This is a genomic window from Legionella adelaidensis, from assembly GCF_900637865.1.
GTDB classification, from domain to species: domain Bacteria; phylum Pseudomonadota; class Gammaproteobacteria; order Legionellales; family Legionellaceae; genus Legionella_A; species Legionella_A adelaidensis.
The window spans coordinates 1-54,330 of the sequence record NZ_LR134414.1; the positions used below are offsets into that span (position 1 = coordinate 1).

Below are 54,330 nucleotides of genomic sequence, written 5' to 3' on the forward strand. Positions count from 1 at the left end.
CTTTTGGAATAATACCTTCAAAGCTTCCATATTCTATGGGGTGGTCTTCCACGTGCATTGCCAAGCGTTTTACACTGGGATCAAGGCAGGGTCCTTTGGGTACAGCCCAACTTAATAAAACGCCGTTTAATTCCAAACGAAAATCGTAATGAAGATGACTGGCAGCATGCTTTTGGATAATAAATAAAAAATTATTTTCTGGGGAGACCTGTCCTCTCGGTTCCTTCGTCTTAGTAAAGTCTCTTTTCTGATAATATTTTTCCAACCCCATAACGGCATCCCTTCCTTTTTTTAAAAGTATAGCTTAAAGCAGGGAGTAAAATTCGGCGTACTTCTCGCTGAGCTCCTTATTTAAGCGCTTTATACCATAACGACTTTTCCATATTTTTTTAATGGCTTCGTCTACTTGTTTTCTGGTAGCTTTCAAACCAATGGTCCATAAATGCGCAATGAATGCGTTACCTTTTGCTTTGCAATCAATATCCATTAAATAAAGTGCGTTTTTAAATTTTTTTAACTGCTCTTTCTTTAGTAGGGAAACCGTACGATTATTAATTTTTGTTAATCCTTTTCTTCGTAAAATCTTTTTAATTAAACGATGAAATTTAAGCGAATCACTTCTGTGCATGCCATAACTAACGGTTATGGATTTGTAATAAACTTCTAATGGTTCTGCAGCAATTACATTCTCAATTTCAAAAAAGATTTTATAGATATCTTTTTTAAGATTAATCACTTCAATTTCTTTTGGATAAATTAAATACTCCAACTGATCATCTAACAGCATATATTGAATAACCGGTGGCTTTAATTTCCCACGAGGAAGCCAGCGCAGCGCTGCAATATTTTTCATAAACTTTAATGGTTATTTAAATATATTAATTGTAGCTTTTTTAAACATAGTCTTGATGTAAGTAAATTTATGAAATCACCCAGCATAGAGTCTTACATGAACAAATAGGGCAGGCGCCCCTATTGTATTAGCATAGAATAACGATAATTTATACGAGCAAAAATGATATCGATAAATTATTTGAAGCTCTTATCTAACTTTCCTTCAACTCGCATCGACTTAAAGAATAGGTGGAATTACAATATTAGGTACAGAATGTTTAACAAAACATTGTGAGCGCGTAATTTCTGATAATAAAATTATATAAAAAGAAAGAATTTCTGTCGAAAACCTTCCTACTATTTTAAGGCTACCCAGCCAAACCGAAAGTCTCATCTGGTGCTGCCATGGGCTCTGCAGATTTCATCTCGCTAAAAAATTGATAATATTTTTTGCTTTTGTTTTGTGGGTAACGGTTGATTAGTACATGTTGATCACTCGTTGTACTTTGATCAAATTGTCTTTCGACAAAACCAAGAAGATGTTTCTGCTTAAACGTACTAAATGGTTTACTCTTTTGTTTATCGGGACTCACTTGTGCCGATTCTTCAATTGCAGCGGCTTCAATTATTGAAGTGGGCGCTGTTTTATAAAGCCAGGCCGGAGGTAGGAAAGGTAACACGGTCACACTAGTTTTAGCTGGAGTGGACTTTTCTGGCGTAAGAAAATGGAGTTCTTGTCCTGGAGAGGGAATTCTTAGAAAATCCTTTAACAGAAGTACACAATTTATTAGACTTCTTAGGGACCAATCCTGGCTTTCTATATTTTGAATATCAAATTCAAAATAAGGTACACATAGCTCAACTTCTAAACCACTTTGTTGAAGTAAATGATAAATATCTTCGATATCCAAATCTTCTTCTGTTAGTTTGGTCTTAACAAAGCAGCCTTCTTTTGTCATTCCCACTTGAAATGGATCTAGAACGTAGCAATAAATTTTACTTGCAACTTTTTCCAAAACCAGGGATAAAACTTGCCCATCTTTCCCCAACCAAATAACTCCTAACTTAGCGTCTTCCAATGCTTCTTTAAAATGTATCACTTCTTGCTGCAAAGCATCGATGCCTTCTAGGCAAATCATATCCAGTTGGTATTTATCCCGGTAATATTTCAAGAAATCTTTAATATGTGAACTGTTTGGATACAACTGGACTACAGGCTCCAGTTCAAAACTCAATAACATACGGCTTTCTGCATAGATTATCTCCTTTCTAAATTGCTTGTTATTTTCCTGAAGAGTTTGAAAAAGTCGGGAATTCATAGGAATAAGAGGGAACGGATAACTCACAAAAATTTTGAAATAGCGCGGGTTGTAACTCAAATGCCACCAGATGTCTCTATACGATAGGATTAGAAGGAGTTGATCGGGAGTATGAGTTGGTACTTCCGTACAGGTAATACCCATAGACGCCAAATTTTGCTTGATCTCTTTATTGCGTGCTTCATTTGTTCCCTGAATATGTACATTAATGGTAGATAAGTTAAATAAATTATATTGGAGCTCCAATACTAATTGCTCTCCCAAAAGAACATGCAACATATTTTGAAAATACGGTAAAGGCGAAGGGAAAATAGTACGTACATGAGCGCCCGATTTTTGCAAATTAAGGCCATCACTCTGAATGTGAAAAGCTAATGTTTGACTATGTTCATAGACTGAGACACTCTGAATTTCATCCAGTTGAGCATAGATTAAACTTATAAAATAGGCATGAGTCTGTGTATATTTTGAGGTGTTTTTATCCAATTTAATATAGCTTGAACCATCCATTAGTTGATAAACAGTAGCACCATCAACACAAAAATCTGGAGCAGTAATAGGAGCACACATTGGGAAATGCTCATAACCTAATCTAAGCACTTGTAACAGTGCGCTTGGATCCAATTGACCTTGTGGCATAAAAACAGAATCCTCTGGAAGAGAAATGGATCGAATTTTTTGATAAATATCTGGAACAGCAAGGGATCTATTACAGTACAGCTCATACAAATAAAATTGAGGTAGAGATAAATCCAGAATTTCCTGAATTTCCTTCTCCCCTATCTGACCTGCATATATTCTTCTTGCAACATCTGATAACCACAAATTAGTAGATTGACCTTGGGGAGTATAAGCTTCTAACTCCTGTTGAGCTTTTTCCAAATCAATTTCAGCGAAATATAAGGTATAGTTTTGAGCAAATTCTTCAATATCCGGCGTTAGAAGGGCAACAATATCGACGGTTAAATCGGCTGGATCGGGGGGTAAACAAAGTGAATGTGCTGCAGCCACAGCTTGCACACACAAATTGCTAATAGAGCCTCCACCTCGTAGAGCAGGAGTTGTTTGGCTGATAAACCAATGTAACCGGCCGAGATTATATAGGAATTTTTGTGGATCCCCCTTTAATGCAGCGATAAAAGAATCGTTAGCCGCTTGCAAGGTAGATTGAATTTGGCAAGGCTCGGTATGGACGGTAATTATTTGTAAAGCGGGCTTTATTTGAAAAGGAAACCATTGACCTTGATTAATTAATGAGAGAAACGCTTCATCTGGGTTAATAATATGCGTCGTTAAGTTCATACCATTGTATTTTACTTGAACTTGTTGTGGATCGAATTGAATTAATTGCTCATAGAGCTCTTCTTCTTGATTTTCGGGAAAACATCTTCTAATCGTATCTGAGATATCGCTAGGTAATGATGATTTATTTTGAATGCTTTCTAATCTTTCAATATATTCGCGTAATTTAGGAAAACCACTAGCTCCGATATAGCAACTTACTTCCCCTAATAAAGTAACTGGTCTTACTGGAATTTCCTTTCTAGAAATCCCAAACTTCAGTTTCTGAGCTTGATTTTTGGATACAGAACTAAACAATTTTTGATAGTGTGAATCATGATTGAGTATGATGGCAATTAGTAATCTTAGCCGAAGAGCTTCTTCTACAAGTGATTCGGCACAAGAAATAGCCCCGCTATTTATTTTTTTTGCCATTGATTCCACGGCTGCCGTACAAAGTTTTGACCAAATATATTGTTTTCCATCACTTCCTGCGATGTGCGTCTTAATCGCCTCATTTCGTGGTAGAAAAGCAAACTGTCTTAAGAGTGGGGGAAGAAAATTAAATTTCATAAATAACTAAAAAAACAAGATGGACTATATTTTACCATAAAGTTATAAATTGCAACAACAAGACATTTATGGATTGTTTCGGTTCAGCGCCTCTAATTCAAAGCTGGCAATATCATTTAATTCAATAAGGGTTCTTAGTAACACTACATTAAAACGCTTTCTTATGAGTGAGGTATCCATACCTAATTCCCTGGGAAATCTGTTAAACAGAGTACTTGTCTTTTTTAACTATTTCGTATCAATATATCTACAGTAAAATCAGCTGTTGTGTTTAATTCGCTGCTACTTAATAGCATCGATAATCTCGGAAAAATATTTAGGCGGTTCTGGTCTTTCAAACCAAGCTAAATAATGTTCAATTTCCAACGCTTTTCCTTCATTTAAAATACATAGTTGTTTATCACGGACATAAGGTAGAGCAAACTCTTTAGAAAGCACAGTATACCCAAGTTCAGCACTTACCAGTTGCGCTAGATTATTAGTATTATTAGCAAAATAACGATTGCGATTTGGACATTTAAAGCCATATTTTTGCAAATAATTAAAAGTGAACAAATCGTCGTGATTAAAGTCAATGATCCTTTCATTTTGTATTATTTCTTCCAAATCACGATTCGCCCATGCATAGCTACATACTAATACATATTCCTCTGGCATCAATTCTTTATAACGCATTTCTTGCGTAATCGTTTCTTTATTTAATATTGCAAAATCACACAAGCCGGATTTTAATTGCAAATGCCTTTTTTCTTGATCAGCCAACTTGAAATTGATCAGAAGGTTTTTGTATTTATGCAAAATAGGAATGATTTTTGGAATAATTCGGGAGCGCATTAAACTGGTGGGAGATAAAATTGTTAACTCTATTTCCAATTCTTCGTCAAGGCCCTGTAGTTTTGCCAGTACTTCCCCTTCCAAGTTTTTTATATTTTGACAATATCTTAATAGCACCTCCCCTTCGAGAGTTAAATTCATCCCTTTTTTAGTTCTAATAAACAACGTTGTTTTTAATGAACGCTCCAGTGCTCGAATTCTTTGAGTCACCGCTGTTTGTGTAATATGAATTTGCCGCGCAGCACCATGAACCGTTTTACATTGGGCTACTGTAAAAAACGCAATTAACCGTGGACTCAATAAACTCATTTTTTTTCATCAGTAAATTAAAATAATGAATTTTATTTATAGTAGATAAACACACTAAAATCCATATGTTTAAATTTGAAACAAACGATGAGGGGATAGTGATGTTGCCGTTATACAAAAAGCTTACATTTCAAGTGGAGCCCTGCAAAAACAAGACCCAAAAGCTGGAAAAAGTAGATGCCTATAAAGTAGCGTTATTAACAGAAAGCAGTGAACCAGATCTTTTCTGGGGTACGAAGCTAAAATTTTTTCCTAAACCTCATAGTATTGATGAAGCAACGTCCGTTGTAGATATCTATTCTTTAAATTACGAAGTTTCTATGCAAGAAAATAGCTCGCTTGTCGACAAGAGAAAAGTTAAAAAAATTAATAGAGATTTAAGCAGCCTAACTTGCATGCCCCCATCTTCTGCAAAACATATACATGCCCAGGTCGTGCTCGTGCTCGATATTAAAACGAAAGAAGAGGGCTACAATAATAAGGGAATAATCCAGACAAAAGAGCAGGAGTTTTTATCTTTATTTAATCAAACCCCGTCCATCTCATTTATTGATACATTGCAAAAAGCAGGACTGCAATACGTTATTTTGGAAGGTAGTTTAAAGGCCGACCTTTTAGGAAAAAATCTATTCGAAGAAACACATGAAAAACATCTGCAGTCGACATCTGAGGATTTTTGCCAATTGGTTGAGTTTATGATTAACGCTTTCAAACGCGGTGAGACGGTAGTCATTAAAAATAAATCCCATGGCGTTGAATATACTTTTAATGCAGCAGACTACCTCAAAAAAATTTCGCCCGACATGCCAGATTATCAACCAGCAAATATGAGCGTCACAGTATATCCCAAGCAATATTATAGCATAGCCACGCAGGGGACTTACACCAAAGCAATGCAAGCCTCAGGGTTGTTTAAGTTATCCACCGTAGCAAACGACGAAACGGGAATCGTACAAATGACAACTGAGAAGATAATACATCAGAAGATGGTAGGGTGTTAAAATGAGACACACAATTTATCTCGCAGAAGCGTGCCAAAATACTTTTATTATTGTGGACTGTCTCCAAAGCTCTTCGCTAGATTCTGAGGATGTAGATTATATTCATGCTGCTCTTTTGGAATCAAAACGCGATGATGCCTTGATACTAATTAATTCATATAAAATGAATTCTTCATTGAGTATAGAAATGCGGGTCTTAGGAGTGGATAAACGTTTTGCGGATTTTTGCGGAAATGGTTCCAGAGCGTGTGCTGCCTATTTATACGCACACTATCCTCAGTATAAGCAGTTTTTTATACGAGCAAAGAAAAAAAACCACTTACTTACACACCATGGTGAGAATGAGTACTCTACAGAATTACCTCCGGTTAATTTTCATCCCGACCCGAAATTTATCGCCAAAGAAGACGCATTTCAAAAAGACGATGAGGGATATTTTATGTATTTTTATCATAAAAAATTTTATTACACGGATATTATGGAGCCCCATCTTATCCTGAATGAACGCCTAAGCCTGGAAGAAACTTATAAATTTGGCGCAAGGCTTAATCAAGAAAAAGCGTTATTTCCTGCGGGTATAAATTTGACGGTTTTTCATTATGGCTTGTCTATGCAACATTTATTCGCAGTAACTTTTGAGCGTGGTATTCAAAATTTATCCCAATCTTGTGGCAGTGGAGCCTGCTGCGCAGGTGCCTTTTACTTGAAGGAAAAAGTGGGCCAAATCAAAGTTAAAAATCCCGGAGGTCTTCTCACTATCTTTAACTACAAAAATGGCATTACATTAAAAGGGCCAAGTATAATTACGGGATTGTATCAACAACCCGTTCGAGAAAATATTCGATTAGATTTAGCTTCATCGCTATATATTGCCTGACGAAATTGTGGGGGGACGGTTTTATTATATGCATAAATAGTAGAAACGCTATTATCCAGTTAAACAGAGTACTTGTCTTTTTTAACTATTTCGTATCAATATATCTACAGTAAAAATCAGCTAAGGAATAGTTATGATTTATAAAAATATATTAGAGACCATCGGCAAAACTCCTATAGTAAAAATCAATCGGATTGGCTCTGATTTACCCTGTGAGATATATGCCAAATGTGAATTTTTAAATCCAGGGGGCTCAGTTAAAGACAGAATTGGGTACGCTATGGTCGAGCAAGCGCAAAAAGAAGGGAAAATTAAGCCAGGTGATACTTTAATCGAGCCTACCTCAGGGAATACTGGTATTGGCATAGCGTTAGCCGGTGCGGTTTTAGGATATAAGGTAGTCATTACCATGCCTAATAAAATGAGCCAAGAAAAACAAGTCGTTTTAGAGCGCTTGGGCGCCACCATTTATCGGACCCCGACAGAAGCAGCTTGGGACGACCCAGATAGCCATATTTCTCTGGCTAAAAAATTACAAAAAGAAATACCGAATTCTTACATATTAGATCAATATGCTAATCCAAATAACCCAGGCGCCCATTACTCAGGCACCGCCCAAGAAATTCTTGATGACTTCCATACTGACTTACAGATGGTAGTAATGGGGGTTGGTACAGGCGGAACCATAACCGGAATTGCGAGAAAACTGAAAGAAAAGATTCCTTCTATAAAAGTGATAGGCGTCGATCCGGTAGGTTCTATTTTAGGAGGCGGCAGCGAGGTTAAACCATACCATGTAGAGGGAATTGGTTATGATTTTTTCCCCGAGGTGCTTGATAATACCTTAGTGGATGCATATGTAAAAATAAAAGATGATGATTCTTTTCGCATGGCCAGACGTTTAATTAAAGAAGAGGGGTTGCTTGTTGGTGGCTCTAGTGGTGGCGCAATGTGGGCTGCACTACAGGCGGCAAAAAATCTACAGCCAGGGGATAAATGTCTTGTAATCCTTCCTGATTCAATCCGCAATTATATGTCGAAATTTGCAAACGATGAATGGATGAAGGAGCAAGGTTTTCTATAGTATCACTTTAAATAGTGACAGGGCTTACTCTCTTTCCATTGACATAAGTAGGTTACAGAGTGGAGGGCTGATAACCTACTTATTAACGGAAATTAAACTTAACGATAAACCGCTGAAACGGCTTCTTCTTGGTCAAATTGAGCAAAGACATCATTGGTATTCATTTGGCCAATACTGATAGCCCTGGCAATACCATGAATTAAGGCGTCTACCACTTGACGGTCATAAGAGCCCGCTTTTGCAGCAACCACACCTTCACTTTGTGCGGTCAAGAGTGTGTTAAAAAATTGTTGATTTCCATGCTCAAGCCCAACATATTTTGTTCGCCCACGTAAGTAATCACTGTTTCTCATGCCATCAACATATAAATTCAATAAATCTTTTTTACTCAGCTCACCGGCGCTTACCATAGTAGTCAAACGGTTTTTATGTGCTTGGAACTCTGCATGAATTCTTTTATCTTCGCTAGCAATTAGCTTAAGAATTTCTTCCATGCTGGGTTCTTCATTAGCAAGATTAACTGGAGAAATTGCGCGTGACGCTTGCAATCCCACAGTAGTAAAGCGTTTTACATCTACCACTTTGGGAACATAATGATGATTCTGTAACTGAACAACAATTGCTGGATTTTCTCCTTCTGCATTGTATTTTAACTTTAAAGGTAGCTCTTTTTCCGCTTCAACTACTTTTACTTCAATAGGTGTATTTAAAACTTCGGCTAAAGCCGCTATTGCAGTTTCATCAATGTATGTATGAATTTGACGCATTTGGGCGGGATGAGTGGCTTCGGTATCATTTACGAAAGCGCCCCTATATTTATTCGGATGCACCACAAATTCATCAACAGCCAACTGACGTAGGGTATAACCCAAAGTTTGGACTAACTCTGACAAAGTTACTTTATTAATAACTTGTTGCATAATTTCTGCCGGGGTATGAAGCTCACCTTTTAGTGTGCCTCTTTGCGGACGGTGGTGAGGGAAATACTGAAAATGACGGTTTAGGACTTTCGTGATTACATCATTCCTCACGCGATTTCTTGCCAGAATATTATCTAAAAAACCAGCTGCCACAGAGCGAAACCCGCAATCGCCTCTTCCACCAACGTTTACAAATGCACCCACCTTAGCGGGTTCCTTGACACTTTTTACGCCAGTGACAGGATGTTTAAAAAAGCTTTGCATTGTAGTGAATTGAGTAGGCATAACTTTTCTCGCTCTTTCAATGGATAGTTCCATTTTAAAAAATAAAGATTAAGGAAATATTAACTTTTTATTTACAGTATGAAGTTAAAAAATTAATCACCTGGGGTACAAAATCCGGCATCTGCCATAAATTGTTATGGCCGGCGTAAGAAAATGCAGCTAATTTCTTTGGCTCATTGGCCTTGTTATACATCTGCCACCCTTGAGAAAAGGGAACAATTTGATCCATTTTGCCATGAAGAATTAAGAGAGCCGCTTTTATATGCGCCATTTTATCAAGGGATTCATAGCGATCGCGAGGCTTTATCCAAACCCACGGGTAATGGTATCTGGCTAAATCAGTAAAAGAAGTATAAGGCGATTGAAGAACCAACGCGCACACAGGATATTCATTAGCTAATTGAACGGCTACTCCCGTACCTAACGACTCACCAAAAAAAACAATTTTTTGTCCTTCGATACCGTGCTGATGAAGAAAGGAAATAGCTGCTCTACCGTCCGCATAAAGTCCCAATTCGGTGGGAGAACCCTCATTAGGCCCATATCCTCTATACTCTAAAAGCAATACACCGTACCCTGCCTCTAAAAACTTTCGCACCAGGGGCATCCGATACCCAATGTTTCCGGCGTTGCCATGAAAATATAATATGGTGGGCTTATTTTCCACAGCCGGTTTATACCATGCTAATAAATTTAAACCATCTTTTGTTTTCAGGGTAATCTCCTGCATATCACTTGCAGTAAATTCTTGTAAAGGTATGGGCCCTTTGGCCGGGAAATATATTAAATGCCGCTGCCAAAAATAAATAAATACGAAGACAAACAAGAAAAATAAAACAGTTATGACTATTAAATGTTTAATCATTGCAAACCTTGGCTGCGTTGGCCATAAAACAATCTCTCGCAAAGTAGTTTAAAAAGAAGATATAATGAATTTACAGAGTTGGTGCAAGTACTTATGCATTGAAACCTTAAACCTAAATTCGGGATGGATCTAGGTTAAAGCAGGAAGCAGCCAAGGAGCTCAGTATGGAGCACATTGCAGAAAAGGATTTACTCAAAGTAAAAGATTTACTCCGACGTACTGGCGAATTCATAGCGTATTTTGAGATTGCTGAAGCCAAAATGATCGAATGGCGCCAAGCAGTAGAACTACACGCGCGTGATCACCAACAGCAATTTAATCAACAATTTCAAGCACTCCGGACTGAGATGGAAGCCTTGCAAGAGTTATTGACGGAAGCAGGGTTGGCCAGATTTCGTCTTTCTGCTGATAGTGCCCTGCGGCAAGGCAAAGAATATTTAGAATCGATGCAGAAAACAGAACAACAATTCTTAAAACATTTGACTACTCATCAGCGCGACTTGTCTATTCTGACTAAACAGGCAATTGAGCAAATTGCTTTTCAAACTAACGAATCACTGCAAAAAGTAAGTGAATATTTTGCACATTATGACGTACAACACTTTAACCGTATTGCCAATGAAAGCTGCGAACAAGTAGAGCGCTCCGCTTCACATGTGATTAATAAATGCGGAAAGATTTTACGTATATTTCAATGGCGCTCCGTCACCCTCACTTTATTAATTACTGTAGTTACTGCTTTTGTGATGGGTCTTTATATGAGTAATGAGTATCCCTGGGAAATCCATGAACGCGCAATGAATGAGCGTGGTGCAGGAAAAATGTTAATAAACGCTTGGCCTAAATTATCTTACCACGAAAAGATTAAGATATTAGGCGAGCAAAGTAAGTCCAGTTGAATGGAATTTTTATTTCTTAGTGGGTTAGTTATTATTGCCACGTTTGCGTTTCTTTATCCCTGGATTACTAAAAGGAAAGTTCGAAAGTGGTATAAGCACAATCATATAAAAAAATACGAGCAGGTATTTAACCATTTATACGCCAACATAAATGGTTTTATTCTTTCAAAAAAAGCAAGAGACGAAAAGGATGCATTGGAGTATCTATATGGTGAAATTGATTTCGTTTCATTTATTGCCCTCCTGTCTAATGTCACCGTTGATGAAAGTACGGTTTTCTATGATCTGGGAAGCGGGATAGGTAAAGCAGTTATCGCGTGCTCCATGGTCTATCCAGTTAAAAAGAGTTGCGGCATAGAAATTTTTGCGCTTTTGCATAATGCAGCGGTTCTTCAGAGGGAGAAACTAGGGCAGATAGAGGGCTTTAGTGAAAAAGCTGCGCGCATCCAATTTAGTAATACGGATTTTTTGCAGGCAAATTTACAAGAAGCGACACTAATTTTTATTAATGCCACTGCGTTTATTAATCCACTATGGGATAAACTTGTCCACAGATTGGAACACGCATCCACCGCCAAAATAATTATTACAACAAGCAAATCTATAAAATCAGATCATTTTACTTTATTAAAAAAAACGCGTGTAGCGGTGAGCTGGGGGGTTATTCCGGCATTTATTTATGTACGCAAAATGTAATGTGATTGATAACATTGAATAATTTTCTTTGCTGTCTATACTAATATCATATGGTGCAAAAAGTTTAATTACTCCCGATGTGATGAAATCGCTATTATGCGACTCAAAGGAGTGACTGCCAGGGACTGGACAGATAATCGTATAAGCCTTAGGGGTGGGTATGATAAAATCGGAGCTAATTGAAAATCTTGCTGCTAAAATGACACATTTGCCAGAAAAGCAAGTTACGGAAAGCATTAATCAAATTTTAGAGTTAATGAGTGATGCTCTAATACAAGGGAAACGCATAGAAATTCGGGGGTTTGGCAGTTTTACATTACATTATCGACCGCCACGAAATGCGCATAACCCAAAAACAGGCGAAAAAGTAATTACGGAAGCCAAATATAGTCCTCACTTTAAGCCGGGGAAAGAGTTACGCGAACGAGTGGATGCTTCACGTGATAAAACATCCATCGAGGGCTAAAGTCGTTAGGTTTTGGGTAATGTAACCCCTGTTTGCCCTTGATATTTTCCCCCACGATCGCGATAAGAAACCTGGCAAACTTCATTGGCCTCTAAAAATAGCATTTGCGCCACCCCTTCATGCGCATAAATTTTAGCTGGCAATGGGGTTGTATTTGAAAACTCAAGGGTAACATGTCCTTCCCACTCAGGCTCTAAAGGCGTCACATTTACAATAATGCCACAACGCGCATAGGTTGATTTTCCCAAGCAGATTGTAAGGATGTTTCTTGGTATACGAAAATATTCGACTGTACGCGCGAGTGCAAAAGAGTTTGGGGGGATAATACATATGTCTGATTCAACATCAACAAAACTATTTTGGTCAAATGCTTTAGGATCAACAATAGCGGAATTAATGTTAGTGAAAACTTTAAACTCTCTCGAACAACGGACATCATAACCGTAACTGGAAACACCATAGGAAATAATACGCCCGGATTCATTTTCTCGTACTTGCCCTTTTTGGAAAGGACTAATCATCCCATGCTCCAAAGCCATTTTTTCTATCCACTGGTCGGATTTAATTGTCATATTTTTCCTCTGCTCACAGAACAATAGGAGCATCTTCTATCATAAATAAACAGGAAGTGGAAGCTTTGCGATGGTCTTTTACACTTGGCATTTTTTGCAGTGTAATTTTTGTGCTATCTTTAAAAAAAGGATTTTATTCATAGGACGTGCTGATGCCGCTCTCTCTTATCTACATATCACTCTTCTCTTTAAGCCCGTCTTTATTATTCGTTTCTGGAGACTCACATGGATAAAGTTAGACCTCAAGATGCCGATTTGCTCGGTAAACACGGTCAAGCGGTGGGCCCTATTGCTGAAACAGGACAAGTCTTGCTGCTGGGTAAACTTTGGCAGGCCTATTCTTTAAAAAAAATTGCGGCTAATAGTCCTGTGAAAATAACAGGGGTAGGGGAAAAAGGGTTAGAGGTAGAAGAAATCCGCGATGAAGAAGAGGAGTAATATACCGTATGTTTTCGTTTACCGGCTTTCTTATTATTGGTGTAATAGCTTTTTTAATGGCATCGCTGCGAGTTTTGCGTGAATACGAGCGAGGAGTGGTATTTATGCTAGGCCGATTTTGGCGCGTTAAAGGACCTGGGCTTATAATAATTATTCCCGTGTTGCAGCAAATGGTTAGAGTAGATTTACGCACCGTGGTATTGGATGTCCCAAGCCAGGACGTCATCTCACGAGACAATGTCTCCGTACGTGTTAATGCTGTTTTGTATTTTCGTGTTCTCGACCCGCAAAATGCAATTATTAAAGTAGAGAATTACTATGAGGCAACTAGCCAACTTGCACAAACAACCTTACGTTCTGTTTTAGGGAGACACGAGCTTGATGAAATGTTAGCTGAGCGAGAACGTCTAAACACTGACATACAGAGGATTTTGGAAGAGCTGACTTTTGAATGGGGAATCAAGGTCTCCAATGTGGAAATTAAACGGGTGGATTTAGACGAAAGTATGGTACGGGCGATTGCCAAACAAGCAGAAGCTGAGCGCGATCGGCGAGCCAAGGTTATTCTCGCGGAAGGGGAACTGCAGGCGTCCGAAAAATTACTGCAAGCGGCAGATGTGCTTGCAAAAACCCCTCAAGCTATGCAATTACGTTACTTACAAACACTCACCTCGATGTCGGGCAACGGCAATACATCAACTATAGTGTTTCCAATGCCTGTTGACCTTTCGATTTTGCTACAAAATATATTGAAAAAGTAGGTTGGGCCCAAAGACCCAGGCATCCCCGCGCTGGCTTTCCTCTACTTCGACTAGAAATAGACCCCAATTTGCGCTAGCAAGGTATCTGCGGTACCCCCTGTGCCAACCGTATTTAAATTGGTAAAGTCAGGAGCTTCTGCACCATTTGCATATTGGGAACGCTTATAATCCATATCGTGTCTATATTCCAATGACTCGACCGTGTCTTTCCAAATTGAAATATTAAACACACCGCTAATTCTTTGTGCCGGAAGATTTAATGCCAGAGCTTGTTTACTCCATTGATAACCTAAGGCAAAGGAGGAGGGGCGATTAAATGCCATAAAAGTGACTCCACCTTCCACTTGACCTGCTTGGGGTCTCGCGCCTCTACCATTAAAACTTAAATCTTGCGCACGAAAACGGCTAGAAGCACCCACCCATTCGGCAGTGAAGTTATAGCGATCGAAACTCATATTATAGTGAGCACCAACTCCCGGTATTTTACGCACGGCTTCATTACCGTTTGTAAGTGATGCAAATCCGCCAAAAGTAGTTCCCGGCTGTGAACCTGTATCTTGCATACCTGTGGAATCATCTATTGAACTGATAACGCTTGCTCCAATTTCACCGGTAAGATCGTTATGTCCAAAAATATAGCCTAAGTTAACACCACCTGCGGCGGAAGAGCCTAAAGTAGTATCGCTGTTAAAACCATAAACTGCCGCAAAGGGGCCTGTTTCGTGTTGGGATTTATATCCTAATATAAAAGGACGTGATTTCGTACGTGCTAAACGCATCGTTAAAGGAGCGCTAACCATTGCCGATGAGAAGCGGCCAAAAGGTACATATAATTGCCCTGCGGTGAGATAAAAAGGAGATTCGTCCAAATCACCAATATTAACAAAACCCATATTAAGACCGAAGCCGGAATTGGCTATACGTTGACCCCAATCATCAGGGGGCGCATCATCATAAGCAATTCCAATATAGGCCTCTACTTTATCATTAAGCACAGCTGCCACATCCAATTCACTTGATCCCAAGTTAAGATCACCTGAATTTTTTCCTAAATAGGGTCGATTTACTGTAGCTATAGGCTCTACTTTACCGCTAAGTGCAATAATTGGCACATGAGGTGATGCATACCCTATACTTTCGTAGGCTCGATATAGACGTCTTCTTTGCTGCATTAACCGTATATCGCGATTAATACTGGAAATATTAACAATATAATCAGAACCGTCGAATGCAGGTCGACTACCTAAATAAGGAGACGCAACAACCGGAGTTCCTGCAATATAAGTAACTACATGTTCATCTGCAACCAGGGCAGTTGGATAAAATTCGAGAGACTCTGGGTGAGCATCGGGGGCATGAACTGTTATAGAACTAGTATGAAACGATTGGACTGGTTCATCTGTTTTTTTACTTACCACCGCTTCATTTTTACTCTGAGTTTCTGTTTTTCTCACAACTTTAGTTACCGTAGGGCGGGGAGAAGGCTTCGCATCCAATTTTTTTTGCAGTTGAGTGAGCTTAGTCTGAAGTGCTTGTGTCTGCTTTTGTAAAATTTCGATTTCTTTTCTTAGCTGCTCGCTTTCAGTTGCTGCCCACAAAGGGGAGGAACATAAAGCCATGGCCACAATAAGCGCCCTGTGTTTCATTTGCAGACACTCCTTATTATTTTTATACTTTGAGCCGATTATATCGTGCACATTTAAAAGGGTAAACTCGAAAAGAAACATTTTGAAAATAAATTTGATTACATCTGTACTCAAAAACCGTTTTAAAAAACTGTGCCTCTCATAAAAACAAAAAACCCATCACAAGGATGGGTTTTTTAAGGAAGGTTCTTATTAAACTACAGAACCAATCCATTTCAAGCCGATGTAAGGACCGCTTACGCCGAAGTCGCTTTCGCCAGGAACTGAACCAGTAACAGTTGTAGCACCTACTGGAACAGAGATAGTAGCAGCGCCGTCTAAAGCGTTGAAGTAGTTTACCCACATCCAACCAGCGTCAAGCATTAAATCGCCTTGAGCCATTGCATAAGTGTAAGTAATACCTAACTTAGCTTCAACTTCAGGAACGATTGTATCTCTATCGCCGTATACAGAAAGACCAGTAGCAGTACTTAGAGTATCAATTCCAGAGAATTTAGTACGACCTACTAAAACAGCTGCAGCAGGTTTAGCATAAATTCCGATACCATTGCCCCAATCAAACGACATATCAGCACCAGCACGTGGACCAAAACCGTTGAAACGTGCAGTTTGATAAGCAGAGCCTAAGAAAGCAACGCCAGTTGTATCAACTCCAGTTATAGTAGTATTGGTACGAATGCGAGCGTATTGAACACCGCCATGGAAACGAATGTTTTTGAACTCACCGAAATCAACGTGTTGGCCAAACTCAAGATTTACAGCATCCCAACGTGGGTCTGCATCAAAAGTGTAAGTACCTGCACCAGCAAGAGGATCGAAGAATACAGTATCAGCACCAACCAAGAAAGTCTCATCGCTGTCATGGCTGAAGTGTGTCCAGTTTAAGTTTAAGTCATTACCAGTTAAGAAATGGTAAGCTGCTTCCAAACGGAATCCCCAACCAGCATCCATATCAGTATCTACGAAAGTGGTAGTTGATGGAAGACCTGCAGGAGCTACAGTAGTTGCAGCAACCCAAGAGAAGTCATTGTTGTAGTGCGCTTTTAGGTAAAGAGCATAAATACCAAATTCCCATGCATTTCTTTCGCAAGGAACAGTTACGTTTCCAGCTGTGCAAACAGGTCCCATTGTACCTGCAAACGCAGCACTGCTACCTAAAGCAAGAACAGCTACGGCTGTTTTTTTCAGATTTAACATACTTTTCTCCACTTTTTTATTATTAATTTCCGTTTTTTCGTCAAGCCACAACTTTGTATTTGACTACAGTACGCAATCATCGCTCTAATCCGAAAACGTACATGGGAACGATTATCCAGCCTCATTTTCCCAATGTCAACAATATTGCACTATTTTTAATAAATTTTATCCAAATCAATTGGTTAAACTTTAAAAACCAGTGGTTTTTTAAAGCAGCGCTAATAATAACCCGCTCTTATCTTATTTCGCAAGTACTTCGTTTGATTTGCAAGGAATTGTAGAGGGAATGCTGCCAATACTACGCTGGTTGCCCATTTCAAGTCCTGGATACGGCGCTCCCAGACATGCTATTCTATTTTTATTTATATTGATCTGTATGAAAAGCATTCAAATAACCCGCCCAGATGATTGGCATGTTCATTTTCGTGACGGGAAGCTATTAGAAAATACAGTGCCCGCTACGGCTAACCACTTTGGCCGTGCCTTGGTAATGCCAAATCTTACCCCTCCTTTAATAAGGTTACACGATATTCTGGAATATCATCGACGTATTTTAAACGCTTCTCCCAAAAAAGATTTTATCCCTTTTATGACTTTTTTTCTCCATGAAAACATGAATCCTGCGGAGTTTGAGCAAGCAAAAAGATACCCTTTTATCGTAGGTGCAAAATTATATCCAGCCGGCGTAACCACTAACTCAGACCAAGGTATTCAATCATTTAAATCGATTTATCCTTTATTGGCAACAATGGAGGAAAATAATCTGGTTTTACAAGTACATGGGGAAGTCACACACAGTGATATCTTTGACCGTGAACGCTTATTTTTAGAGGAAGTTTTGCGCATTATTGTTGAGGATTTCCCTAAACTGCGGGTGGTGTTAGAACATATTTCGACTAAAAGCGCCGTCGACTATGTAAAAGATGCTCCGCAAACAGTAAGTGCGACAATAACACCGCATCATCTACTTTATAATCGCAATCATTTGTTAGCTGGTGGTGTTAAACCCCATTACTATTGTCTGCCTATTTTAAAGAAAAAAAGTGACCAAATTGCTTTGCAAGAAGCAGCCACTTCTGGCAATCCAAAATTTTTTGCAGGTACAGACAGCGCGCCCCATGCACAAAATAAAAAAGAAGCTTCTTGTGGTTGCGCAGGTATTTACTCCGCTCCTTTTGCCATTTCCATGTATGCAGAAATTTTTGCTGCATTAAATAAACTGCCCCAATTAAATCATTTTTTAGGGCATTTTGGGGCACAGTTCTACGGTTTTGCTCCTAACTCGAGCAGAATTGAGCTGATTGAAAAACCTTTTATCATTCCTGATGCTTTACCTCTTGGCAATGAAGTGGTAATTCCAGCTGGTGCGCAAACAACTTTACACTGGAGTATAAATGAAGCCTAGTCCAGCTATTATGCATATGAAAAAGCGCTTTCGCGGGTTTCTGCCAGTGGTGGTTGATCTTGAAACCGCAGGAATTGACCCACAAAAAAATGCACTGCTGGAGATGTGTATTGTTCTCTTGAATATGGATGAGAACGGATATTTTTCCCCGGGGGAATATTATTTTGAACATATATTACCATTTGAAAATGCAGAACTTGATCAAAAATCCTTAGATTTTATTCAAGTAGATCCTTACCAACCGTTACGTTATGCCATCGATGAGAAAAAAGCTTTAGAGCAACTATTCGCACCCATTCATAAGGCGTTAGCAGAGAACCATTGCCAAAGGGCGGTTTTGGTCGGCCATAATGCCTGGTTTGATTTGCTCTTTATAAAAGAAGCAACTAAGAGACACGGTTTAAAATGTCCTTTTCACGCCTTTACTTGTTTTGATACCGCCACTTTATCCGGCTTGGCTTATGGGCAAACCGTTTTAGCTTTAGCCGCTAAGGCTGCAGGGATTTCTTTTGATGTGAATGAAGCCCATTCCGCTATCTATGATGCACAAAAAGCTGCGGAATTATTTTGTGCAATTGTAAATTTGTGGGAGAAACAAAGTAAGAAGTTTAATCTGTAACTTAGAAAGGAACAGCCGTCATTGCGAGTGTAGCGAAAAAAACCTTGATTACGCTATACGCTGCATCAAGGTTATATCTTTACCTACGGTTCACAATAACGACATTTGTCTTAGATCTATTATAATTTTTCAGAGTGTTCAGATAAGTATTCAGCAACGCCTTGTGGCGAAGCTTTCATACCTGCTTTTCCTTTTTCCCATCCTGCCGGGCACACTTCCCCGTTCTCTTCGAAGAATTGTACTGCATCGATAATTCTTAAAATTTCATCCACATTACGACCAATTGGTAAATCGTTAACTATTTGTGACCGTACTACGCCATTTTTATCAATTACAAAAGCGCCGCGGAAAGCAACACCTGCAACAGGGTGCTCTACACCATAAGATTGACAAATAGTGTGAGTAATATCTGCAGCCAGAGTATATTTTACATGGCCAATACCACCCGCTTTTACAGAAGTATTACGATAGGCATTGTGGGTAAATTGTGAATCAATAGAAACAGCTACCACCTCTACATCGCGGTTTTTGAATTCATCCATGCGATGATCAAGAGCAATTAACTCAGAGGGGCAAACAAAGGTGAAGTCTAATGGATAGAAAAAGACTAATCCGTATTTATTTTTTAAAGCCTCATGTAAATTAAATTTTTCTACAATTTCTCCAGAAGCCAATACAGCTGGAACAGTAAAATCTGGAGCCTTGCGCCCTACTAGAACACTCATATTTATCTCCGAAAGTTATTTAGGCAGCGGTAGCTTCGCGTAGCAACAATTCAAGCTCACCTTGCTCATACATCTCCGCAATAATATCAGCTCCACCAATTAATTCACCTTTTACATATAACTGGGGAAATGTAGGCCAGTCTGCATATTGAGGCAACGTTTGGCGAATATCGGGATTAGCCAATACATCCACATAAGCGAAATCCACTCCACATGCATCAATACATTGGACCGCACGCGCAGAAAACCCGCATTGGGGCATTTTAGGACTACCTTTCATGTATAAAAGGATTTTGTTTTCAGCAATTTGCTTTTTAATTTTTTCAATTGTATCCACGTGGTCACCTAGATTATGGGTATAAGTTATAATTATGGCGAAATTCCGACCACATCGCAACTTTATTCAATTCATGTAAGTTGACACAAGGCCCTACTCTACAGGGGGATTTATTTGAGTCTTTGCTGCCAACCACCATTTATCTTACATAAATTCCTACTTTCTTACACGTAAGGCACTCCAAAATACTAGGTTTTGAAGAATCTTAGGTATAAACTGCTAAACTTAAACACTTACGCAAAAAGCATGGAGGAAAAGATGCCATTCACTTTACCAAAATTACCATATGATAAAAGTGCTTTAGCTCCTCATATATCAGAGGAAACATTGGAATATCATTATGGTAAGCATCATCAGGCTTATGTAAATAACTTGAATAAATTAATCGTTGATACCAAATTTGCAGATATGAGTCTTGAGGAAATTATTAAAGAATCAAGCGGTGGTATTTTCAACAATGCTGCCCAAGTTTGGAATCACACATTTTACTGGCATTGCATGGATCCCAAAGGAGGTAATGAACCCACAGGTAAAGTAGCAGACGCCATTAATAAGGCGTTCGGTTCTTTTGAGAAATTTAAGGAACAATTTAATCAAACAGCTATTTCAACATTTGGGTCAGGCTGGGCATGGTTAGTGAAAGACAATAATGATCAATTAAAAATTATTAGTACTAGTAATGCGGGCACCCCTATGACTGAAAATTTAAGAGCCTTATTAACATGTGATGTATGGGAACATGCCTATTACATTGATTACAGGAATGCTCGCCCAGAATATGTAAATGCATTTTGGAATGTTGTTAACTGGGACTTTGTTAGCGAAAACATGGGTTAAAATTACGGAGAAATTATGCCACTTGTGACTACATACAACCCTCTACCCGTTTCATTTTCACATGGTAAAGGAGTATGGCTCTATGATGAACACAATAAAGCCTATTTAGACAGTTTTAGTGGCATAGCCGTTTGTGGCTTGGGACATGCACATCCTGAAGTGACGAAGACCATTCAAAAACAAGCAGCACAATTAATCCACACCTCTAATGTTTTTAAAATAAAAGAACAGCAGGAACTCGCTGAGAAATTAATCCAACTAACCGGAATGAACCAAGTCTTTTTTGCGAACTCTGGGGCTGAAGCGAACGAAGCAGCCATTAAACTTACACGTTTGTTTGGTCACAAAAAAGAAATTGAAAGCCCTGCTATTATTGTAATGGAAGGCGCTTTTCACGGCCGTACAATGGCTACGCTCACCGCCTCAGGTAGCAGGAAGGTACAAGCAGGATTTGAACCATTAGTACCCGGTTTTATCCGTGCACCCTTTAATGACCTGGAGGCTATCAACACGATTGCAAAAAACCGCGACGATATTGTTGCCGTTATGCTCGAGCCTATTCAAGGCGAGGGAGGGATATTTGTCGCAGATGATTCTTATCTACGAAATTTAGAAAAAACCTGCGAAAAAAATAATTGGTTGTTAATTCTGGATGAAATCCAAACTGGGAATGGTCGTACAGGTAAACTATTTTCTTATATGGATGCTGGTATTAAGCCCGATATTGTCACTACCGCCAAAGGGTTAGGTAACGGCTTTCCTATTGGGGCGTGCCTCATGGGGGAAAAAGCGAGCGATCTTTTTAAACCAGGTAATCATGGGTCCACTTTTGGGGGCAATCCCTTAGCCTGTGCAACCGCGTTAACGGTACTTGAGGTTATAGAAAAAGATAAAATTTGTGAGCAGGTCACGCAAAATAGTATTTTTTTGCGTGACCAATTAATTAGTGCTTTAAGTGATCACCCTAATGTAAAAGCTATTCGGGGGAAAGGGTTCATGTTTGGTATTGAAATAGACAGGCCCGCAAATGATTTGAAGCTTATAGGATTGGAACACGGAATTTTAATTAATATCACTGCAGAATCTGTTATACGTTTACTCCCCGCATTAATCATTTCAAAAGAGGAAATTGAAGAAATGGTTAAACGATTGACGCGCTGTATTAATCAGTTCGTGGGCTTATAGGTTGATGCAATTAATTTAGATTGTTGCCTTCCGCTAACTATATCCGGTTCGGTTTCTTACCACCTCGAATAAACTTATGCCGGTGGCAACGGATACATTTAAGCTCGATACACTGCCTAACATAGGAATAGAAAATAATTCATCGCATTTTTCCCGGGTTAAACGGCGCATCCCTTCTCCTTCTGCACCCATCACAATTGCAATACCCGCTTTGAAATCCATTTCAAACAAACTTTTTTTGGCTTCTCCGGCTGCGCCATAGACCCAGATCCCTTCTTTTTTTAAAAGATCGATACTTCTTGCCAAATTAGTAACACGAACAAATGGAATAGACTCCAAAGCACCACTTGCGACTTTGCTAACTACCGGGGTTATACTCGCATTCTTATCCTTGGGGATAACCACAAAATCAACTCCTGCCGCATCCGCCGATCGTAAGCATGCACCTAAATTATGCGGATCTGTCACCCCATCTAAAATTAAGACAAAAGGGGGTTGCTTGCTTAAAGACAAAAGCTGCGGTAAATCATTTTCATAATATTCGGGGATTTTACTAGCAAGTGCGATGATCCCTTGATGGATAACATTTGGAAATTGTTGATTTAATTTTTGTAGAGGTAATTTTTCAATATTGATGTGTTTTTTTTCTGCTATCTCCAAAATTTCTGCAAGCCGTTGATCAAGACGTTCTTTATTCACATAAATTTTTTTTACACTGCGATGAGTATTGTTTAGCAATGCTTTAACGGCATGTATTCCACATACTAAACTTTCACTCATCTCCAACCTCGTCTTCAACCGGTTCAAAATCAATCTTTCGTTCATCGAGATCTACACGGGCTACTAAAACCGTCATTTTATCCCCTAAGCGATAAACACGGCCGCTTCGTTCCCCTACTAAACGGTGTTTAGTGCTATCAAACGTATAATAATCACTTTTTAAAGAAGTTACATGAACTAATCCTTCTACAAAAATCTCGTCTAATTCCACAAAAATACCAAAACCCGTCACTGCAGAGATACGCCCACGAAATACCTGGCCTAACTTGTCCTGCATAAATTCACATTTTAACCAGGCAACTACTTCTCTAGTTGCTTCATCCGCTCTTCTTTCTGTACTAGAACAATGTTTACCAAAACGAGACATATCTTCTTCGTTATATTCAAAATTTTCGAGTTGGTCATGATCTATTAAATGTCCCATAGCCCGGTGAATTAATAAGTCAGGATATCTTCTTATTGGAGAGGTAAAGTGCGTATAAGCCGAATATGCCAAGCCAAAGTGTCCATCATTAGATTCCACATAATGGGCTTGTTTTAAAGAGCGCAACATTACTGTTTCAATCAAATGTTTTTCTGGTCTATTTCCCACCTGGGCAAGGGTACGTTGAAAATCCTTAGGATGAGGATTTTTCCCTCCTCCTAACATTAAACCAAATTCACCTAAAAATTTTCTTAAAGCAAGGACTTTGTCTTCTTCTGGTGGCGGGTGGACTCGATACAGAGTAGGTATCTTAGCTTTTTGCAAAAATTTAGCGGTGGACATATTAGCTGCTAACATACATTCTTCAATTAAGCGGTGCGCGTCATTTCGAATTACTGGATGGATGTGCTTTATCTTTCTAAACTCGTCAAATTCAATTTTAGTTTCAGTCGTTTCAAAATCCATTGCCCCTCTATTTTTTCTTGTCTCATTGAGAACTTGAAAAAGGGAATGAAGTGATTGAATAGCTGGCCAAATATGTTCGTAATCTTTGTCAATTTTATTTTGGAGAACCCATTCGTTCACTTTTGTATAAGTAAGTCTTGCTTGCGAATGAATAACGCCGCGATAAAAATTAGCGCGTGTTATCTTTCCTGTAGGACTTATTGCCATCTCGGCAACCATACACAGACGATCGGTTTTGGGATTTAGAGAGCAAATTCCATTGGAAAGTGCTTCCGGTAACATAGGCACCACTTTTCCCGGAAAGTATACGGAGTTACCTCGCTTGGCAGCTTCAATATCCAATGCAGAGTTCTCTTTTACATAATGACTTACATCAGCAATAGCAACATACAATTGGAAGCCGCCTTTTGCTTTCTCATAACAATAAACCGCGTCATCAAAATCTTTGGCATCTTCACCATCAATGGTTACGAAAGGCAAATGACGTAAATCAGTTCTCCCTCTTAATTGGTCTTCAGTAACATGCATGGGAACATTAGCCACTTCTTGTAATACTTCCTCAGGCCATTCTGAAGGGATCCCGTGCGCTAATATTGAGACTTCAATTTCCATACCCGGGGCCATATGCTCACCCAAAATATGAATAACTTTCCCCACCGCTTGCGTTCTTTTGCTTGGATAGGCAAGAATCTCTACAAGGACAATTTGCCCATCTTTAGCGCCTAATGTTTGCTCAGGAGTAATAGAAATATCATGGATAAGCCGTTTGTTATCCGGTATAACCGAGAACACGCCATGTTCAGAAAAAAAGCGACCAACCACGTTTGTGTTTGCGTGCTCAATTACCTCATGAATTTTTCCTTCTAATCTTCCTCGTCTATCAACACCGGTTTGATAAGCGAGAACCACGTCCCCATGCATCACTCCCCGCATTTCCATCGCCGAGAGAACCATGTCATCGGAATCATCATCAGGAATAAAAAAACCAAACCCATCGGGGTGTCCTTGTATCGTTCCTCTTTTTAAATTAATCCGGCGCAGTAAACAAAAACGTCCGCGTCTATCCTGCATGATCTGTCCATCACGCACCATAGCGCGCAGACGAAAGCCTAGTGACTCTTGTTTATTGTCTTCATTAATTTCTAAAGTGCTAATGAGTTGATTTCGAGACATTGGACGACCGTAATCCTCCAAGACTTGCAGAATTAGCTCTCTGCTTGGGATAGGTTCTGAATATTTTTCACTTTCACGTTCAAAATAGGGGTCTTTTTTATAAAACGAGTTTTTGGTTTTTTTCTTCACGGGTATTCTTTCTAATTAGATTTAATATTCTCAACAGGTAATGTGAACCCCCGTTGGGCAATTTGTACATTTATAGCAGAAAGGTCCAAGTTTTCTGCAATCCAAAAGGTGCTAGTAGCGGGCTCTGTAGATTTTACATTTACATAATGACAAACCCCTAACACGCTTGCGCAAGGCACCTGTTGTTCGTGTCCGGGCTTTGATTCCACACATGAGATTTCAAAACCCTTCTCGTTTAACGCGAGGGCTGACCAGTTGGCGGGTTGAAGACGACTGCTCCAACCAGCGCTAGCGCTCGCTTCAGCCACCGGGTGGGTAACCCAAATATCGGAGTTTGAAATATTATGCAATATTACTATGGTAGGTTTATCCGCCGATAAAATCAGTGAGTGATCTCTTATGGGTATTACACTACATCCATTTGGAAAAGACTGCGCCCATACAATTTTTATAAAAAACAGAGAGAGCAATAAACCAATATACTTCATAAAATTTTTCCCTTTTTTTAAAGCAGCTTAGCATGAATAACCATTGGCAATAAACACCAAACTAATCTACGATTACAATAAAAAGTAGGATTTCACTTATGGTATGGATACGATTTTGCTTCTTATTATTTTTTTTATTTCATTCTACAGTATATGCAAAACCATTACTAATTGGGATCCCTCCTTTCGCTCCACCTTTTGTTATGCAGCTCGATAGCAAAACGCAATTCGTTGGCTTTGATATTGATATAATGAATGAAATTTGTAAGCGATTAGAAGTTCAATGCCAATATTTACCTTATAGTTTCAATGATATTTTCACAAACCTGGATGCAAAAAATATTGATTTGGGGATTGGAGATATAACAATTACTTCCCAACGCATGAGTGAGTATCTTTTTAGTTTGCCTTACATGGAAAGCTATGCCCAATTCATCACCACCAAATCCAGTAAAATTATTACAACAGATCAATTAAAGGGTAAAAAAATTGGTATAGCCCATGAAGCACTTTTTGGACCTTTGGTTCTGGAAGTATTAGATGGAAAGGTTGATTTTGTTGAGTTCCATTATATTTCTGACATGATTGTAGGCTTAACTGCGGGTGACGTCGATGGGATTATTATGGACGCAGCTACCGCCCAGAGTTTGTATGCTAATAATGATAATTTAGCTTTAGTGGGAGACCGCTTACCTTTGGGATTAGGGTATGGGATTGTTACCATTAAAGAAAATGAAGATTTAATGTATAAAATTAATCAAGCATTATTAGAAATGGAAGCTGACGGTACTTACATAAGTATATATAATATCTATTTTGCGGGCTTCAATTAATATTTATTGGAAATTATGTTTTATTTAGATTATCCCACGTATATCACAGAACTTCAGCTACGCTGCCTTACAGAATGGGAAAAAGACAAGATATCTTTGCATGAAGAAGGTTTTTTTCGAATTGTGGAAGAAAATCACGCTTTTAATTTTCAATTATGGAATGCAGAAGACAGGGCACGCCGCGATGATCAGGGGCATGAATTTGTTTATGTTGCAAAAAGGGAAATTGACCATTGCAATCAGCAACGCAATAATCGTATGGAGGCAATGGACGAGTGGTTATTTAATGCTCTAGCTCCAAGCACAGACAGTATTTGTCCGGTACATTCTGAAACACCCGGAATGATGATCGACAGGCTCTCCATTCTTACCTTAAAAAGCTTTCATATGGAGATTCAAGCTAATCGTCAGGACGTGAGCCAAGACCATATAATTAAGTGTAGAAATAAGCTTGCTATTTTACTGGCGCAAAAAGACCAATTAGAAAAGTGTCTTCATGACTTATTTGATGATATTTTGAATAAAAAAAGAACTTTTCGCGTGTATCATCAGTTTAAAATGTACAATGATCCTACGCTAAATCCCGAACTATACCGAAATTAAAGAGAGGGGAAGATAAATCAGATTCACTGTGTCTTCTGGGAAGGGAGTCAGGCGGTCTTCTAGCAGGAGGGGGAGAGAAGAATCTAGGTGCCTCTACACGACGCTCCATTTGGGTATCGGGACGTGAAGAAGGGCTCGAAAGCTTATCTTCCAAAATAGGAGATAAGCCACCGCTCTTATTTTTAAATCTTTCCACAGCGGACGCGTCTCCTTCACTCACTCGGCGTGCCTTGAGAAAAAATGTGGGAGAAGACGCATTTTTGCCGAATTGGCTTGAAGGGCTAACTCCTGCACTTACCGTACCTAGCGTGGGGTCCAGGAGAGCTATTCTTGGCTCCGAGCTACAAGTCCGTAAGTTAGGACCAGGACTACCACTTGGACCTTTAGGTGGCGATGGGGGCTCTTCATCTTCTATTAGTTGTTCCGCTTCTTCTATTACATCGTCTAGTTCTTCTTGATTATTTTTAATTAAAGACTCCCTGCCAAAACCTTTGGCCAGCGCCCTTAAAGCTAAACCTATCGCATAGAAAAAGGAGCTCAGCATTGTGAGCATAAGCATGATGTTCGTATCATGGTAATGTCCTTTTTCATCCGGTTCCTGGAGAGGGTTCAATGTATAATCTACAGATTTTTGCCCTTTGGCCACCCCAGAGAAAAAAGAACGTACAATTTCGAAAACCTCTAGAAAATAAAATTGCGGTGAAGGGTCCGTAGCCCAACCAATGCGAATTATTTTCTCAATTTTTTCATTTTTAAGGGCCGCTACTTGTTCTTTTTTTGACTTAACATCTGCTATAAACTCAGCGAGCGTTTGGATTTTATTTCCGGCTTTTGCTTGTGCTTTATGATGATAATAATTAACTATTAAAGCATGCGCTAAAAATACAACAACAGATGCCGCGCCCAGAGCGACTGTGCCTATTACCAAACCAGGGGAGATTGGCATTAAAAGCATGGTATTGATAGTGACAATGGCAAACAGCGCACTAGAAATGGCACTGTAGGCTCCAAGACCACTTCTGATGCCTGCCAGAGCCGCCTCAGTGTAAGAAAGGGCCATAGTAGAACGCAGCTTCGACTTTTGTTTTTCAAATTCATCACATTTTATATCTAAAAAGGTGCCTAATTGTGCATAAGCACGTGAAAGTCTCTCTATATCTAACACTCGATTTGAAATAAGAGACTGCTCAAAAAGTAAAGATTCCGCGTTGAGTACAACTTCATCTTTAATTTGAGTAAGACCTTCAATCTCCTCACCAATACTTTTTGCCTGTAACACCAGCGTTTGTATCTCTTTTCCAATGATTGCTAACTTGATTCTTTCCTGAGTGACCACCAATTGCTTTTGAAAATCATGCTCTTCATACATCCGCGTCGCAATACAGCCTACTGTAAATAACATAGAGCAAATACTTAATGCCAAATAAACGTGAGGAGCAAACACCGAAATTGTTACTACCCCCATATAGAGGTACATGCCATCAACAATTCCTCCATAAGCTGCTCCCGTTAGCCCTTTATTACGTAAATAATTTGATTGGCTACGAATGCGGCCCATAATATTTGTAATTTCATCACTTGAAATTTGAGATTTCGCTTTCACTTCCTCTAACAAATTATCATTTTCCGTCATCATTTTTTTGCGCTCAGAAATCATTTTGCGCATCCACATTCGATTAAGCGCTGAAAAGACACCGAGTAAAAGGCCAACTGGTACAATCATTTGATGCGTGTTAGCAATGCCTAATGCTTCTGCGATTTGAAAAGTACTACGTATGCCTTTATATGCATTTTTTAGACCTTTCATGGAATCGCGACAATAAGGCCAGGAGAGTGCCAAAAATTTTTTCCACTGGCTTTTCTCATCAGATTTACAGATATTGCCAAAATAAGAAAAAGTAATAATGAAAAAAGATTCTGAAGTGATTGCAGCAACGCCCTGGGGCGTCATCATCCAATCATGCATTGCATCGGTAGAAAGGGTATCGGTATTGGTACAAAGCATGTCAAACACATACTTGATCATGCTATAAGATAAGCTCATCCCATCAAGAAGAGCGTACCACACATAAACGTCGCCGGCGTTGTGTAAATCTTTTGCAAGCTGTTTGCCTTCATTTTTTAACTTTTGAACGACCGATAGAGAAGAGCGTCGTTTATCTATACTCTCTTTGGCGGACATGGCAGAATCGATTTCGGTCGACATGCGTCTCACAAGCGGCGGCTAAGATGACGCAAATTGTACATACTCAGGCACTAAATGGCAAGTAAAATTTCAAAATGGTTCAAAATGCATCAAAAAATAGTAGCCCATCGACAATTATATCATAGGGTGTTAGAAAAGATAAAAGAGCTTTTTCTTGAAAATATGTAAGCTTTTTTCTGCATTTTTCTACGAATCGCATAAGAAGATAGCATCTAGTGTGAACAAACGGTATATTACTCTGTTTTATTATTGGGAGATTAGATGCGGTTAGTTTTATTTTTCATTTTTTCTTGGACTTTTTTATGTGGAAGTACCATGGCAAATAACGAAAAAATAATCTATGGATTTATCGAAAAGGCAACGCTAGTTGATAAAAATTTAACGTTATCAGCAAAATTAGATACAGGTGCTAAATCCGCATCTCTAAATGCCACTCACATTACTGAAACAGAAGTTGATGGAAAACCGTATCTAAGCTTTATAGTACCTTCGAAAGAAGGCGACGTTTTTTTTCAATGTGAGTATGTGGGTGATGTTAATATAAAAATACGGGCCGGAGAGAGACAAGCAAAGTCCTTAGTCCATAAGTCTATTCAACGTCCTGTAGTATTAATGAAAATTAAATTAGCTGATAAGGAAAGAGTTATCAGAGTTAATCTGACAAATAGAAAACGATTTATTTATCCCCTTCTTTTAGGTCGACAAGCAATTATTGCTTTTGATGGGATAATTGATCCGAGTAAAAAATATCTTGTTAAAACTGAGAATGTCTAAAGATGCAATCGAATAAGCGCCATGTTTATGGCCTCATAATAACCTTGTTTTTGGTGGGAATCGGTTTGTTTTTATATCGGCACTTTGCGTTAGATGTGCCGCTTACTGATACGGAAAATGTCAACAGTTGGATGGTAGAAGCCAACCTGCGCTTCAATGCGGATCCCCATGTTCCCGTAAAGGCCAGTTTTTCTATTCCGTATATGTCACCATATTTTAGCATTTTAGATGAATATTTTGTCGCTCAAAATTATGGAGTAACCACTCATTTAGACGGGTATAATCGTCAAGCTATTTGGTCATTACGCCGTGGTCATGGCCCACAATCCCTCTATTACCGTGCTATTTTTCGCGAAACTGATATTAATGAAACAAATCTTCCTAAACCGCATCGCTTTAAAACCGAAATTCTTCCTGAAAACCAAAAAGCGGCAGTGGACGCTATCATTCTTCAGGCGAGACAATCATCAGCCGACATTCAAACATTTGCACAAAGTACTATTAAAGAGCTTAATAAGAATGAGGGAAATTCAAGGTTGATAATAGGTAATGACGTTAGTGAGTTGAGTATAGTTAATGCAGCGGTGTTAGTTTTAAATAATGCCAAAATCGCTGCTATGCCTGTGCAGGGAATTTATTTAGAGCAATACCATAAAACAGATTTAACGTTTTATTTAGCAGTTTATAACGATAAGGAGTGGGTTTTTATTAATCCCAAAACGGGCGTGGCTGGGCTCCCGGCTAACTTATTAATATGGCAATATGGTAGTGAGCCTATTTTTTCGGTATTAGGCGGCAAAAAGCCACAATTTTCCCTCTCCGTTTCTGCTGCCCCTATGAATGCATTGACCATCGCTAAAGCAAGGGGACTGCAGACTGAATCTGAATTATTACGCTTTTCTTTATTACAATTACCTGTAGAAGTACAAGAGACCTATAAAATTTTACTTACCGTGCCCATAGGTGCTTTCATTATTTTATTGTTGCGGAATTTTATTGGTTTAAGCACTTTTGGGACATTTATGCCTGTCCTTATAGCGCTTGCTTTTAGAGAAACGCATGTGGTTTGGGGAATTATTTTATTTACCCTTATCGTTTCTTTCGGACTTTTAGCCCGTTTTTATCTTGATCAATTACGTTTACTGCTCGTCCCCCGCTTAGCTTCAATTTTAACTATTGTTATCCTGTTAATGATTTTTTTAAGTGTTATTTGCCAAAATTTAGGTTTGGATTCCGGATTGTCTGTAGCATTATTCCCCATGGTTATTTTAACTATGACCATTGAACGGATGTGCATTACCTGGGATGAACGGGGTGCGGGTGAAGCTTTAAGCGCTGGTGCAGGTAGCATGTTAGCAGCTGTTATTTGCTATGGCGCAATGAATTATGCACCCATGCAATATTTGATTTTTGCTTTCCCGGAATTATTATTAGTCCTTTTGGCATTATTACTATGGTTTGGTCAATATAGAGGCTATCGTTTGTTAGAGCTTGTCCGCTTTAATGTATTAGCCAAGGCTCGGTCATGATAAAGACCTATTTACGTTTACGTAAAAATGGCATTCTAAGCATCAATCAAAGGAATAGTGATTATGTATTACGTTATAATAAACGTAGACTTTTTCCTTTGGTAGATGACAAGTTAAAAACCAAACGTCTCGCTTTACAAGCAGGTATCGCAGTTCCCGCGCTTTACGAACTTATTGAAACAGAACATCAAATAAAAAAAATTGATCAACTTCTACAACCTTATACAGACTTTGTAATTAAGCCTGCACGTGGCGCAGGTGGTGATGGTATCCTGGTAATTACTGGACAAGTTCATGGACGCTACCGACAAATCAATGGCAAGCTACTTACCAAACAAGAACTCAGTTACCATTTATCTTGTTTATTATCAGGTGCATATAGTCTTGGCGGACACTCTGATTACGCGATTATAGAGCGACGAGTCATTGTGGACCCCGTCTTTGCCGAAGTCAGCCATGAAGGCATCCCGGATATTAGAATTATTACTTTATTAGGTTATCCGGCTATGGCGATGTTACGCCTTCCTACCCGTTCTTCCGGGGGAAAAGCTAACCTTCACCAGGGGGCAATAGGAACCGGAGTAAACTTATCTAACGGTAAAACGCTAGGGGGGGTAAGCAATAATGATACCATTGATTATCATCCCGACACTTTAAATTCAATTGTCGATATTGAAATCCCTTATTGGGATAAAATATTGGAAATTGCTGCTAGTTCCTACGAATTAACTGGTTTAGGCTATCTTGGCGTAGACGTTGTTATCGATAAAGAAAAAGGCCCTATGATGCTGGAACTGAATGCGCGGCCCGGGCTGAATATTCAAATAGCTAACAGAGAAGGCGGTTTAAATCGTTATAAACTTATTGAAAAAAGAGCCTCACTGGGACGAGAACCCATCCCAGCAAGAATTCAATTTAGTAAAGAAATGTTTGCCCGCTAGCTAACGGCCTCAACGTCCTTATCTTTATCTTTTTGCAAGGATCTAATCTCTTGCGCTTCGATTACCAAAGCCTTGAAGTAATCATACGACATATAGAAATCTCCGTGATCGCCGATTGATTCACCCCAGGAATTACGCAGCGTTAACAACCCTCTATGTTGTATGCCATTTTTATCAACAGCAATGGCATTGTCATCATATCCAGTAATTACCATCTCATGACCTGCTTGAATCATTGATTGGTATAAATCACGAATAATTTCATCACTTAAGACCCACGTATCATTTTGAGCATGGTAAGAGCCCACGGCTCCGGCAACTCCTAATTCAAGATCAGGTAACAGCACACCGAAGGTAACTCGCTCCTCTTTATTTAATGATTCTTTTACTTGCTGCAACACGCTAATGATATTTACTTTATCATTAAAGGCTTGATACACATCTAAAATGTTACTCCAACCAATTTTATCGGATAAAGGCTCGCTCAATTTATGAAATTCTTGTGGAGAAAGTTCTTCACCTAACTCTGCCGAATCAACAGGATATTGAGTCATACCACCACAGCCATACATTTCCTGTTGATCTTTGCTAACAATTCCAAAGGAATCCATTTGGCTGAGCACAGTTTTCCCCAATGTGCCGTTCCAGCCACTAGGGATGTATCCATTATTTTCCAGAAAGCTGCCCAGCTCTAATTGACATAACTGACTAATGTAATCGCCTAGATTTAGAGTAGCGTTAACTGCAGCAGTATTAGCAAAAGTAGCACAGGTGCCGTGCATCCCCTGATCGAGAACCGGAACATTCCCCATACCCAGCTGGACCTTAGAGGGTAATTTTCCTGCTGATAAGAGAGTATGCGCTTGCTTTACTGAGTTCGTGCGTGCCTTAATCGCTGACTGAGCTTGCTCCGACAATTGCACTTTCATTAAAGTAATTCTTTTTAAAGGCTGAGCCTTCAAGCTTGTGGCTTTGGTAACGGGAACAGATAGTGGGTGGGTAATTTTGCCCACAACTTGAAAATCTTGAGCAAAAACCGACCCGGCGGCGAAGAGGGATACATACACAAAACGTGCAATTTTCATGAACAATTCTCCAATTTATGGTCGAGAAGACGCAGGAGTGTATCATAAACATGCAAATTGTTCATGTAAATTTAGTATTATTTAGCTATTAAGACTATGTCGATACTTTTACTGTAAGTACCTCAGTTAATACTAAATTTCTAATAATTTTTCCGTATTTTAATTCGCTGTGCTTCAATAACTTGTGTTTTAAAATAATCATAAGACATGTAAAAATCGCCACCATCCCCCAGTTTGTCGCCCCAGGAGTTACGGAGCTTGAATAACCCTTGGTGTCTGATTTTTTCATCTCCATATTCATAAGCAACTGCGTCGTCATCATATCCGGTAACAATCATTTCATGACCGGCCAGAGAGGCAGTCTGTTTGTACAGATCAACGAGCATTTCATGGGTTAACACCCATGTATCATTTTCATTTTTATATTTTCCAACAGCCCCAACTGTACCTAACTCAAAATCGACTAATGCAACACCAATAGTTACCCTGTCACCTGAAACTAAAGCATTTCTCACATCCTGGAAGGTAATATTTTTATCAACTTTTGTATATTCTGCGATATCTAAAATGGGGGACCAACCAGCAATTCGTCTGAGTGCATCACTATTTTCATGATAATCCGCCAAGGAGATACCTGAAGTTGGGCCTGTACCATCGGTAGGATATTCTTTTAAGCCACCACACCCATAGATTTTTTGATTTTGTTTGCTAACCACGCCAAAAGTGTCAATCGTTTTTAATACAATCGGGCCAAGAGTTCCCGACCAACCGCTAGGTGTCCAGGCTAATTTTTCACTTTCAAGAGTTAAGCCAAGTTGTAATAAACATAGCTGGCTAATATAGTCTCCTTGGCCAAGGCCTGCATCAATAGCGGCGGTATTAGCAAAAGTAGCACATGTTGCATGACTCCCTTGATCTAAAACGGGGATATTATTCATCCCCAGTTGGATACTGCGAGGACCATCACAGGATTCGGTTTTATTATCGTTGGCTAAAATAAAACTAGCGCGCTTGCTCATAGTTTCCAAAGCAGTATCACTGAATTTCAGTTTCAATAAAGAAATATCTCGATTGAGAGGGATAGAGTTAGCCAGTTTATTGGAAGGGAGGGTAATAGTTTGGTTTAACTCTCCTATTAACTTAACGTCAGGGCGAGAGACGGCCACCCCATTAAGCAAAACAGATATAAAAATAATGAAAAATTTCATTGGCTTCTCCTTGTAGCTTAAGGTGGTGAGAAAGTGTATCACACACATAGTACTATTAGTCATTGGCTTGCTTTTAACGCGTCATCCCGCAGCCTGAATAAAAAATCGTTTAACGAAGTCCAGTTGATTAATACAATTTAGTCCCACACTTCGAATCCCTGTAAGTAAAGGATTGGCAAAAATACCTTTGAGCGTTTGCATAGCTGCAATAATTTGCCAAACTTCATATTTTCTTTGTCGTTGGTAAGATCCTAATAATTTTCGCGAATGCAAATTTTTTTTATCTTCAAATAAGCGGCTAAAATTTTGCACATCTGCTAACCCAACATTCAAGCCCAGCCCGGCAAGAGGATGAATAGTATGTGCGGCATCGCCTAATAATAACCAATAATCGCCGGTATATCTTTTTGCATGCCTCATTGTTAGTGGAAATGAATGGCGCTTGCCTAGAAGATTTACATTACCAAGCTTCTTGGCAAATGCCTCTTGTAAGTGTTTACAAAATTCCTCTTCCCCCATTGCCATTAAACTTTCTGCTCTTGCGGGTGGTAAGGACCACACTATAGAGCATTGATTTTGATTGGCTAAGGGTAAGAAAGCCAGTGGGCCGCTGGGATTAAACACTTGGTACGCCGTCTTTTCGTGGGAATGCTGCGTCTCAACATTTGCTACCAGTGCGGTTTGATGATATGACCATTGATTTATCGAAACTCCCAATAAATCGCGAGTATGCGAATTAGCACCATCTGCAACCATCAATAATTTGCTCTTCCAGGTATTTTCTCCACACTGCAAATGCATCGTCTGATTTATAAGACTTACTCCCGACACTTTATTTTCAGAAAGCAAATGTATGCCTGACTCGCGTGCTTTTTGTAGTAAAGCAACTTTTAATACAGACTCTTCTACAATAGTCCCCAGCTTGTCTTTGGCAATCATCCGCGCGTCGAAATCAATTGTTGCATTGGAAGCCGCATCCCAAATATGCATATGAGCATAAGGGGATAACCTCTTCTGCTCTAATAAATCCCAAACTTCTAGCTCACGGAATAATGCCTCAGAAGATTGATTAATGGCATATACACGTACATCCGGTGTATCGGGTATAGTAGCGGTTAAACCACCCGCATCGATTAGGGAAACAGTAAAATTATGCTTGCTCATCGCAATAGCAGCACTCAAACCCACTATACCGCCACCTATTACGATAATGTCATAACTTTCCATAAGAGACCTTGTGTTGTATCGGTATACCACAGACTAAATCGGGCGTTATTCCCGCAAACCCGCGAGTGTAATACCCCACAATTTTTTTGAATAGCGGCAGGTTTTCAAGCGCTAGTAAGCCCAAACCTCGAGCAGCGTGTAAGCCTGGCAATTTATTGGTGAATAACTCTACCAGATTATCGGTTAACCATGTAATTGCTTTTTGATCATGTATTCGTTGCTGCTGATACATTTCTAACATCTGTGAGTTTAGGCCCTTGCCCGCTATGCATTGCACTAACGTGGCTACATCGCGCAGCCCTAAATTAAAACCTTGGCCGGCGACAGGATGTAAAGTATGCGCTGCATTACCAATGAAAACAAAAGGCCAAGAAATCGTTTGCGTCATAATTGATTGTTTTAAAGGAAATAAAGTTCTTTTTCCTGCTTTGACCAATTTGCCTAGTCGATATCCAAAGAGCTGATGAACTTTTTTTAAAAATTCGGCATCGCTTAACTCCATTACTTTTTTGGCCTCCCCATAAGGGAGAGACCATACCAATGCCGAGCGCATTCGCGTCATGGGTAAAAGGGCTAGCGGCCCATCAGCAGTGAATCGTTCGTAAGCGCAGTAATTATGAGAGCGCCCTAAGCCAATGTTGGCAACAATAGCTACATGATCATAGACCTTTTCACTTACATTTAAACCCTTACAAAACTCTCTTAAATGAGAACCTGCACCATCGGCAGCAACTATGAGTTGTGCAATAACAGTAATCTGTTCACCCTCTTTTTCAATAACCGCGACTTTCTTTTCTCTATCATAATTAATAAGACGGGCAGAATTTAATATTTTTTCTGAAGAAAGTTTTTTATGAAAAATTTTTTGTAAGTGCTGCATTTCTACTACATAGCCTAAAGGTTCCTTTTCACTTTTAAGGGTCGCCAAACCAAAAGAGGCCTTCTGGGAGATGTGTATCATATTAATGGGAGTAATATCCGGCTCAAGCTCCTCCCAGAGATGGATACACTTTAGAATTCGCATACTGGAGGGAGAGAGTGCTAATGTCCGCGCATCAAAATCTTCCTCTTTTTCATAGGTTAATTTAGATTCGATTAATAGCGTAGATACCCCCGAATTTTTCAGAGCAAGCATAAGACTTGCACCAATAAGCCCGCCCCCGACAATTAATATATCCACGTTTAGTTTTTTAGGCTCCACGAACAATAGCCTCAATTTCAGATGACTCAACGGCTAATTTACCTGTTAAGTTTTTATTTCCTGTGGAGGTTACTACTATGTCATCCTCAATACGAACGCCTATACCACGAAAAGCTTCTGGAACATTCAAGGCATCTTCTTTTATATATAACCCAGGCTCTACAGTAAGCACCATGCCTTCTTCCAATGGCCTCCACTGTCGATTTATCTTATAGGATCCTACATCATGCACATCTAAACCTAACCAATGCCCGGAGTTATGCATATAAAATTGCTTATACTCCTCTTTTTCTAAACTATTTGGCTTTAGAATCCCTAGCTCAAGAAGACCCGTGGTTAATACCTCCACTATTATTTTTTGAATTTCATCCCATAGCACTCCGGGACGAACTTTTTCTATGCCTGCTCTTTGGGCTTGTAAAACTAAATCATAAACAGCTTTTTGTTCAGAGCTAAATTTTCCATTTTTGGGGAAAGTACGCGTAATGTCAGCAGCATATCCTGCATACTCACCACCTGCATCAATCAATACGAGCTCTCCATCTCTAAGAGCTTTGTCATTTTGCGTATAATGTAGGATACACGCATTGGCTCCAGCTGCGACGATCGGATCATAAGCAACACTACGACAACCGCCTTGGGTAAAACGATAAATTAACTCAGCCTCCAATTCATATTCAAATTGGGCCACTTTCGCCTTTTGCATCGCGCGCAAATGTCCTTCAACAGATATATCTGCAGCTTTTTGCATTAAGGCAATTTCTGATTCGCTTTTAAAAAGACGCATTTCCCCAAGGATAGGTTGCAAATCCATAAAGGAGTCAGGAGCCGCAATTCCTTTTCTACTCTGCATTTTTACTTCTTGCCAAGCAGCGAATATTTTCTTTTCCCATGCTTGGTAACGGCCTATCGGATAAAAAATAGCTTTTTTATCTTGTACTATTTCGGGAAGTTTTTTCTCTATTTCATTAAGGGAAAACGCCTCGTTCACACCCAGCTCTTTTAAAGCCTGCTCCTGCCCCAGGCGTATACCTGTCCATAGTTCTTGCACGGGGTCTTTAGCAAGATTAAATAAATACGCCTTGCAGTTATTGCCGGAGGTGAGTATGAGTAAAGCATCGGGTTCATTAAAACCTGTTAGGTAATAAAAGTCGCTGTCTTGGCGGAAACGGTAAGTTGTATCGCCACTTCTTGTAACTTCGCTAGCGGCAGGGATAATTGCTAACGAGTCGGGCGGAAGCTTTGATGCCAATTTCTTTCTACGTTCTACATATTCTTTCTGTGTGATCATATGATTAATGTGAGTTTTCACTGTTAGGGGTTAGCGTATTTTTTATATCATTAAAAATTTGTAATACCGCCAAGCGGGTATATTCACTGACTTCCAACAACGCTTTCTCATCATCTTCACTTACATCTAAAGATTCATAATCAAGCTCGGCAAACTCAGAGATATGGCGAAGGGCTTCCACTGCTTCTTCCTCACTTAATTGTGAAGCAGTAAATCCGGATAAAGCAACTCCCTGGGTAAAACCTTGGCACCACTCACTAAATGCTTGTGCTCTTGCAACCAAAGGATATCCTTCATCCGGTAGTAATAATTCAAATTCAAAATCAAAGTTTATTAATTGCTGGTAACTAATAGCATATACCGAAAATAAAGCCATTAGCGCTTCTTTTTTTGTGCTGTTTTTTGTGTTGTTTACTAAGGCGCGAATGTAATTTTCTCCTTCATTGCTCGCCCCCGTACATAAGTATCCACACATTACGCCATGGACCTCACTTCCTGAATAAGGAAGGTCCAACCCATCAATATGGGTTAAAAATTCTTCGTAATTCGGTAAATGTTCTGGGATGATGTTTGACATAGCTATCTCATTACTAAATTTTCCAATAATAACTGATTTGCTCGGGTAATCCAAAATTGCTACCATTTGGACAGCGCTGTATCAAATAGAAGGGGCCAAAATGGCAAAAACAAAAACATGCACTATCCGCCTATGCAATAAAACTTATGAGCTTAAATGCAATGAAGATGAAGTTGACATGTTACACATGGCTGCCCAAAGATTAAATGAACACCTAATAAAAAAGAAAAGCGCTTATAAATCACTAGATGAATATCAAATTTTACTATTATCCGCGTTACAAATAAGCCATGAATTAATTCAGTGCCAAAATCAACAAGAAAAGAAGAGAAAGCAATTGACAGAATTTATTGCCTCTCTTGAGCATAAAATAAGTCAAGCAGCCGAAGGCATTTTACCTTAACGAATAATAATTATACCCAAGAATCTTACTTGGCTAATCCTAACCAAGGGATTTTGTTTCCAGAGTAAAAAGAAGAGACAGAAACACTTACTGCGAAATTTATTACTTTCCGAAGCACAAACGAAAAAAAAATCGCTTTTTAAAGGATATTGCGGACATGGAATTAAAGAATAAAACTGTATTGATTACCGGCGCTTCTAGCGGAATCGGCAAAGCATGCGCAGAGTTATTTGCCCAAAAAAGTGCCAATTTATTGTTGTGTGCTCGCAGGCAAGAGCGTCTCCAGGAATTAAAAAGTACACTCCAGGAAAAATATAAGATTGATGTCCACACTTTTGCATTAGATGTTAGAAATAAAAATAAAGTTTTTACCGCCTTTAAGAGCCTGCCAGGAAATTGGCAAAATATTGATGTTTTAATCAATAATGCAGGATTGGCAGCCGGCTTGGAAAATTTTCAAGAAGCGGATATAGAAGATTGGGAAGCAATGATAGACACAAACGTGAAAGGGCTTTTATATGTTAGTAAAGCGGTCCTTCCTCAAATGCTTGAGCGCAATACAGGTCATATTATTAATTTAGGCTCAATCGCCGGTCACCAAGTTTATCCAAAAGGCTCTGTTTACTGTGCCTCGAAACACGCCGTAAAAGCGATTTCTCAGGGCTTACGCATGGATCTATTGGGTACCAAAATTCGCGTTAGCAGTATCGATCCGGGAGCTGTCGAAACGGAATTTAGCCTGGTTCGTTTTAAAGGTGATCAACAACGTGCGGATAATGTTTACCAAGGAATGACTCCACTTAATCCAGAAGATATTGCCCAAGCCATTTATTTTTGTGTAAGTTGTCCGGCGCATGTGAACATTAGCGAGATGATCATAATGCCTACAGACCAGGCTGCAGCTGGAATGACTCACAGAAAGAAGTAGGTGGTGCCGCAAGATTAAAAGAGAGGGGGCCTTGCGGCTCCAACAGCTCTTTTGCATTAGGTGTCTTTAAACAATATAACAAAAATTGCCTACTCCTTGGAAATTGCTAAAGCGCTCACATTTTGTAGCCCCCGCGGCAGGCGATTTCCTCTTCTGCCTCGTTCTCCCTGATATGGCTGTAAATCATTGCCTTTTAATGTGAAATGCCTTTTTCCGGCATGAACAGTTAAAGAGGAATCCGCTGAAAATACTTGTAAGTCTACGATAAATTCTTCGCGCTGCTGTGCTTTTACAGCGGGTATATTAATCAGCTTATTCCCCTTTCCACGGGATAGAATGGGTAAGTCTTTTACAGGAAAAAGTAATAATCGGCCGGTATTTGTTGCGCATGCAATTAAATCGTTTTCTTTATCACTGATAAATCTTGGCGTTAACACTTGACTATTAACGGGTAACTTTAAGCATGCTTTTCCATTGCGATTTTTAACATAAAGCTCTTTAACTTGGGTAATGAATCCATACCCCGCATCATTTGCTAACAATACCCAGTCTTCTGGTTCCCCTCCTAATAAAGCAGTAAATAACATTCCTTCCGCAGGATTTAATTTTCCAGTTAAAGGTTCACCTTGTCCTCTTGCTGATGGTAGCACATGGCCAGGAAGATTATAGACTTTCCCTTCACTATCAAAAAATAGAATTTGCTGATTGGTACGCGCATTGGTTTGCGCTTTAAATTCATCGCCCGCCTTATAACTAATATCACGTCCATTCACATCATAGCCTTTGGCTGCTCTCACCCACCCTTTTTGAGAAAGAATAACGGTAATAGGCTCATTTGGTAGTATGTCTTCTTCACGTAAAGCTTGAGAATCCTGACGCTCCATAATAGGAGAGCGTCTAGCGTCACCATATAGGTCACGATCGATTTGGATCTCACTTTTTACCAAATTGCGAAGCTCGGCATCACTGGCAAGAATTTTTTGGATGGAGTCGCGTTCATTGCTTAACTCATCACTTTCGGCACGTAATTTCATTTCTTCCAATTTTGCTAAGTGACGTAGTTTTAAATCGAGAATAGCTTCGGCCTGACGCTCACTTAGAGTAAAGCGTGCCATTAACTCCTGTTTGGGATTTTCACTTTCTCGGATAATTGCAATTACTTCATCAATATTGAGGAATGCAATAATTAAGCCTTCCAAAACATGTAACCTATCAAGAATTTTTTCCAGACGATAATGAAGTCGTCTCTTCACGGTTTGCAGTCTATATGTTAGCCATTCGTTAAGAATTTCTAGTAAATTCTTAACTTGCGGTTTTCCATTGAGGCCGATCATATTGAAATTTACACGGTAACTGCGTTCTAAATCGGTTGTAGCAAATAAATGCAGCATCAAACCTTCCTCATCTATGCGATTTGAGCGAGGAATAATTACTATACGGGTAGGATTTTCATGATCAGATTCATCCCGAATGTCGTCCACCATAGGTAATTTTTTTTGTTGCATTTGCTGGGCAATTTGCTCAACCACTTTAGCACCGGAAACTTGATAAGGAAGCGCCGTAATAACGATATGATGTTTTTCTATATGATAAACAGCGCGCATTTTTATAGAGCCGTTACCGGTGGCATATATATTACGGATGACCTCAGGAGAAGAAATAATTTCTGCAGCGGTAGGGAAATCAGGCCCTTTTATGTAACGTAATACCTCGGTTAGCGTGGCTTCGGGTTTATCAAGCAGACGGATGCAAGCATTGGCTACTTCTTTCAAATTATGAGGAAGTATGTCAGAAGACATACCCACCGCAATGCCTGTCGCCCCATTTAAAAGAACATTCGGGAGCCTCGCAGGTAGTAAGGATGGTTCTTGTAAAGTAGCATCAAAGTTATCTACCCAATTCACCGTACCCTGCTGTAATTCTGACAAAAGAACTTCAGCATAGGGCGATAATCGCGCTTCCGTATAACGCATGGCGGCAAAAGACTTAGGATCATCCGGCGAACCCCAGTTACCTTGCCCATCCACGAAAGGGTAGCGATAAGAAAAAGGTTGCGCCATCAGCACCATCGCTTCATAACAAGCTTGATCACCATGAGGGTGGAACTTACCTAAAACATCCCCAACAGTACGCGCTGATTTTTTATATTTTGCAGTTGCTTTGAGTCCTAACTCGGACATGGCATAAATTATTCGTCTTTGTACAGGTTTAAAGCCATCGGCAATATGGGGAAGTGCACGATCAAGAATCACATACATAGAATAATCTAAGTATGCTTTTTCCGTAAATTCGGTAATCGGTTTGCGCTCAATCAAGTCAGTTGTCATATTTTAGTTCGAGGTAGTACTTTTTTTAAAAAGATAGTGTAACAGAAAATGCAAGGGTACTGATACTAAACAAGTTGTTACATGTGAATAACTTTGCTGCTTTTTTGTATTATTTGCGCCCTCATTCGCAACCTATTGATTATTATATAATTTTATTTTTGACCAAAATTTATCTCTGTGGATAACTTTGTGAATGCTTAGGTATAACTTTTTAAGATATTGAAAATAGAGAATTTTAGTTAGGAATCTTTTTTATAGTAAAGCATTGGTGAATCCGAGAATTCCTTTTAAAATCCACATCAATCGTTTCTGAACTTATATCTTTCACTTCGTAATTTTCTTTTATCTGGGGCGAGAGTTTAAATTGCCTTAAATTGGTAGAAAAATAAAGTATCCCATCGGCCGTCAAAATACGCATGGCTGCATCGATCAAAGCAACATGATCCCGTTGAATATCTAGAGTCGTGTTCATACGCTTAGAATTTGAAAAACTAGGCGGGTCGAGAAAAATAACATTAAATCGGTCATGGGTTGTTTTTAACCACTTAATACAATCATATTGAATAAACTGATGCTTGTTTATAGGCAGATTATTTAATTTAAAATTTTCTTCGGCCCATTGGAGATACGTGTTGGATAAATCAACATTGGTAGTAAAAGCACCTGCAAGCGCAGCATGTACACTAGCCGTCGCAGTATAGCAAAAACAATTTAAAAAACGCGTCCCACTAGGCAGCTCCGCAAAGCGAAGACGAAGCGGTCTGTGGTCTAAAAACAACCCCGTATCTAAATAATCATACAAGTTCACTTTTATTTTTGCCTGGCCTTCCTGAACTATGAGGGAATGTTTGGTTTTATTAAGCTTTTGATATTGGCTCGTTCCCTTTTGCTGTTTTCGCTGTTTAACAACTAAATTCTCGGGAGGAATACGTAAGACCGAAGGGGTTATTTGAATAACATCTAAACTGCGTTGCTCCACTTTATGCTGTGGAATGCTAGAGGGCGCCGTATATTCTTGTAATACTGCATGATCATTATAAATATCAATAGCAAATGCATATTCTGGCAAATCGGCATCATAGACACGGTAACAACTTATATGGTTTTTTTTGGCCCATTTACTAAGATGAGAAAAGTTTTTCTCTAATCGATTGGCGAACATTTCACCACCCGCTGACAATTTGCCGCTACGTGTGCCGCGTAGCTCATTTCCCTCCAGATTTAATGTATATAATTTACACTCAATAGGACCATTAAAAAGCGTATATTGTTTCTCAGCCCGAAGGCCTGTAGCTTTAGCTAACAACGGATTGGAGGTGATAAAAGCAGCGCGCCACCCTTGAAAATGCGTATGCATTATACTGCCTAACTGTTGATAAACAGGAACTAGCTGGGTGGCATCCCCTAAACGCTCACCATAGGGTGGATTAGCTATCAATAATCCTTTTGGAGCAAGTGGTTTTGCATCTTTTAAATAACCAACATCAAACTCAACTAGCCGCGCAACGCCCGCACGCGAAGCATTTTCGTTAGCAATTTTAATCATTCTGACGTCACTATCAGTGCCGTAAAATTTTTGCGTAACGGGTCTCACTTGTTGTAAAGCCTGTGCACGCAATTTTTCCCACAGTGAGGGCTGGTGCAAAACCCAGTGATGCAAAGATTGATCGTCTCGTAAAAGTCCGGGCGCTATCTGTGCAGCGATCATGGCACCTTCTATAATCAATGTTCCCGCACCACAAAAGGGATCATATAAAGTATATCCTTGTGAAGCCAAATGGGGCCAATTAGCACGAATAAGCATACTTGCAGCTACATTTTCTTTTAAAGGCGCGGCGCCTGCGTGACTTCGGTATCCTCTTTGATGAAGGCTATAGCCGGTTAAATCAAAACTCACGGTTACTATGTCATTCTTTAAATGAACGTGTATAAGAATTTCCGGTTTTTCTTTATTTATGGCCGGTCGCACGCCTTGAAGACGGCGAAAATGATCGACTATCGCATCTTTGACTACCTGCGCACCGAACATAGAATTTCTAATTTGTGGATTTGAACCATGAAACTCAATAGCAAATGTCTTATTAGCGGAAAAAACCGTTTGCCAGGCAAATTGGTTGCAGAGGCCATAAAGGGTCTGCTCATTATGAGCTTGGCCATTGAACAATAATAATTGAATGCGGTTGGCTATTCTGGACCACAAGCACAATTGATAAATGATTTGTATAGTGGCCTCACCGAAAACACCTTGAGGACTAACACGAGTCACCCTTAAGCCTAACGCTTTTAACTCGTCCTCCAATAAATATTCCAATCCTTTAGGACAACTAACAAATACGTTATGTATCATTCTACACAAGACCTTAAAAAACGAAACAATGCTCTGGCTGCACCTTTATTCTGTTGCTTTTGCTGCTCTTCTATTGCCTTCTTTACAAGCTGCCTGAGTTGTTGCACATCTTGTGGATGATAAGCATCTATAAAAGCGGTTAGTGCATCTTTACCTTCATTTATTAAACGATCGCGCCATTGTTCCAGCTCATGAAATGCAGCCGTTTGCGCCCTCTCTTTAGCCAAAAGCCCTTCATACGCGTCAATAATCGCTGCACTATCATCAGCTCGCATGAGCTTCCCAATAAGTTGCGATTGGCGCCTGATAGCCCCATGACTTTTTATTTTTTTAGCATCCAAGATAGCTTGTTTAAGCGGCGGAGAAAGAGGCAAGGTATCTAATTTCTCCTTGCTTAAATCGATTAATTTTACTCCAATTTTTTGCAAAACATCTGCTTCGCGCTTTTTTTGCGATTTACTTTTTATATCTTCCATTAATATCACGCGTTATAAATATTGGTATTCATTATAGGCGGGGCAGGGATATTTGGCGAATACCGTTAAACGTTATTCGCTTTATTTTCCAAAGAATAATCCCAGTCGCTTTTAACAGGACGCGCACGGAAATAAGAACGTCCAATAGCAATTAAATTATAAATTACAATTGCTAAAAGTAATGAGTGCAGCCAAGTTACTGTAAGATGGGCAAAGAGGGGAAGCGTTATAAACACACCCAAGCATCCGGAAAAACTAAGTATTAAGGTTTTTTTCAATGGAATTTTATCGTGTTTTAAAAATACCAAAGTCGTTAAGGGTTGTTGCATGGCACCGGCTGTGGTCATAATAGGAAAGGCAACTAAAGGGGACACATTTAATAAAAACAATACCCCTTGCACCATAACAAACAATCCAATCCCAACTGAAGTTAAAGCGCCGCAAACAATCATTGCCAGAAAGCCCACTATTAACTTCCATGAATGGAGCTCAGAAACATCGCCGCCCACTGGCAATACATGAAATTGATGGGCTAATAGCAAAAAGATAATTAATACAAAACAGCACATCATAGCCAAGCGAATGGCTTGTTTGCTCAGTCGGCTTACAACCGCTCCCCCTAATAAACCACCAATACAAGTTCCCGCAACGAGTGTTACCAGGGTAGTCAGATCTACATTAATAATTTGCATGAAGAATAAAGACTCAATGGTTCCAGGTATTACCTGGGCACCATTGTTAACGGCAGGAAGCTCGTCATCCGCGAAGGTATTTAACAATTTTGCCAGTGCAACGTTAACTGCAAAACTCCCCACACCCAAGGTGTCAGAAATAAAAGCGATAACGCCGCTTATTCCTAATTTTAAATATTCAACTGGGGAAATCTTTACTGAAGGTTGTTTTCTTAGTTTATAAAACATTACAAACGCGCAAATTAAACTAAGAAGCAATATAAAGGCAGTAATGAGATAAATAACCATCAGCAGCTCAACTCCATTAACTTCGTCTTATTTACAACACAAAAAGAGACCATTTTAAACTGGGAACATTAAGGAATTATTAAGACGAAGGCAAGAAGATTTTAAACCGTGCACACTTTGTTTAATTTCAACTTAAACCTATGGATAATTTTTCGCACGGTTATGTAGGAGAAATTACAAACGATATCCACCATTCCATAAAGTCCAGCAACACCAGAAGGGAAAATAGTCGTCGATGGATATTCCGGATGATTATTTAATTGCCCATACCATACCCACGTAGACAAGGCAGTACCTGATATCTCAACAAAATACACTATGAAAAACATACATAAATAAAATAAAGGTTTTTTTCGCGTCGCTAAAAGAATTAAAAAAATTAAATAGCATAAGAAACCACCTACATCATTTAAGAAAACCAAAGAAAAAAAACACACAAAGAAAGCGATACATTTTAAATTCTTTTCAATAGGCTTTCGAAAACGCCACACGATGGAATGTCTACACAATTGATAAGCCGTAGTGTAAATTACTGCATGCCCCAAAGGGATATAAATAGGAATATTATCTAAGCGATAACGATACGCCGTTATAATATACGTACCAATAATTTCGGCGCCTAAACTGCAAATGGTCATTAACAAGATTAACCAATATAATTTTCGCTCGGATATGATAAGAAGCCATGTGTAAAAAACAAGCATTACCGTGTTGCTTACGTTTTGATCATAAGAAAAATAAGAAGTAAGAAAAGGGCTGTCTAACAGCGCAAAAAAAGGGATGCCTCCCAAAATAACAAGCAATTGAATGGTAGTAGCCCAGGGTAGATCGATAGTCTTTGCTTTTTCCATTAAAAAATCTCAAGATACAGCTTTAACGGCTTTAGAGGTAAATATTATGAATATCAAAGAAGCACTTGTAAATTTAATTCAAAATCCTAGCGCATATATTGCTGCAGTAATAGGAACCCCTGTTGGTGGCGCCAGCGGCGCGCTCATTGGAGCAGCAGCCTGTTCTTTTATACTATCCTCTTATGGCATATGTCCAGAATGCAAGGATCCTTATTTCCATTTAGATATTGGGATAAGCATGGGCGTTCTTATAGGCTTAATCATTGGTTCTATCATCGGTGGGGGAACATCTCTCTTCTATACTGTCTATAAAATTCATCAAAAAACATTCCGCACCAAAGAAATTGCACAAAATAATATCGCAGATATTGTCCTCTACTCCTTAGGCTACAGCGCGGAGTTAGCAGTCTCCATGATATTGGGTGCAATTATTGGCAGTTTAAAATCCCTCGGTTATGGCACGGCTATTGGCGGGGTAATTGGGATTGTATTATTGTTGATTATTAAACAATTTGAAAAACGTTAATATAAGTCCTTTCGCATGTACCCTCCTATAGGCTGGGTGTTAGATTGAGGTTGAAAGAATATTGGTTATCTCCATCGCCAATGATTTCACATTCGGCTGGAATAACATAGTTTCATGATTTCCGGGAATAAGTAGTTTATTAATTTTTCCATCAATATATGTTGACCATCCATTTACTGGGTGGTCTATAGGAATAAAATCATTCCATAACTCTGAAGCTTTGAATAAAAAAGGATCGAGCTTTAATTTAGGAAACCTATATTTTTGTAAAAGTTCTTTCCTATATTCCTCTAAATTTGCTAAATATTCTTTTTTATCCCCAGATATTTTTTTGTCGTGGTTAATAAGAAGCTTTGTTGTATTCTCTTTCATCATATTATCAGGATAATGAGCCCAGCCATCTATTAATCCTAAAAAACCGACTTTTTTATTTAAAGCTTGTAATTGATTGGCCATTTCAAAAGCTACAGTAGCGCCAAAAGAAGCACCTGCCAGATAAAAACATTCTTTTTTATAAATTTTTTGAATCTCTTGTAGATAATAACTTGCCATATCTTCTAAGCTTTTAAAACGAAGGGAATGACCATCTATACTTGGGTCTTGAATTCCATAAACCGTGAATCTTTTTGAGAGAAGTGAAGCCAAATGCTTGTACCAAAAAATTGAACCTCCAACTGGATGAACAAGAAACAACGGGATTGCGTGCTCCCCTTTTGCTAATTTTAATAGGGTTACAGGACCAGCGTTTTCTCTTTTATTTAGCTGCTTTTCTATTTGTGCTGTTAATTTTGCTATTGTGGGATATTCAAATAAGTAAGAAAGTGGAATTTCTTTTTTAAAGTATTGTTTTATTTCGAGCATAATTTGTAGGGCTAACAAAGAATCTCCACCTAGATCAAAAAAATCTGCATGATGATCAATAGCTCTAATATGAAATGCTCGCTGCCAAATACCAATAATTATTTTTTCATTCTCTGAAAGTTCCTCATTTACCTGATCTTCGTAAGTAAGCATTTGAAAAGATTGTTTTTTTAGTGCCACCAGATCAATTTTTTCATTATCTCTTAAAGGGATTTTATCAGTTAAACAAAATTCTTTAGGAATCATGTAGGAAGGAAAATGCGCAGCTAGAAATTTCTTTATATCTACTATAGAAATATCTTTATTATTGCTAACCATATAAGCTCGTAAATATTTTTCCTTTACCGCCCCTTTTTGTACCAGAACTACAGCTTGCTCAATTTCTGGAATTTTTAAAAGTACTGACTCAATGGCCGGTAATTCAATCCGATATCCTTGAATTTTTACTTGAAAATCATTTCGGCCAAAAAATTGTAAATACCCCCCAGGTAACCAGGCCGCCAAGTCCCCAGTTCTATACAAAACTTCTTCTTTATCTTCAATGGTTAAACGCACGAATTTTTCCTGCGTCATATGAGGCTTATTTAAATATCCTTCGGCTACTTGAGAACCACCAATAAATAACTCACCCTTCATCCCAATAGGACACAAATTTTTATACTTATCAAAAATGTAGGCACTGGAATTAAAAGCAGGTCTTCCGATTGGAACGCTCGCTTCATTGAAAAAGTCTTTTTCATCAATAAAAAAAGAAGTAACAGAGACGGTTGCTTCTGTTGGGCCATACTCATTGACAATTCGGTGATGGGGAGCTAGCTTCTTCCATTTCACTACTTCTTCAGTGTGGACCACATCCGCTCCAAGCATCATGTATCTTAAATCCTTTAAATTTTTTACTAACGACGGGTAATGTAAAAGCATTTCAACATAACCTGGTGTTAATTCTACATGAGTTACTTTTTGCTTTTTTAAATATTTTAGATAAAGCTTGGGGTTGGTTTTTTCTTCGACAGAGCAAATGGCAACGCATCCGCCTCTAATTAGAGGGGCTATTGTACAAGGGACGGATAAATCAAAGGCGATCGAAGACGAAAAATCGATAATGGAGTTTTCATTAAATTCAGTGGTGGCAAGAAACCAATAACAATAATTAAGAACGTTCTTTTGGGAAATCATAACTCCTTTAGGAGTACCGGTAGTCCCGGAGGTAAACATAACATAAGCCAAGCTATCAAAGGATGGCTGATTTATCTCCTTATTTTCTGCTAAATTTTTATCTAGAATTTTTTCAATTGGATGAATTTTGAGGTTTATATTTTTACTAAAATGTGTTTTTAGATTTTCTTTTAGCGGGATAGTTGTAAATAAATAGTTAAATTTTGACTCTTCAATAATAGTTTCAATTTTTAAAAAAGGGTAGCGCGTGTCTAAAGGAACATAGATGCAGTTTGCTTTTAAAATTCCTAAGATAACTCCTAACATTTCTGGACTTCTTTGGAGATATACCCCAACTAATGACTGTGATGGAAGGTTTTTCTCACGGATAAATGCGGCCACTTTGCAAGCCATTTCATCGAGCTCTAAGTATGTAACTGTTTGCTCTCCAAAAATAATAGCGGTTTTGTGGGGAAAGTTTTTAACATTTTCAGAAAATATTTGATATATTGATTTTTGTGGTATAGCAACTGTTTCCCCTTTACCCCAATTGTTAACTAAAGTTTTTGACTCATCAGTGGTTAAAAAATCAAAATGAGCAGCTTTTGTATGAGGCTCTTCAATTAAAAGTTTAAAAATGTTTAATATATGATTTGCTAAATTGTTCAACAGAACATTTAAGAGACCACAGTGATATTGTGGATCTATAGATTCATAAATTTTTAAAGTTTTTGAACTATTACACCAGTCAAAATAGAGAAGGGTCTTCTCCGGTAATTTATCTATAAAAGATATACCCGTTGTATTAATTACAATTCCTGTATTTAAGTCTTTCCCTTCTAACACGGAATGACGCGCAGCAATATCTGTGAAAAAAGTTTGGTATTTTTTTTGGACCAGAACGCTATTTTTTATTATTTCGGCAATGGAGCCCAAGGTCTCTTTGCTATCCCAGTTTGTAGATACAGGAATAAATTTAGAATAAATATTCTCAACGTGGCCAGAAAAATTTCCGTCATCGATAGCAAATGAAACTGTTGTGTTTTCAAAATTATTTAAGCGATAAAGATAAATAAGAATGGCAGAAAGAACATTATTTAATAATTCTTGGCTTTTAACTATAAAAGGCTCAAAAGAGATAGTATCTAATACACGCAATTTATGTTCGTTTTTAAGGCTAGTGGGGAAAGTCGTGTGCTCATTTAAATTTTTTAATTCAGATAACCAGTAACTTTCATGTTTAATAGTTTGCGCATAGAATTTTTTTTCTGCCGCAGATATTTCATTAAAAACGGGAAGTTGATCCCCCACCTTTAAACCATAATGACGCATGACCTCCGGAGGGGAGAGCGTCTTCCCTTGTTTTGAAACAATATTTTTAACTTTTATTGCTTTGGATATGGTTGAAATCTCTAAAAAATCCTCGGTAAAATCTAAAATGAGTCCCGGGCCAAAGTTCGAGGCTATCTCAGATATTTCAACTTCCTTGATTAATATATAGTCGTTAGCTAAATATAATTTTAACGAGCCAATATTATTATTGTAATGCCCTAAGGTAGTCGCTTTGCAAAATAGCTTAATGTATTCTCCCGAAAATTTTTCCCAATCAATAAATCCAAAATTAGGTAAAATTGCACTTACCCCGAAATAACTACGCTGAGTTAAATCTTGTTTCTGTAATTTGACATTTTCGTTAACAAGCTCGACTAAAAGATCCTTAAACGACTGCACTGCGTATTCATAGCAACGTAGGTTTAGTGAAAATGCGGTATCTTCAGGGAGAATAGGAAATTTTACCTGCTTAAGAAGATCCCCCTCATCGATTCCTGCATCGATTAAATGCCAACTAACTCCATGTTCGCGTTCTTCGCTTAGTAGCGCCCACGTAGTAGCGTTTACTCCAGCATATTTAGGTAGTATGGAATCATGATAATTAATAGAGCCTTTTCTTGCGAACTTTAAAACTGAATGTGAAAGAATATAGCTATTTACGATACTAAAAATGTAATCTACATTGCGAGGAGAACTCTCTTGAAAATCATTTAAAGAAGGGAAACAAGGGATGTCCTGTTTTTTTGCCCACGTTTGTACGCTTAAGAGAGGAGAAACAATCGCTTCAATTTTGCAGCTTTGTTCCAACAATAATTTACCACATTGAATAAGTAAACTATCTTCACCGATCAAAAAACAAGAAAACATTTTAAAATTCCATACTATACTTAGTGAAATTCCACCCGAAAAAATTAAACAATTGATTTTACCAGGAAAACAAAAGAACCAACTGGTAGTATAATAACATAAAAGTATGAATATTATCCACCACCCCTTAATTCGCTCACTTTTAAATAGCTCTTCTGAGGCTATGTTAATATTTGATGAAAAACTCAGGCTGCTGGATATTAATGAAACGGCAAAACAACTGTATTTGAACGATTTGTTACTTCAGAAAGAAATAAAAAACGCTTTTGAATTTTACATTACAGACCCCACTACTCAATTTCCTCAAAAGAAATCACTCTTAATTAACAATCAAGAAATCGAATGGCAGATAGAAAAAATTGATGATGCTCATAACATTTTTTATCTCATTCACTCCATAGAGTTAAAGCCAAAATTAGCTTCGAATGAAATTTTTCAATTAGAGACTCTTATTGAGAATATGCCTTGCAATGTTTATTGGGTGGATCGCGACTGTAAAATGATCAATTGCAATCAAAATGTTTTAAACATGTTAAATATGACCCGAGAAGATTTTAAAGGAAAAACTTACGAAGAATTAGCAGAAATTTGTGCCTGGCCGGAGGGGCTTTGCCAAAAATTAAAAAATGATGATCTTACAGTAATGGAGTCGGGAGTGCCTATCTTTGGAGTAGAAGATCCCCCCGTTCCTCATGCCGATGGGACTTTTTCAAACTTCTTATCAAATAGAGTTCCTTTGCGAAACAAAGACGGAGAAGTTGTAGGTATTGCGGGTATTTCAGTAGAAATTACGGCACTAAAGGAAGCAAGAGCAAATGCTGAATTAGCTAGCTTAGCTAAAACAGAATTCATTGCAAATATGAGCCACGACATACGCACCCCACTAAGTGGGATCGTTGGCTTATCGGAGCTTCTCGAAGAACTTGCTGCAGACGAAGAACAAAAGCAATTCTCCGAATCCATTAATCAGTGTGCAGAGCAACTATTAGGCCTTTTAAATGGTATCTTAGATGTGGTCTCTGCAGATAATGTAAATGAACATGATCTGCATTTTGAAGATTTTGAGTTAAGGCATTGTTTACAGAGTTTAGTTGATTTAGAGCGTCCTTCGACAAAATTAAAAGGTCTCTCTCTATTATTAGATATTGAAGAGAATGTTCCTCTTTATTTATTTAATGACCGTACAAAAATCCATCGAATTTTATTAAATCTTTTAGGTAACGCTATAAAATTTACAAAAGAAGGCTCGGTCACTATAAAAGTTAATTGTGTTTCTAATTGTGGAGACCAAACGAAATTACGATTTGAAGTGATAGACACAGGCATTGGTATCGCTAAAGACAAGTTAAACAAAGTTTTTGAACGCTTTTATAGAATAAGTCCTTCATACAAAGGCGTTTATACAGGACACGGTTTAGGACTGCATATCGCTCAAGAATACGCAAATTTGTTAGAGACCGCTATACATGTTACTAGCGAAGAAGGAAAAGGGACTACTTTTTACTTTGACCTAACCTCCAAAATAGGAAGGAAACCTACTAAAAAATTTGAGGACAATAGACTTAAAGATAAAAAAGAAAAGGTATTTTCTAAGCCGTCATTAAAAAAAACTTCCCAGCCAACTGCCTCTATTAACGCACCGAAGGTATTACTGATAGAAGATAATACTATCGCTTTAAAAATGGCCGAAACATTTGCTTTGCGTGCAGGGCTTCAATACCAATCTGCTATTGATGGCGAAAGCGGGTTAGAGCTGGCCAAAAACCATCCTTTCGATCTGATTGTCAGTGACATTGGGCTACCGGGAATATCTGGCATACAGTTCACTAAGCTATTTCGCGAGTGGGAAGCTGCTGAAAATAAAAAACCCATACCGATTGTTGCTTTAACTGCCCATGTTCGCGACGAAGCAAAGCTGGAATGTTTGCAAGCTGGAATTACTGAGGTTTTTACAAAACCGGTTAGTTTGGAAATTATGAAGACAGCTGTATCTTTAATTAGACCCGGTATAAACGGTCTTAATGATCATATACTAGAGGAAAATACCCCAAAAACAACAAACTCATTGGGGGTCGATTTACCTGATACAGAGGATGAGCTTTTCACCTTGGATCAATATTCTATTCTAGATAAAAATTTAGGCATCCAAAATTCCGGTAGTGAAGAATTACTCTTACAAATGTTAGACCTCATGGCGAATCAAGAACTCCCTAAAGATATAGAAGCTATTAAAAAGGCACATGAAAGTCAGGATTGGACCGCTGTTGAAAAATTGGCTCACAAAATGAAAGGCGGTGCGGTCTACCTGGGTACCGTACGCATGAAATATGCTTGCCAGTATCTAGAACGATATATAAAAGCAGGGCATTCTAATTATG

Annotated in this window: 46 protein-coding genes and 1 pseudogene; 21 read left to right on the forward strand and 26 right to left on the reverse strand. The window is 38.8% G+C overall.

The window, feature by feature from the left end; all coding sequences use genetic code 11:
* Nucleotides 1–304 precede the first annotated feature (304 nt).
* From EL206_RS00305 to EL206_RS00315, 3 genes are all read right to left on the reverse strand, one after another.
* A complete protein-coding gene (locus tag EL206_RS00305; RefSeq protein WP_188331935.1) occupies nt 305–853 on the reverse strand; it encodes a hypothetical protein in 549 nt (182 codons plus the stop codon).
* A 349-nt stretch (nt 854–1,202) separates the two neighbouring features.
* Nucleotides 1,203–4,007: a hypothetical protein gene (locus EL206_RS00310; protein WP_058463090.1), complete on the reverse strand. Its 2,805-nt coding sequence runs from the start codon at nt 4,005–4,007 to the stop codon at nt 1,203–1,205.
* A 282-nt stretch (nt 4,008–4,289) separates the two neighbouring features.
* Entirely contained in the window at nt 4,290–5,150 is an 861-nt protein-coding gene (locus EL206_RS00315) for a LysR family transcriptional regulator (protein ID WP_058463091.1), read from the reverse strand.
* 65 nt (nt 5,151–5,215) lie between these two features.
* Between EL206_RS00315 and EL206_RS00320 the strand changes: the two genes are divergently transcribed.
* The 3 genes from EL206_RS00320 (at nt 5,216) to EL206_RS00330 (ending at nt 8,112) form a co-directional block, all read left to right on the forward strand.
* Nucleotides 5,216–6,151, forward strand: coding sequence for a hypothetical protein (locus EL206_RS00320; protein ID WP_131739595.1), 936 nt, complete (start codon nt 5,216–5,218; stop codon nt 6,149–6,151).
* A 1-nt stretch (nt 6,152) separates the two neighbouring features.
* The gene (locus EL206_RS00325) at nt 6,153–7,028 is read left to right on the forward strand and encodes a diaminopimelate epimerase (RefSeq protein ID WP_058463093.1); all 876 of its coding nucleotides are present in this window, start codon (nt 6,153–6,155) and stop codon (nt 7,026–7,028) included.
* A 133-nt stretch (nt 7,029–7,161) separates the two neighbouring features.
* Nucleotides 7,162–8,112 (forward strand): pyridoxal-phosphate dependent enzyme, encoded by a 951-nt coding sequence (locus EL206_RS00330; RefSeq protein WP_058463094.1) that lies wholly within the window; start codon nt 7,162–7,164, stop codon nt 8,110–8,112.
* A 98-nt stretch (nt 8,113–8,210) separates the two neighbouring features.
* Here the strand turns inward: EL206_RS00330 and EL206_RS00335 are convergent, their stop codons facing one another.
* Both EL206_RS00335 and EL206_RS00340 read right to left on the reverse strand, forming a co-directional pair.
* Nucleotides 8,211–9,317, reverse strand: a complete 1,107-nt coding sequence (locus tag EL206_RS00335) for an OTU domain-containing protein (RefSeq protein WP_058463095.1) — start codon at nt 9,315–9,317, stop codon at nt 8,211–8,213.
* 67 nt (nt 9,318–9,384) lie between these two features.
* Nucleotides 9,385–10,182 carry an alpha/beta hydrolase gene (locus EL206_RS00340; RefSeq protein ID WP_058463096.1) on the reverse strand — a complete coding sequence of 266 codons (798 nt, stop codon included), beginning with the start codon at nt 10,180–10,182 and terminating at the stop codon, nt 9,385–9,387.
* Between the two features lie 164 nt (nt 10,183–10,346).
* Between EL206_RS00340 and EL206_RS00345 the strand changes: the two genes are divergently transcribed.
* From EL206_RS00345 to EL206_RS00355, 3 genes are all read left to right on the forward strand, one after another.
* Entirely contained in the window at nt 10,347–11,081 is a 735-nt protein-coding gene (locus tag EL206_RS00345) for a hypothetical protein (protein WP_058463097.1), read from the forward strand.
* On the forward strand, nt 11,082–11,777 hold the full coding sequence (locus tag EL206_RS00350; RefSeq protein ID WP_084758901.1) for a methyltransferase: 696 nt from the start codon (nt 11,082–11,084) through the stop codon (nt 11,775–11,777).
* A 160-nt stretch (nt 11,778–11,937) separates the two neighbouring features.
* Nucleotides 11,938–12,243, forward strand: a complete 306-nt coding sequence (locus EL206_RS00355) for an integration host factor subunit beta (RefSeq protein ID WP_058463098.1) — start codon at nt 11,938–11,940, stop codon at nt 12,241–12,243.
* A 5-nt stretch (nt 12,244–12,248) separates the two neighbouring features.
* On the opposite strand, the gene dcd is transcribed toward EL206_RS00355, so the two are convergent.
* A complete protein-coding gene (gene dcd, locus EL206_RS00360; protein WP_058463099.1) occupies nt 12,249–12,815 on the reverse strand; it encodes a dCTP deaminase in 567 nt (188 codons plus the stop codon).
* A gap of 225 nt (nt 12,816–13,040) precedes the next feature.
* Here dcd and EL206_RS00365 point away from each other — a divergent pair, with 225 nt between their 5' ends.
* Together EL206_RS00365 and EL206_RS00370 are read left to right on the forward strand one after the other, a co-directional pair.
* Nucleotides 13,041–13,253 (forward strand): NfeD family protein, encoded by a 213-nt coding sequence (locus tag EL206_RS00365; protein ID WP_058463100.1) that lies wholly within the window; start codon nt 13,041–13,043, stop codon nt 13,251–13,253.
* A 56-nt stretch (nt 13,254–13,309) separates the two neighbouring features.
* A complete protein-coding gene (locus tag EL206_RS00370) occupies nt 13,310–14,014 on the forward strand; it encodes a slipin family protein (protein ID WP_407637826.1) in 705 nt (234 codons plus the stop codon).
* Between the two features lie 50 nt (nt 14,015–14,064).
* On the opposite strand, the gene EL206_RS00375 is transcribed toward EL206_RS00370, so the two are convergent.
* Nucleotides 14,065–15,660 carry an LbtU family siderophore porin gene (locus tag EL206_RS00375; protein WP_058463102.1) on the reverse strand — a complete coding sequence of 532 codons (1,596 nt, stop codon included), beginning with the start codon at nt 15,658–15,660 and terminating at the stop codon, nt 14,065–14,067.
* A gap of 192 nt (nt 15,661–15,852) precedes the next feature.
* Nucleotides 15,853–16,857, reverse strand: a complete 1,005-nt coding sequence (locus tag EL206_RS00380) for an Lpg1974 family pore-forming outer membrane protein (protein WP_058463103.1) — start codon at nt 16,855–16,857, stop codon at nt 15,853–15,855.
* A 376-nt stretch (nt 16,858–17,233) separates the two neighbouring features.
* Between EL206_RS00380 and pyrC the strand changes: the two genes are divergently transcribed.
* The gene (gene pyrC, locus EL206_RS00385) at nt 17,234–18,262 is read left to right on the forward strand and encodes a dihydroorotase (protein ID WP_058463248.1); all 1,029 of its coding nucleotides are present in this window, start codon (nt 17,234–17,236) and stop codon (nt 18,260–18,262) included.
* Complete coding sequence (gene rnt, locus EL206_RS00390) at nt 18,252–18,881, forward strand: ribonuclease T (protein WP_058463104.1); 630 nt, start codon at nt 18,252–18,254, stop codon at nt 18,879–18,881. The genes pyrC and rnt overlap by 11 nt, the downstream gene beginning before the upstream one ends.
* 119 nt (nt 18,882–19,000) lie before the next feature.
* Here rnt and EL206_RS00395 read toward each other — a convergent pair whose 3' ends face one another.
* On the reverse strand, nt 19,001–19,606 hold the full coding sequence (locus EL206_RS00395) for a peroxiredoxin (protein WP_058463105.1): 606 nt from the start codon (nt 19,604–19,606) through the stop codon (nt 19,001–19,003).
* Between the two features lie 19 nt (nt 19,607–19,625).
* Nucleotides 19,626–19,943, reverse strand: coding sequence for a Grx4 family monothiol glutaredoxin (gene grxD, locus EL206_RS00400; RefSeq protein WP_058463106.1), 318 nt, complete (start codon nt 19,941–19,943; stop codon nt 19,626–19,628).
* 258 nt (nt 19,944–20,201) lie between these two features.
* Here grxD and EL206_RS00405 point away from each other — a divergent pair, with 258 nt between their 5' ends.
* Entirely contained in the window at nt 20,202–20,780 is a 579-nt protein-coding gene (locus tag EL206_RS00405) for a superoxide dismutase (protein ID WP_058463107.1), read from the forward strand.
* A gap of 15 nt (nt 20,781–20,795) precedes the next feature.
* Nucleotides 20,796–21,965, forward strand: coding sequence for an aspartate aminotransferase family protein (locus EL206_RS00410; RefSeq protein WP_058463108.1), 1,170 nt, complete (start codon nt 20,796–20,798; stop codon nt 21,963–21,965).
* A gap of 33 nt (nt 21,966–21,998) precedes the next feature.
* Here the strand turns inward: EL206_RS00410 and rlmB are convergent, their stop codons facing one another.
* From rlmB to EL206_RS00425, 3 genes are all read right to left on the reverse strand, one after another.
* Complete coding sequence (gene rlmB, locus EL206_RS00415; RefSeq protein WP_058463109.1) at nt 21,999–22,745, reverse strand: 23S rRNA (guanosine(2251)-2'-O)-methyltransferase RlmB; 747 nt, start codon at nt 22,743–22,745, stop codon at nt 21,999–22,001.
* The gene (gene rnr / locus EL206_RS00420; protein WP_407637827.1) at nt 22,738–24,807 is read right to left on the reverse strand and encodes a ribonuclease R; all 2,070 of its coding nucleotides are present in this window, start codon (nt 24,805–24,807) and stop codon (nt 22,738–22,740) included. The genes rlmB and rnr overlap by 8 nt, the downstream gene beginning before the upstream one ends.
* 140 nt (nt 24,808–24,947) lie before the next feature.
* Nucleotides 24,948–25,424: a hypothetical protein gene (locus EL206_RS00425; RefSeq protein ID WP_058463111.1), complete on the reverse strand. Its 477-nt coding sequence runs from the start codon at nt 25,422–25,424 to the stop codon at nt 24,948–24,950.
* Between the two features lie 98 nt (nt 25,425–25,522).
* Between EL206_RS00425 and EL206_RS00430 the strand changes: the two genes are divergently transcribed.
* Both EL206_RS00430 and EL206_RS00435 read left to right on the forward strand, forming a co-directional pair.
* Nucleotides 25,523–26,257, forward strand: a complete 735-nt coding sequence (locus EL206_RS00430) for a transporter substrate-binding domain-containing protein (protein ID WP_058463112.1) — start codon at nt 25,523–25,525, stop codon at nt 26,255–26,257.
* A gap of 15 nt (nt 26,258–26,272) precedes the next feature.
* Complete coding sequence (locus EL206_RS00435; RefSeq protein WP_058463113.1) at nt 26,273–26,860, forward strand: DUF4254 domain-containing protein; 588 nt, start codon at nt 26,273–26,275, stop codon at nt 26,858–26,860.
* Here the strand turns inward: EL206_RS00435 and EL206_RS00440 are convergent.
* Entirely contained in the window at nt 26,829–29,066 is a 2,238-nt protein-coding gene (locus tag EL206_RS00440) for a hypothetical protein (protein ID WP_058463114.1), read from the reverse strand. The two genes, EL206_RS00435 and EL206_RS00440, sit on opposite strands and share 32 nt — an antisense overlap.
* Before the next feature lie 315 nt (nt 29,067–29,381).
* Here EL206_RS00440 and EL206_RS00445 point away from each other — a divergent pair, with 315 nt between their 5' ends.
* Genes EL206_RS00445 through EL206_RS00455 form a run of 3 tightly spaced genes read left to right on the forward strand, consistent with a single transcriptional unit; the run spans nt 29,382 to nt 32,310 of the window.
* Nucleotides 29,382–29,840: an ATP-dependent zinc protease family protein gene (locus EL206_RS00445; RefSeq protein WP_232048481.1), complete on the forward strand. Its 459-nt coding sequence runs from the start codon at nt 29,382–29,384 to the stop codon at nt 29,838–29,840.
* A 2-nt stretch (nt 29,841–29,842) separates the two neighbouring features.
* On the forward strand, nt 29,843–31,369 hold the full coding sequence (locus tag EL206_RS00450) for an inactive transglutaminase family protein (protein WP_058463116.1): 1,527 nt from the start codon (nt 29,843–29,845) through the stop codon (nt 31,367–31,369).
* Complete coding sequence (locus EL206_RS00455; protein ID WP_058463117.1) at nt 31,366–32,310, forward strand: alpha-L-glutamate ligase-like protein; 945 nt, start codon at nt 31,366–31,368, stop codon at nt 32,308–32,310. The genes EL206_RS00450 and EL206_RS00455 overlap by 4 nt, the downstream gene beginning before the upstream one ends.
* Here EL206_RS00455 and EL206_RS00460 read toward each other — a convergent pair.
* The 6 genes from EL206_RS00460 to EL206_RS00485 form a co-directional block, all read right to left on the reverse strand.
* Nucleotides 32,307–33,395, reverse strand: a complete 1,089-nt coding sequence (locus EL206_RS00460; RefSeq protein WP_058463118.1) for a C1 family peptidase — start codon at nt 33,393–33,395, stop codon at nt 32,307–32,309. The genes EL206_RS00455 and EL206_RS00460 overlap by 4 nt on opposite strands.
* Before the next feature lie 140 nt (nt 33,396–33,535).
* The gene (locus EL206_RS00465) at nt 33,536–34,603 is read right to left on the reverse strand and encodes a C1 family peptidase (protein WP_058463119.1); all 1,068 of its coding nucleotides are present in this window, start codon (nt 34,601–34,603) and stop codon (nt 33,536–33,538) included.
* A gap of 81 nt (nt 34,604–34,684) precedes the next feature.
* On the reverse strand, nt 34,685–35,830 hold the full coding sequence (locus EL206_RS00470) for an FAD-dependent monooxygenase (protein ID WP_058463120.1): 1,146 nt from the start codon (nt 35,828–35,830) through the stop codon (nt 34,685–34,687).
* Nucleotides 35,817–37,031 (reverse strand): FAD-dependent monooxygenase, encoded by a 1,215-nt coding sequence (locus tag EL206_RS00475; protein ID WP_267885276.1) that lies wholly within the window; start codon nt 37,029–37,031, stop codon nt 35,817–35,819. The genes EL206_RS00470 and EL206_RS00475 overlap by 14 nt, the downstream gene beginning before the upstream one ends.
* Nucleotides 37,021–38,322, reverse strand: coding sequence for a Xaa-Pro aminopeptidase (gene pepP / locus EL206_RS00480; protein ID WP_058463250.1), 1,302 nt, complete (start codon nt 38,320–38,322; stop codon nt 37,021–37,023). Before pepP ends, EL206_RS00475 begins: the two co-directional genes overlap by 11 nt.
* A gap of 4 nt (nt 38,323–38,326) precedes the next feature.
* Complete coding sequence (locus EL206_RS00485) at nt 38,327–38,899, reverse strand: UPF0149 family protein (RefSeq protein ID WP_058463251.1); 573 nt, start codon at nt 38,897–38,899, stop codon at nt 38,327–38,329.
* Between the two features lie 100 nt (nt 38,900–38,999).
* On the opposite strand from EL206_RS00485, the gene EL206_RS00490 reads away from it, so the two are divergent.
* Entirely contained in the window at nt 39,000–39,302 is a 303-nt protein-coding gene (locus tag EL206_RS00490; protein ID WP_058463121.1) for a cell division protein ZapA, read from the forward strand.
* A 157-nt stretch (nt 39,303–39,459) separates the two neighbouring features.
* A complete protein-coding gene (locus tag EL206_RS00495) occupies nt 39,460–40,230 on the forward strand; it encodes an SDR family oxidoreductase (RefSeq protein ID WP_058463122.1) in 771 nt (256 codons plus the stop codon).
* A gap of 89 nt (nt 40,231–40,319) precedes the next feature.
* On the opposite strand, the gene parC is transcribed toward EL206_RS00495, so the two are convergent.
* The 5 genes from parC to EL206_RS00520 all read right to left on the reverse strand — a co-directional run bounded on the left by parC (nt 40,320) and on the right by EL206_RS00520 (nt 47,211).
* On the reverse strand, nt 40,320–42,557 hold the full coding sequence (gene parC / locus EL206_RS00500) for a DNA topoisomerase IV subunit A (RefSeq protein WP_058463123.1): 2,238 nt from the start codon (nt 42,555–42,557) through the stop codon (nt 40,320–40,322).
* 235 nt (nt 42,558–42,792) lie between these two features.
* Entirely contained in the window at nt 42,793–44,904 is a 2,112-nt protein-coding gene (gene rlmKL, locus EL206_RS00505; protein ID WP_058463124.1) for a bifunctional 23S rRNA (guanine(2069)-N(7))-methyltransferase RlmK/23S rRNA (guanine(2445)-N(2))-methyltransferase RlmL, read from the reverse strand.
* Nucleotides 44,901–45,380, reverse strand: a complete 480-nt coding sequence (gene yjgA / locus EL206_RS00510) for a ribosome biogenesis factor YjgA (protein ID WP_058463125.1) — start codon at nt 45,378–45,380, stop codon at nt 44,901–44,903. Before yjgA ends, rlmKL begins: the two co-directional genes overlap by 4 nt.
* Nucleotides 45,381–45,445: 65 nt before the next feature.
* Nucleotides 45,446–46,360, reverse strand: coding sequence for a sulfite exporter TauE/SafE family protein (locus EL206_RS00515; RefSeq protein ID WP_058463126.1), 915 nt, complete (start codon nt 46,358–46,360; stop codon nt 45,446–45,448).
* Nucleotides 46,361–46,461: 101 nt separating this feature from the next.
* A complete protein-coding gene (locus EL206_RS00520) occupies nt 46,462–47,211 on the reverse strand; it encodes a hypothetical protein (protein ID WP_058463127.1) in 750 nt (249 codons plus the stop codon).
* Nucleotides 47,212–47,257: 46 nt separating this feature from the next.
* Between EL206_RS00520 and EL206_RS00525 the strand changes: the two genes are divergently transcribed.
* The gene (locus EL206_RS00525) at nt 47,258–47,737 is read left to right on the forward strand and encodes a hypothetical protein (RefSeq protein WP_131739593.1); all 480 of its coding nucleotides are present in this window, start codon (nt 47,258–47,260) and stop codon (nt 47,735–47,737) included.
* A gap of 39 nt (nt 47,738–47,776) precedes the next feature.
* Here EL206_RS00525 and EL206_RS00530 read toward each other — a convergent pair whose 3' ends face one another.
* The gene (locus EL206_RS00530; protein ID WP_058463129.1) at nt 47,777–51,952 is read right to left on the reverse strand and encodes an amino acid adenylation domain-containing protein; all 4,176 of its coding nucleotides are present in this window, start codon (nt 51,950–51,952) and stop codon (nt 47,777–47,779) included.
* Between the two features lie 106 nt (nt 51,953–52,058).
* On the opposite strand from EL206_RS00530, the pseudogene EL206_RS00295 reads away from it, so the two are divergent.
* A pseudogene (locus tag EL206_RS00295) lies at nt 52,059–54,305 on the forward strand (ATP-binding protein); the annotation flags it as partial.
* Nucleotides 54,306–54,330: the final 25 nt, after the last annotated feature.

What these genes read in the sequence shown, in the direction of transcription:
- EL206_RS00305 (WP_188331935.1), bottom strand. Translation starts at nt 853, where the DNA reads ATGAAAAATATTGCAGCGCTGCGCTGGCTTCCTCGTGGGAAATTAAAG.
- EL206_RS00310 (WP_058463090.1), bottom strand. Translation starts at nt 4,007, where the DNA reads ATGAAATTTAATTTTCTTCCCCCACTCTTAAGACAGTTTGCTTTTCTA.
- EL206_RS00315 (WP_058463091.1), bottom strand. Translation starts at nt 5,150, where the DNA reads ATGAGTTTATTGAGTCCACGGTTAATTGCGTTTTTTACAGTAGCCCAA.
- EL206_RS00320 (WP_131739595.1), top strand. Translation starts at nt 5,216, where the DNA reads ATGTTTAAATTTGAAACAAACGATGAGGGGATAGTGATGTTGCCGTTA.
- EL206_RS00325 (WP_058463093.1), top strand. Translation starts at nt 6,153, where the DNA reads ATGAGACACACAATTTATCTCGCAGAAGCGTGCCAAAATACTTTTATT.
- EL206_RS00330 (WP_058463094.1), top strand. Translation starts at nt 7,162, where the DNA reads ATGATTTATAAAAATATATTAGAGACCATCGGCAAAACTCCTATAGTA.
- EL206_RS00335 (WP_058463095.1), bottom strand. Translation starts at nt 9,317, where the DNA reads ATGCCTACTCAATTCACTACAATGCAAAGCTTTTTTAAACATCCTGTC.
- EL206_RS00340 (WP_058463096.1), bottom strand. Translation starts at nt 10,182, where the DNA reads ATGATTAAACATTTAATAGTCATAACTGTTTTATTTTTCTTGTTTGTC.
- EL206_RS00345 (WP_058463097.1), top strand. Translation starts at nt 10,347, where the DNA reads ATGGAGCACATTGCAGAAAAGGATTTACTCAAAGTAAAAGATTTACTC.
- EL206_RS00350 (WP_084758901.1), top strand. Translation starts at nt 11,082, where the DNA reads ATGGAATTTTTATTTCTTAGTGGGTTAGTTATTATTGCCACGTTTGCG.
- EL206_RS00355 (WP_058463098.1), top strand. Translation starts at nt 11,938, where the DNA reads ATGATAAAATCGGAGCTAATTGAAAATCTTGCTGCTAAAATGACACAT.
- dcd (WP_058463099.1), bottom strand. Translation starts at nt 12,815, where the DNA reads ATGACAATTAAATCCGACCAGTGGATAGAAAAAATGGCTTTGGAGCAT.
- EL206_RS00365 (WP_058463100.1), top strand. Translation starts at nt 13,041, where the DNA reads ATGGATAAAGTTAGACCTCAAGATGCCGATTTGCTCGGTAAACACGGT.
- EL206_RS00370 (WP_407637826.1), top strand. Translation starts at nt 13,310, where the DNA reads ATGGCATCGCTGCGAGTTTTGCGTGAATACGAGCGAGGAGTGGTATTT.
- EL206_RS00375 (WP_058463102.1), bottom strand. Translation starts at nt 15,660, where the DNA reads ATGAAACACAGGGCGCTTATTGTGGCCATGGCTTTATGTTCCTCCCCT.
- EL206_RS00380 (WP_058463103.1), bottom strand. Translation starts at nt 16,857, where the DNA reads ATGTTAAATCTGAAAAAAACAGCCGTAGCTGTTCTTGCTTTAGGTAGC.
- pyrC (WP_058463248.1), top strand. Translation starts at nt 17,234, where the DNA reads ATGAAAAGCATTCAAATAACCCGCCCAGATGATTGGCATGTTCATTTT.
- rnt (WP_058463104.1), top strand. Translation starts at nt 18,252, where the DNA reads ATGAAGCCTAGTCCAGCTATTATGCATATGAAAAAGCGCTTTCGCGGG.
- EL206_RS00395 (WP_058463105.1), bottom strand. Translation starts at nt 19,606, where the DNA reads ATGAGTGTTCTAGTAGGGCGCAAGGCTCCAGATTTTACTGTTCCAGCT.
- EL206_RS00405 (WP_058463107.1), top strand. Translation starts at nt 20,202, where the DNA reads ATGCCATTCACTTTACCAAAATTACCATATGATAAAAGTGCTTTAGCT.
- EL206_RS00410 (WP_058463108.1), top strand. Translation starts at nt 20,796, where the DNA reads ATGCCACTTGTGACTACATACAACCCTCTACCCGTTTCATTTTCACAT.
- rlmB (WP_058463109.1), bottom strand. Translation starts at nt 22,745, where the DNA reads ATGAGTGAAAGTTTAGTATGTGGAATACATGCCGTTAAAGCATTGCTA.
- rnr (WP_407637827.1), bottom strand. Translation starts at nt 24,807, where the DNA reads ATGTCTCGAAATCAACTCATTAGCACTTTAGAAATTAATGAAGACAAT.
- EL206_RS00425 (WP_058463111.1), bottom strand. Translation starts at nt 25,424, where the DNA reads ATGAAGTATATTGGTTTATTGCTCTCTCTGTTTTTTATAAAAATTGTA.
- EL206_RS00430 (WP_058463112.1), top strand. Translation starts at nt 25,523, where the DNA reads ATGGTATGGATACGATTTTGCTTCTTATTATTTTTTTTATTTCATTCT.
- EL206_RS00435 (WP_058463113.1), top strand. Translation starts at nt 26,273, where the DNA reads ATGTTTTATTTAGATTATCCCACGTATATCACAGAACTTCAGCTACGC.
- EL206_RS00440 (WP_058463114.1), bottom strand. Translation starts at nt 29,066, where the DNA reads ATGTCGACCGAAATCGATTCTGCCATGTCCGCCAAAGAGAGTATAGAT.
- EL206_RS00445 (WP_232048481.1), top strand. Translation starts at nt 29,382, where the DNA reads ATGGCAAATAACGAAAAAATAATCTATGGATTTATCGAAAAGGCAACG.
- EL206_RS00450 (WP_058463116.1), top strand. Translation starts at nt 29,843, where the DNA reads ATGCAATCGAATAAGCGCCATGTTTATGGCCTCATAATAACCTTGTTT.
- EL206_RS00455 (WP_058463117.1), top strand. Translation starts at nt 31,366, where the DNA reads ATGATAAAGACCTATTTACGTTTACGTAAAAATGGCATTCTAAGCATC.
- EL206_RS00460 (WP_058463118.1), bottom strand. Translation starts at nt 33,395, where the DNA reads ATGAAAATTGCACGTTTTGTGTATGTATCCCTCTTCGCCGCCGGGTCG.
- EL206_RS00465 (WP_058463119.1), bottom strand. Translation starts at nt 34,603, where the DNA reads ATGAAATTTTTCATTATTTTTATATCTGTTTTGCTTAATGGGGTGGCC.
- EL206_RS00470 (WP_058463120.1), bottom strand. Translation starts at nt 35,830, where the DNA reads ATGGAAAGTTATGACATTATCGTAATAGGTGGCGGTATAGTGGGTTTG.
- pepP (WP_058463250.1), bottom strand. Translation starts at nt 38,322, where the DNA reads ATGATCACACAGAAAGAATATGTAGAACGTAGAAAGAAATTGGCATCA.
- EL206_RS00485 (WP_058463251.1), bottom strand. Translation starts at nt 38,899, where the DNA reads ATGTCAAACATCATCCCAGAACATTTACCGAATTACGAAGAATTTTTA.
- EL206_RS00490 (WP_058463121.1), top strand. Translation starts at nt 39,000, where the DNA reads ATGGCAAAAACAAAAACATGCACTATCCGCCTATGCAATAAAACTTAT.
- EL206_RS00495 (WP_058463122.1), top strand. Translation starts at nt 39,460, where the DNA reads ATGGAATTAAAGAATAAAACTGTATTGATTACCGGCGCTTCTAGCGGA.
- parC (WP_058463123.1), bottom strand. Translation starts at nt 42,557, where the DNA reads ATGACAACTGACTTGATTGAGCGCAAACCGATTACCGAATTTACGGAA.
- rlmKL (WP_058463124.1), bottom strand. Translation starts at nt 44,904, where the DNA reads ATGATACATAACGTATTTGTTAGTTGTCCTAAAGGATTGGAATATTTA.
- yjgA (WP_058463125.1), bottom strand. Translation starts at nt 45,380, where the DNA reads ATGGAAGATATAAAAAGTAAATCGCAAAAAAAGCGCGAAGCAGATGTT.
- EL206_RS00515 (WP_058463126.1), bottom strand. Translation starts at nt 46,360, where the DNA reads ATGGTTATTTATCTCATTACTGCCTTTATATTGCTTCTTAGTTTAATT.
- EL206_RS00520 (WP_058463127.1), bottom strand. Translation starts at nt 47,211, where the DNA reads ATGGAAAAAGCAAAGACTATCGATCTACCCTGGGCTACTACCATTCAA.
- EL206_RS00525 (WP_131739593.1), top strand. Translation starts at nt 47,258, where the DNA reads ATGAATATCAAAGAAGCACTTGTAAATTTAATTCAAAATCCTAGCGCA.
- EL206_RS00530 (WP_058463129.1), bottom strand. Translation starts at nt 51,952, where the DNA reads ATGTTTTCTTGTTTTTTGATCGGTGAAGATAGTTTACTTATTCAATGT.